Below are 55,753 nucleotides of genomic sequence, written 5' to 3'. Positions count from 1 at the left end.
TCGGGCTCTGCGGTCGTCGGTGAGCCCGTTCCGCGTCCCTTCGACACCAGCGACGTCGTCCACTGGACGTTCGACGGGGCAGGAGCTGCCGCCCGAGCCCGAGGAGCGTCCAGTCGCTGAAGGCGTCCCTCCCTCGGGCCGAGCACCTGAATCCGGCGCGCGATTCGGCACCTTCTGCGGTTCTGCGCCTGCGGGAGCAGCAGAAAGTGTCGAACCGGGACGACCGGCGCCCGCGATCCGGCGCGAGCGGTCGTGCGCCGGCGCGGAGGATGACCGTTCGTGACGGATGGGTGCGGCGGGCGGCGGGTCAGTGCTGCGGGTCGCCGCCGAGCTGGCCGATGGGGGGCAGGGGGCCGCCGTCGTCGGCGCCGGTGCGGCGCCAGCGGGCGACGGCGTTGCCGAGGTGGTAGATGACGAGGGCCGCGGCCGCGCCGAGGACGATGCCACCGAGCTCGAAGCCGCCGGAGCTGAAGGAGAAGCCGGCGATCGCGATGACGAGGGAGACGGCGGCCGTGTACTGGTTCACCGGGCGGGAGAAGTCGACGCGGTTGTCGATCCAGATCTTGATGCCGATCACGCCGATGAGGCCGTAGAGCGCGGTGGTCGCACCGCCCAGGACGCCGGCGGGGATCGAGTTGAAGACCGCGCCGACCTTGGGCGAGAGGCTCAGCAGCACGGCGGTGACGCCGGCCACCCAGTAGGCGGCGGTCGAGTAGACGCGGGTCGCGGCCATCACGCCGATGTTCTCGCCGTAGGTGGTGGTGCCCGAGCCGCCGAACGCGCCGGAGACGGTGGTCGCGATGCCGTCCGCGATCAGGGCGCGGCCGGTGTGCTGGTTGACCGAGGAGTCGGTCATCGTCGCGACGCCGCGGACGTGGCCGACGTTCTCGGCGATGAGCACGAGGACGACGGGCAGGAACATCGCGATGCCCGACCACGTGGATCCGGACGCGAAGTCGGGGAAGCTGAACGGCGGCAGGCCGACCCAGGCGGCGTCGGCGACGGCGGAGTAGTCGATCTCGTTGCGGATCAGGGCGACGACATAGCCGATCACGACGCCGACGAAGATCGAGACGCGGCCGAGGAAGCCGCGGAAGAAGACGCTGCCGAGGATGATCGCGGCGAGCGTGACCGTCGCGGTGACCGGCGCCTGCTGGAAGCTCGACCAGGCGGTCGGGGCGAGGTTGAAGCCGATCAGCGCCACGATCGCGCCGGAGACGACCGGGGGCATCAGGCGGTCGATCCAGCCGAGTCCGGCGAACTGCACGACGAAGCCGACGAGCGCGAGCAGCACGCCGACGGCGACGACTCCGGCGAGCGCCGATCCCGTCCCGCCGACCGCCGTCGCCGCGGTGACCGGGGCGATGAAGGCGAAGCTCGAGCCGAGGTAGCTGGGCAGCTTGTTGCGGGTGATCAGGAGGAACAGCAGCGTGCCGACGCCCGAGAACAGCAGGGTCGTCGCGACGGGGAAGCCGGTGAGCACGGGCACGAGGAAGGTCGCGCCGAACATCGCGACGACGTGCTGGATGCCGATCGCGACGGTCGCGGGCCAGTTGAGCCGCTCGGCGGGGCCGACGACGGCTCCGGGCGCGACGGTGCGGCCGTCGCCGTGCAGGGACCAGATGGGCATGGGGCTCCTCGGCGGAAGGGGGGATGGGGGCGCTTCAGAGTAGCGAGGCGGCGGGCGGGCGGGGGCGGCGGCCTGGCGGACCTCCGGCACGCGGAATCGGCTCCGGCACGCGGGAACCCCGCAGAACCACGAGCCCGAACCGGAATCGCGAGCCGGAGGTGGGCGGCGCGAGCGGCGGCGCACCTCCGGCACGCGGGAACGGCTCCGGCACGCGGGAATCCAGCAGAACCACGTGCCGGAGCCTGAACCGCGAGCCGAAGATGCTCGGCGCGAGCGGCGGCGCACCTCCGGCACGCGGAAACCACTCCGGCACGCGGGAATCCAGCAGAACCACGAGCCGAAGCCGGAATCGCGAGCCGAAGATGCTCGGCGCGAGCGGCGGCGCACCTCCGGCACGCGGAAACTGCTCCGGCACGCCAGGATCCGGCTGAACCACGTGCCGGAGCCGGAACCGCGAGCCGGAGGTGCTCCGAGCGGGCGGCGCCGCCCTCGCCGTGACGCAGCCGGGAGCCGGGTCGGCGCGCCGGTGAAAGAACGGCGGGCGTGCCGGACAGGAGGGAGCATGAGGCACATGCCAGCTCCCCTCGCGGGTCCCGACCGCTTCGCCGCGCTCGCCGGCGTGGTCGCCGACCCCGTCCGCCGCTACCTCTGGCGCCGCACCGACGAGGCCACGGCCGACGACGTGCTCGCCGCCACCCTCGCCGTGCTCTGGCGCCGCGTCGCCGACGTGCCGGAGGACGACCCGATCGCCTGGTCGATCGGCGTCGCCCGGCTGCAGCTGCAGAACGCTCGCCGGATGCAGCGGCGCCAGGTCCTGCTCACCCACCGGATCGCCGTGGTCGACCCGCCGCAGGAGGTGCGCGACCCGGACGGGCCGTCCGCCACCGACGACGCCGTGCGCTTCGTGCTCTCGCGGCTGCGCGAGTCCGACGCCGAGCTGCTGCGGCTGTGGTCGTGGGAGGAGCTCGACGCCCGCGGGATCGGCGAGGTCCTCGGGATCACGCCGAACGCCGCGTCGATCCGGCTGCACCGCGCCCGCCAGCGCTTCGCGGAGCTCTACGAGAGCCGCGCCGCCCAGGACCCGACGACCTCAGAAGGAGGAGCACGATGACCGCGATCGAGGACTCGGAGCTGCGCCGGCTGGTGCGCTCGACCGACCCGGCGGAGGGGCTCGCCCCGCTCACCCGCGCGCAGCTCGCCGAGCACCGGGAGCGGGCGATGGGCGGGCAGGCGCTGAGCGGGCAGGCGACGGGCGGGCCGGGCACCGAGCCCGACCCCCACGACTCCGACCCCGCCGCCGTCCGCCGCCGCCGCTCCCCCTGGCTGATCGTCGGGGTCGGCGCGCTCGCGGTGGGCGCCGCCGCGTCGCTCCTGCTCCCCTTCGCCCTCGGCGTCACCACCGGCGGGTCCGCCTCCGCGCTGCGCCTGCCCGCGACCGGCGGGCCGATGGACATGTGCGCCCCCGTCACCGCCGAGGCGCTCGCGCCGTCGCAGCTCGCCTTCCGAGCCGAGGTCGCCTCGATCGACGACGGCACCGTCACCCTGCGCGTGATCGACCGGTTCGCCGGCGACGTCGGCGACGCGGTGACGGTGACCCAGGCGGCGGAGTCGGCCGTCGACGGCGCCCCGATCGTCTTCGAGCGTGGCATCGACTACCTGATCGCCGCCGACGGCGACACGATCCTCACCTGCGGGCTGAGCGCGGCCGACTCCCCCGAGCTGACGAGTCTGTACCGGGAGGCGTTCGCGCAGCGGTAGTCGCGGACCTCAGGCGAAGAGCCCGAGCACCCACCCGAGCACCAGCGGGCCGAAGGCCACGGCGAGCACCCCGAGCCCCAGCACCAAGCCGACGAGGCCGACTCGTGCGCCGCGGAGCGTCTCGTCCGCGCGCAGCCGGTCGCGCGCACCGAGCGCGAGCACGATCGCGACGACGGCGAGCGCCGACGCGAGCAGCGGGACGCCGACCAGCAGCGCGCCGAGCACCGCGGCGCCCGCGCTCGCGAGCGCGCGGGAGTCGACCGGTCGCGGAGTCGTGCGGGTCTGCTCGGTCATCTCTCGAGCCTGACACGGAGCGGCGGACCGGGGCGAGCCCCCGCCCGGTCGCACGCGCACCCCCTCGGTGGCAAGGGGCTCTGCAAACGCCCGGAACGCGGCGGAGGGTGGGAGCACCGACGATCCTTCTGGAGGCAATGGTGTACTTCCACGTCCAGCGACTCATCACCGACATCGAGCAGGACGAGCCGGATCCGGCGGCCGCGAACGCGCTGCAGGAGGGCCTCGGGGGGCAGTTCGGCGAGATGCGCACGATGATGCAGTACCTCTTCCAGGCGATGGACTTCCGCACCGACCTCTCGGCGAACGAGCAGGCCCCCGAGGGCGTGCCGTCGACGATCGCGCCGGAGCGCTTCGAGGAGTTCTCGCCCGGGCTGGACCCCGAGCTGCTGAAGCTCATCCAGACCACCGCCGAGATGGAGCTGGACGAGATCACCTCGTTCTACCGCCCGACCGCGAAGTAGCACGACCCCTCCGGTCCCGCGCGGTCGCTTCCGCGCGGCACCGGTCCACTCCCAGGAGACAGGCCCATGCCGACCTTCCGGTTCCTCGAACCCCAGCGCGTCGCGGGCGTCCCGCTGCGCGAGCTCGGCGACGGACTCGCGCTGATCGGCGACGGCGACGTCCTGATCCGCAGCGTGACCCTCGCGCACCGCGAGATCTCCCCCGGCGCGCTCTTCGCCGCGCTGCCCGGCCGGCGCCGCCACGGGGCGGACTTCGCCGACGAGGCCGCCGCGGCCGGAGCGGTCGCCGTGCTCACCGACGAGGCCGGACTCGCGACCGCACGGGCGAGCGGCCTGCCGGTGCTGGTGTCCGCGGATCCCCGGGCCGACCTCGGCGCGATCGCCGCACGCGTCTACGCCACCGACCGCGACCGGCCGCAGCTGCTCGGCGTCACCGGCACCAACGGCAAGACCAGCACCGTGCACCTGCTCGACGCGGTGCTGCGCCGGCTCGGCGTGCCCTCCGGCCTCAGCTCGACCGCCGATCGCCGCAGCCGCGACACCGTCGTCGCCAGCCGGCTGACCTCGCCCGAAGCGCCCGAGCTGCATGCGCTCCTCGCCCGGATGCGCGAGGACGGCGTCGAGTCCGCCGCGATCGAGGTCAGCGCGCAGGCCCTCATCCGCTCGCGGGTCGACGGCCTCGTCTTCGACGTCGCGGGCTTCACCAACCTCAGCCACGACCACCTGGACGACTTCGGCGACCTCGGCAGCTACCTCCGGGCCAAGCAGCGGCTCTTCCGCCCCGACCGCAGCCGGCGCGGCGTCGTCGTGGTCGACACTCCGGAGGGACGGACGGTCGCCGCGGAGGCGGAGGTCCCGGTCGTCACCGTCGGCTCCACCGCCGAGGCGGACTGGCACGTGGACGTCCTCGCGCTGAGCGCCGCGGCGACCCGCTTCCGACTGACCGCGCCCGACGGCTGGACCCTCACCACCTCCGTCCCGCTGATCGGCCGGCACATGGCCTCGAACGCGGCGCTGGCGCTGGTGATGCTCGTGACGGCCGGGCACGACCGCGACGCGCTCGCCCGGGCTGTCGCCGACGGCATCGACGTCGCCGTTCCCGGCCGCACCCTGCTCGTCTCCGGCGAGGCCGGGCCGCGCCTCTACGTCGACTTCTCGCACACCCCCGACTCCGTCGCCCGCACGGTCGATGCCCTCCGCGAGGTCACGCCGGGCCGGGTGCTGGTGATCCTCGGCGCGGACGGCGACCGCGACCCGAGCAAGCGCGCGCCGATGGGCCGCGCCGCCGCCGAGCGCGCGGACCTGCTGATCGTCACCGACCACCACCCGCGCTTCGAGGATCCGGCGCGGATCCGCCGGGCGCTGCTCGACGGCGCCCGCGATGGTCGCTGCGAGGTGCAGGAGATCGCCGAGCCCGCGCAGGCCGTGCGCGCGGCCGTCGGCCGGGCGGGGGCGGACGACTCGATCCTCTGGGTCGGCCCCGGCGACACCGACTACCGCGTGGTGCTGGATCAGGACCTGCCGTACTCGCCGCGCGCGGATGCGGCGCTCGCCCTGGCGGAGGCGGGCTGGGCGGTCTGAGCCGCCGCCTCCCGCGGCCCCGTGCTTGACTGGCCGGGTCGTCGCGACCGGAGGGGGTGCAGGTGTTCTCCTCCCTCCCCGTGCGCCGGGTGCAGAAGCACCCGTCCGCGCTCGAGTCCGTCGTCTGGCCCGCGACCCTGCCGCCGGTGCGCCAGGTGCTCGACGAGGGCTGGGACCTCGGTCCCGTCTCGGTGATCACCGGTGAGAACGGCTCCGGCAAGTCGACGCTGCTCGAGGCGATCGCGCTCGCCTACGGGCTGAACGCCGAGGGCGGCTCGACCGGCGCGATGCACTCGACCCGGGTCTCGGAGTCGGACCTCTCGCAGCAGCTGCAGCTCGTGCGCGGGGCGGGCGCCTCCAAGCGCGGCTTCTTCCTCCGCGCGGAGACGATGCACGGCTTCTTCACCTACCTCGAGGACGTGCGGATCGACAGCGGATACCACGAGCGGTCCCACGGGGAGTCGTTCCTCGACATCGTGGTGAACCGCTCCCGGATCCGCGGGCTGTGGCTGCTGGACGAGCCGGAGTCGGCGCTGTCGGTCTCGGGCTGCCTCGCGCTGATCGGCCAGCTGCGGTCCCTGGTCGCGGGCGGCTCGCAGGTGATCCTCTCGACGCACTCGCCGGTGCTGGCGGCGCTGCCGGGCGCGGACCTCTACGAGCTCGGCGAGTGGGGCCTCCGCCGCGCGGAGTACGACGATCTGGACCTCGTGCGGACCTGGCGCGGCTTCCTCGGCGACCCGCAGCGGTACCTCCGGCACCTGGACTGACCGCGGCCGCTGCACAACATCAGCTGAGAAGGGTGGGCCTCCTCTGTGGGGGGAGGGACCCCCGTCTCAGCTGATGTTGTGCGGGGCTCACCGGCAGTCCGGCGCCGTCAGGCCGTTGAAGGCGAAGCTCTCGCCGGGATGGGCGGGGCGGATCGACGTGCGCAGGTGCTCGAACGCGGCACGCGTCGTCGCGCCCGCTCCGGGCGTCGCCGCGCACTGCAGCGACGACGAGGCGAAGGAGTCGACGACCGGGCCGGAGCCGTCGGCCGCCTCCGCCGCGATCTCGGCGCCGATCGCATAGCCGCTCCCCCGGTCGGTCAGCGCCGTCATCGTGCCGAGCACCCGCGGCCAGACGACGGAGTCGCGGAGCGAGCGCGGAGCGGCTGTTCCGGGTGCGCCGGTCAACGCGACGTTCAGCACCGCGCCGTTCAGGTGGACCGTCGAGTCCCGCACCCCCGAGAAGGAGCCGTCGATCTCGCGGGCGAGGCGGAGGATCTCGTCGGCCGGGCGCCCCTCCTGCACGCGGATCACGGCGCCGCCGCGCGAGTCGGTCGCCGGCTGCTCGATCGTCCAGTCGAGGTCTCCCCCGGTGATCGTGGAGCGCTGCTCGAGGAGCAGATCGACGGTGTCGAGAGCGGTCGCCGCGCTGGTCGGGGCGAGGACGATCGCGAGGACGGGGTAGCTCTCGACCGTCCGCACCGAGAGGCTCCCGTCGATGCCGCGGCGCAGGGCGTCCCAGGCCTCGACGGGTGCGGTCCGGTCCCGCAGATCCGCGATCGCCAGGGAGTCGTCGCCGGCCCGCAGCACCAGCTCGCTCGAGCGCCGCCCCGCCGGGGCCGTGCCGAGCGCCGCGTCGATCGCCTCGGACGCCGTGGCCGCGACGGCGACGAGGCGCTCCGCCGGGCAGTCCTCCCGGGCGGTGACCTCGACGTCGAAGACCGCCTGCTCACCGCGCACGAGGAGCGGCGCCGGCCGCCAGTCCGCCCTCGCGCTCTCGACGCAGTCGTCCGCCGACAGCGCCCGCTCGAGCCCCTCCGCCGGACCTGTGCCGGTCGCGACGACCGCGATCGTCAGCAGTACCGCCGCGCCCGTGAGCGCTCGTCCGCGTCGTCCCACGCCGTTCCCCCTGTCTCCGCTTGCTGCCGTGCGTTCGAGGTGACAGTATCGACTTTCGATACGAAACGCACGACTTTCGATACGTCCGGCCGCGCTGCCGCCCGACCTCACGACCCAGGAGCTCCGCATGCCCCGACCCGTCCTCCTCGCGCTCCGCACCCTCCTGCTGGTGCTGCTGCTCGGCTGCCTGCTCGTGCAGCTCGCTGTCGGCCCGGTCGCCCGCGAGGCGCTCGACGGCGGGCCGGTCGACGCGGTGCTCGTCGCGGTCGTGGTCGCCGGGCTGCTCTGCGTCGAGGCCGTGCTGATCGCGGTCTGGCGGCTGCTCAGCCTGGTCCGCGACGACACGCTCTTCGCCGGCGACCACCGCTCCGACCTCTGGGTCGACCTCGCGATCGGCGCCTTCATCGCCGGCGCGGTCCTCGCCGTCGTCGGCGCCGTCGCCTCGCTCGCCGCGGTGCCCGCGCCCGTCACCGCCCTCGCGTTCGGCCTCGTCGCCGTGGCGAGCGCCACCACCGCGCTGATCGTCGTCGTGATGCGGCGCCTCCTGCACCTCGCGGTGGCGCAGCGCAGCGAGCTCGCCGAGGTCGTCTGATGGCGATCGTCCTGCACCTCGACGTCGAGCTCGCCAAGCGCAAGATGTCGGTGACCGACCTGGCCGCCGCGGTCGGCATCACCACCGCGAACATCTCGATCCTCAAGAACGGCCGCGCCAAGGCCGTCCGCTTCTCCACCCTCGACGCGATCTGCGCGGTCCTCGACTGCCAGCCCGGCGACATCCTGAGCCGGGTGCCGGATGAGGAGGGGAGCGATGCCGAACTCGTCGGAAGCGGTGCCGACGGCTGATCGAAGACTCCCCGCGGGCGAGCGGGTCGTGGCGGCGGGAGTCGTGCAGCTGGTGGTCGTCGTCGCCCTCGGCGTCCTCGGGCCGATCGCGCCGACCTACGGGCTGCTCGGCGCCGACCGGGGGGAGGCGCTGTGGTGGGGCACGATCGTCCTCGGCGACGTCGTGCCGACGGTCCTCGGGATCGAGCTGGTCCTGCTCGCGAGCGGCTGCCTCACCGTTCTCGTCGGCGTCTGCCTGCCGTGGACGCAGCGGACTCCATCGACGACCGGGAGCGTCGTCTCGGGCGTGGCCGGTCTGGCCCTGGCGATCTGCGTCGTGTGCTCCGTCTTCTTCTCGCTCGTCTTCGCTTTCAGCGCCTACCAGGTGCTCCCCGGCGCGAGCGACTCGGGCTGCCGCCTCGTCGTGCGGGAGTCCGCGTTCCTCCTCCTGGGCGACGGCGCGATCGGCGTGCTCCGTCCGGGGTCGGCGGTCGTCGAGTGGCAGGAGGACTACTCCGCGGACGACGGCCACACGCCGTTCAGCGCGGACGACTACGAGCTGCGCTGGAGCGGGGACGTGACGCAGCTGCGGCTCGGGATGAAGCGGATCCAGCCCGTGCGGCTCGAGGGCGACGCCCTGCTCGACTGCTCCCGCTGAGAGCGCTCCCTCCGCACCCCTCGAAGGGGGACATCGGGCGCGCTCGATCGTCTCCGCACCGAAACAGTCGCGCAACATCCGGCTCCGAGACTGGGGAGGCTCCAAGCCCCCTCCCACTCGATCCGAAGGTTGTCGCTTGTCCACCACCCCCTCGTTCCGGAGGGTCGTCCGACTCTCCGCCGCCACCGCCCTGTGCACCGGTCTCGCACTCGGCACCGCCCTCGCCGCCCCCGCGGCGCTCGGCGCGACCACTCCCCCCGTCGACGCGGCCGCCCCCGCGGTCGTCGACCTGAGCATCACCGACGCCCTGGCGCTCCTGCAGTCCGGCGCGACGACGTCCGTCGCCCTGACCCAGCGCTACCTCGACCGCATCGCCGCCTACGACGACCCCTACGGCGACCAGCCCGGACTCGCCGCGGTCATCCTGGCCAACCCGGACGCGCTCGCCACCGCGGCCGAGCTCGACGCCGAGCGCGCGGCCGGCACGATCCGCGGCCCGCTGCACGGCATCCCGATCCTGGTGAAGGACAACTACGCCACGTTCGACATGCCCACCACCGCGGGCAGCGCCTCCCTGCACACGTACCAGACGAAGCTCGACTCGACGGCCGTGCAGCGCCTGCGCGACGCCGGCGCGATCATCCTCGCGAAGACCAACATGGCGGAGTTCGCCTGGCACGGCACCTACACGCTCAGCTCCGAGCGCGGCCGCACCAACAACCCCTACAACCAGGCCAACAGCGCCAGCGGCTCGAGCGGAGGCACCGGCGCGGCCGTCGCCGCCGGCTACGCGCCCGCAGGCCTCGGCACCGACACCTGCGGCTCGATCGTCGGACCGAGCGCGCACCAGAGCCTCGTCGGCTACCGGCCGACCATGGGCCTGACCAGCGTCACGGGCATCGTCCCGCTGTCGCCGCGCCAGGACGTCTCGGGCCCGATGACGACGACCGTCACCGACGCGGCCCTGCTGATGGAGGTGCTGGCGGGCTACGACCCGACCGATCCGCTGACCGCCATCGCGGACCAGCAGGACAGCTCGACCTACGTCGAGGGACTCAGCGACACCGCGCTCGAGGGCAAGCGCATCGGCTACGTGCGCTGGGACTACGAGGAGGACCCCGCCCGCCCGGGCCTCGCCGAGACCACCGGGCTCGTCGACCAGGCGGTCCGCGACCTGGCCGCCCAGGGCGCCGAGATCGTGCCGGTGCCGACCTTCACCCGCGAGTTCGTGTCGGAGACGCTCGTGAGCGGCGGCTACCTCGACATGCGCCCGAGCATCGATGAGTTCTTCGCGGACACCGACGCGACCTGGCCCGAGGGCCTCGCCGGGCTGACGGAGCCGGCCGACGCGCTGACCTTCTCGGACGTGATGGCGGACGGGAAGACCTCGCTGCTGCCCGACGACGTCGCGTTCTTCAACAGCAACGCGGACATCCCGAACCCCGCGTACGACGCGGCGATCGCGGCGCAGGACGCGGGCAAGCTGGCGATGGACCAGTTCTTCATCGACAACGACCTCGACGCCCTGGCCATGCCGACCAGCGCGACGGCGGCGACCCCCGACTGGGCGGGCACGACGTTCTGCGACGTCGGCGCGAACACCGGCGTCCCGACGGTCTCGCTGCCGGCCGGCTTCACCTCGACCGGGACCGCCGCCGGCCTCGAGCTGGCCGCCCCGCGCAGCCAGGACGCCGCACTGCTCGCCATGTCTTACGACTACGAGCAGGCGACGCTGAACCGCGTCGCCCCGGCGTCGACCCCGGAGCTGGCCGCCGCGCCGACCCCGGAACCGACCGCCTCGCCCACCGCGCCGCCGGTCGAGCCGACCGCCGAGCCGACCGTGGCGCCGACGACGGAGCCGACCGTGGCGCCCACCGTCGCGCCGACCGCGACGGCCGGTCCCGTCGCTCCGGCGCCGACCGCGACGCCGAAGCCCACGGCGAAGCCCGGTGCGTCGCTCGCACACACCGGCGCCGAGGGCACGACCGGGCTGGCCGCGCTGGCCTTCGCCCTGATCGCCGGCGGCGCAGGCGCACTCGCGCTGACCGCGACGCGCAGGCGCACCGCCCAGAAGTAACCACCGCACGGCAGGCGGGGTCGGCGGGTTCCGCCGGCCCCGCTTCCGCGTGCCCGGCCGCACAACATCAGCTGGGAGCACGTCTCATCGCCGATGAGCGATGAGGCCCACTCTCAGCTGATGTTGCGCCGAACTTCTGCGGCTCAGCGGCTCGGGCGCCCGCCCCATGCTGATCGAGTAGCCCGCGCAGCGGGCGTATCGAGCGGAGGGGGCGCCTCCGGCGCCATCGCAGGGCGGGGAAGAGGCCGAGGTCCTCGGGGTGCGCGGGTCTCCATACGCCCCTGCGGGGCTACTCGACCAGCATGTCTGCGGGCGTCTCTTCCAAGTAGATCCACCCTCGCCGAAAGTCGAGTCAGCAGACCCCGCACCCTCAGGCCGCCACCGCGACCGGCTGGATCCGCGCCCGCGGTGCCCAGCCGACGGCGATCGCCGCGACCGCGAACGAGAGCTGCCCCACCCATGGCAGCACCGCGGACACGATCGACGCGTCGCCCCCGCTGGTCGCGAAGGAGTCGGCGATCGACATCCCGATGCCGAAGCCGGTGAAGAAGCGGAAGAAGATCGCCGCGCCGACCAGCGACAGCATCACGATCACGAGCCGTCGCGGCGTGAGGGCGTCGCCCGCGCGGTGCACGGCGAGCGCCGCCACGAACAGCGCGGGCACCGTCCAGAAGGCCGCCCAGATCGCGGTCGCGACGAGCGTGCCCGTGATCGAGAACCCGTCGCGCTCGGCCAGCAGCCGGTAGATCGTGGCGAGGTCGGTGCCCGGCACCTTGGTGAGCGGATTCCAGACCAGCAGGTCGACCCCGCCGACCACGACCACGGCGACGACGAGCGCCGCCCCGCCCAGCGCGACCGGCACCCGCCGCGCCCGCGACGCGGTCCGGTGCTCCCACGCGATCGGCCGCGTCCCGCCGATCACCGCGACACCGGTCGCCAGCCCCGCGCTCGACACCAGGAAGCCCAGGAGCGGCAGCCACCACGGCGCCCCCGGCACCAGCACGCCGGCCGCCACCATCGCCGGCCCCGCGATCGCCGCGAGCAGCGACACCCGCGCCGTCCGGGTCTCGGCGGCGCGCGCGGCCCCCGCCATGTGCGCGGCGCCGACCAGCCCGACGACGAGCGCCAGCCCGATCAGGACCCGCCCGGTCGCCTGCATCACCGTGAGCACCCCCGCGGAGACCCCCTCCGGCACGACCCCGCCACCTGTCAGGTACCCGCCGATCAGGATCACCGCGGCCGCCGTCAGCAGGCCGAGCCCGCGCCGCGCCAGCCGTCGCGGCCGGAGGAACCGCGGCTCCCCCGAGTGCACCGGCAGCCCGCGGTCGAGGGTCGCACTGAGCACGAGCGCGCCGAGCACGACGTCGCGGCGCCGCAGCCCCGCCTCGTCCGCGCCCGCGACGTCGGCCCGCCACTCCTCGAGGTAGCGCTGACGGGCGAGCGGCGGGAGCAGAAGGGCCAGGAGTCGCAGCAGCAGGTCGATCACGCGCGGGCCTCCGCCCCGGAGAGCCGCACCGGCCGTGCCGCGGCGGCCTCGAACCGCGCGACGGCGGTCGCCGCCGCCTGCGCCCCCTCGCTCGTCAGCTCGTACAGCCGGCGCCGCGGACCGCTGCGCTCCGTGTCCGCCTCCCACGCCGACGACACCCAGCCCGCGCCCTCGAGCCGCTCCAGGATCGGGTACACACTGCCCGCCGGACGCCCCGTGCCCTTGATGACGAGCATCCCCCAGGTCGGCCCGGAGGCGTCGAGGAGCGCGCGGAGCACGTCCGCGGTCGCGGCGGTCATGCGGCTGAGCGGAATCATGCGCCGAGGCTACCTATGTAGAGATAGGACCGTCAATCGCGCGCCTGCCGCCTGCCCAGAAGTCGAACCGTGTCGAGAACCCCTTGTCGCTTTCTCAGGTGCTTGCCAGGTTCTGTCATACTCCGCAGATGACACAGCAGAATCCCGCCGCTTTCGGCGCGCCCGTTTCCGGGCCCGCCTCCCCCAAGACCGGCAACGGTCTCGGCCTCGCCTCTCTCATCATCGGAATCCTCGCCCTCGTCGGCGCCGTGATCCCCTTCGTCAACTACGTCTCCGGCTTCCTCGCCTTCGTGGGCCTGGTCCTCGGCGTCATTGCGCTCTTCCTCAAGGGGCGCAAGCGCGGAACGGCCATCGCCGGAACCGTCCTGAACGTGATCGCCCTGATCCTCTCGATCATCCTGGCGATCGTGTACACCGCCGGCTTCGCGACCGGCGTCTCGAACGCGATCGAGACCGCCCAGGCCGAGAGCTCGGCCGAGGCAGCGGTGGAGCGCACCCTCGTCTACGAGGTGTCCGGCGCCTCGACCGACGCGTCCGTCGTCTACTCGACCTTCGACGGCAGCACCGCCGGCACCGAGCAGGCGACCGGCCAGGCGCTCCCCTTCACCAAGGAGCTGACGGTCCAGACCGGCGGCGACTTCACCTTCCAGAGCTTCACTCTCACGGGGACGAACGGCGCGGACGACGCCGGTGACATCACCTGCAGGATCACGCTCGACGGCGAGGTCCTCGCCGAGCAGACCAGCACCGGCGCCTTCGCGTCGGCGCTCTGCACCGCCACTCCGTAACGACGAGCGGAAGGAGGGCGGGGATGCTTCGGCGTCCTCGCCCTCTTCGCGTCTCCTCCACGATCCGCGTCCAACTCGAGGAAATCATGAAGAAGTCGATCACCTGGCTCACCGCTCTCAGCGGCGTAGCCCTCCTCCTCGCCGGTTGTACTCCTGAAGTCTCGGTGACTACCTCTTCTTCCGAGCCGAGCGCCCCCGCGGCCTCAGCGACCGCCAGTCCTTCTCCAGCTGTCGTGCAACTCGACGACGTGACAGCCGCCGACCGTTATCTCGATCTCGTCTGCCCGAACAACATCGCCATCCGCGAGCTGGCGGACGCATTCGCCGCAGGCGAAGACGAGATGCTGAATGGTGGCGATCCTGATGCGACCGCTGTGCGAGCCGTGGCGGCACGGCGGCTCGAACTCAACCGCCAGACACTCACTCTTCTCGACGATCCGAGCGTCTTCTGGCCCGATGCCGTAGGTGATCAGCTAGAACATGTCCGCAGCAGCTACCTCTCTGAACTTCCGACGCTCGACGCGATGGCGAATGCGGCGACCTTCCGCGATGCCTTCTACACGACTTTCTCAGAGGCCTCGCCCGAGCAGAAAGCGGCCGGACAGCAGATCCGGTACACCCTGGGGATCGACCCGGACACGGTCGCCAGTTGCGTCGGCCATGAGACGGGGATCGAACGACTGGCGGCGGAATACGCCGACCGCAAAGCCGTACTCGGCTGAAGTCACGACGTTCTCCAGGTCCCGCTGGACGAGGCGGGGTAGGCATTATGCGCTCAGTCGTGCGTGAACGGGTCGACTCCACAAAGAAGAAGTTCTAGCCGCGACGGCGCAACGGCACGATGACTGAGAGCAGAAGTGCTCTCTCGCAGCCAGGACGCGCGGCGCTGTCTGCCAGCATGAAGACCTGCACTCGACGAGGGGGACATCTGTGGGGATCGTGAAGTGGCTTCTGAGTCTGCTGGAGACAGGGCAGACGCCCGAGAAGCCGGTGGGAACGAGCGGCGCAGGGGTTCCCGCCTTCGCCGTCATCGACGTCGAGACGACGGGCCTGTCCCCACGACAGGACCGCATCCTCGAATTGGCGATCGTCCGCACCGATGCGGCGGGAGTCGTGGTCGACGAGTGGGTCTCCCGCTTCGATCCTGAAGGACCGGTCGGCGCCACCCACATCCACGGCATCCGGGCGTCGGACGTCGCCGGCGCACCGCTTTTCCGCGACCTCGCCCCGACCATCGCCGCCGCACTCGGCGGAGTCACGATCGTCGCTCACAATGCGAAGTTCGACACGGCTTTCCTCCACGAGGAGTTCCAGGCGGCGGGATGGGTGGTCCCCAGGCTGTCGACCTTCTGCACCATGGACGGAAGTCACCACTACCTCCCGGACCTTCAGCGCCGACGTCTCGCCGACTGCTGCTGGGGTGCCGGCGTCGAGCTGGTCGACGCCCACTCCGCACTCGGTGACGCACGCGCCACGGCAGCACTGCTCCGCAGCTACCTCACCGCCGATCGTCGACGCCCGCATCCGACTCTGGCCGCATTTCCGCGCACACCGCTCTGGCCGAGCGCGCCCTCTCGAGCCGCCGTCTCGCGGCGCCGCGACGCCGGAGCACGGCGGAGCGCTCCCGTCCGCATCACGCCGAAGCGCCCTGAGCAGCAGCCCCTCGTGCAGCAGCTGACGAACGTCGGCCTTCTCGAGCTCATCGACGAGGGCGCGCCGGTCGGGACGATCGCCTACCTCGAGTTGCTGCTCGACTGCCTCACCGACGGCGACCTCTCGGTGTCGGAGGCGTCCGCCCTCGATGAGCTGACCCGGACGTTCGGCCTCTCCGCGGCGGACGTCGCATCCGCCCACACGGCGTTCCTGCAGGCGCTCGCGCACCGGGCCCTCGACGACGGCCGGGTGTCGCAGTCGGAACGTCAGCAGCTCCTGGCCCTCGCTGAACTGCTCTCCGTCCCCGCGAACTCGGTCAAGACCCTCATCGAGCGCGCGGACACCGCGCGGATCACCCGGCTGAGTGCCGGGCTCGGGCCGCTCCCCCGGATCTGGGCGCACGGAGCTCCCCTCCATGTCGGCGACCGCGTCGCCTTCACCGGTTGCGACGAGCGTCAGCGCGAGAAGCTGGAACGACGCGCCGAGCAGCTCGGGGTCCGGGTGCTGGGCAACGTCTCCCGCCTGACGGCAGTCCTCGTGGCGGACGGATCCTTCTCGGGCGGCAAGCACGAGCGCGCCCTCGAGCACGGAACCCGAATCGTCCATCCGGACACCTTCGAGATCCTCCTCAAGCACCTCCAGCCGGCACGCTCGTCCGCCGAGCCGGAGACGCGGGCAACGCCTGCCGCGCCGCGCTCCCGGCCTTCCGACGTGATCGTCGCCGTGCCGTCCCCGGCGCGATCGACGGCGTCCCCCTCCGAGATCCGCAGCTGGGCGCTGGCGAACGGTCACGAGGTCGGCGTGCGCGGGCGGCTCCCGAAAGACGTGGTCGCGGCGTTCGAGGCAGCGCGCCCGAGGGCATAGGCGCGATCCGATTCCCCATCGACGCGACGGCGGGATTCGAACCCGCGTCAGCGGTGTTGCAGACCGCTCCCTGGCCTCTCGGGCACGCCGCGATGGCGGCGGGAGCCGGTGTTCACGCACCGGATCCCGCGTGCATCCAGGGTGCTGCCCGGACGCTCGCGAGCGAAGCCCACTACCCCCGATGACGGGGTGTTTCGCCGTGTGACCCGGTGAGCTGGACGCTCGCACGTGGACGAGGGCCTAGCCTCCGAACGTGAGCGAACGGGCCGAAGCGGCGACCAGGACCGGGACATCGAGACACCCCCGGCGCCGCGCCCTCGTGATCTGCGGCGTGGTCGCCGTGCTGATCGCGATTCCCGCCGGGCTCGTGGCGCTCGCGCTCAGCGACTGGGGCGACCCGACGGCGGGCACGGTGCCTCCGGAGGGCGACGGCCGGGTGCTGGTCGCCCGGCTGCTGCCCGTGCTCGACGACGACGCGGCGATCGCCGAGCTCGTTCCGGCCGACACGGCGGAGCAGCGGGCGACGATCACGCGGTACTGCTCCGAGCTGGTCGGGACGGATCCGGACGTGACGATCTACGACGCGATCGTGCGGACGCCCTTCAGCGTCTCCCTGCACACGGTGCCGCAGCCGGGAGTCGTCCCGCACCAGTGCGCGCTCGGGTTCAGCTGGGTGAAGGACGAGGGCTGGCACGTCGGCGCAGAGGCCAGCCGCCTGGACTGACCCCGCGCCGACGCGGACGGCTACTTGCGGAACATCCGGGCGGTCGTCTCGAAGAGGCCCTTCACCGGGCGCTGCTGCTCGCCCTGCTGGGCGCCGAGGATGATGATGACGGCGGTCAGCACGGGGATCGCCCACTGGGTGACCTTCTGGACGCGGAGCGCGGTGGTCAGCTCGTCGGAGTTGCTCGCCGACGCCTCGGTGACGCCCTTCGCGCCCTCGTCGGCGTGCTTGGCCTGGGTCGCGCCGGCGATCGCGGCGGTGACGGAGGCGGCGCCCGCGAGACCGGTGACGATCGTCTTCACGACCGTGTTGGTGCGGCTCTCCTGCTGGTTCGCCAGGCGGGTCTTGTTGGCGAGGATCAGGCCGATGCCGCCGACGCCGTGGGCCGCGATCGCGGCGAGCTGCACGGGGGTCCAGCGGGCCCAGCCGTTCGCGGCGAGGCGCAGGCGCTCGGACGGGTCGGAGGAGGTGGACGCGGCGCCGTTCAGGCCGACGGCGCCCATCAGGGACCCGCCGAACCAGGCGGCGGCGCCGAGGTCGTGGAGGCTGCGGACGAGCGTGTTGTGTGAGGGCATGGAGGCCTCTTCCTGTGCGTGGGTGATCTCGGACGGCTGACTCCCGACGCTACGCGCGTGCCCGCGGATGGCACGGGGCTTGACCTCTCGCCCGCGGGGCGCTCGAGTGGAGCGGTACCGACCCGAGGAGCGAGCACGATGAGCGACGACACCACCGACGACGAGAAGCGCGGGATCCGCGACGACTTCCACGACGCCGTGAACATGACGGCCAAGGAGATCGAGTCCTGGCTCGAGAAGGACGAGTCGAAGGAGGTCGGCCAGAAGCCGGCCAGCGGCGGCGAGTCCGTCGGCCACCACAGCGGGCGCCGGATCATCGACATCCTCGGCACCAAGCAGGCCGACCTCAGCGAGGACGACTACGCGCACATGAAGAAGGTCACCGGCTACGTCGCCCGGCACTCGAAGCAGCGCCCCTCCGGCGACGTCACGGAGACGAAGTGGCGCTACTCGCTGATGAACTGGGGCAACGACCCGCTGAAGGGGTGACCGGGCGGGGCCCTCGCTGCCGAGGCGTCCCTGAACCGTCGAGACGTCCCTGTACAGCGGGACGCTTCGACGGGTGCTGGACGCCTCGGCGGCCGACGCGCCTGCGGTGGGGGGATCTCGATACGCGCGCTTCGCGCGCTACTCGATCAGCATGAACGGGCGGCAGCCGGGGAACGCGCGGCCCTCTGCATGCTGGTCGAGTAGCCGGCACAGCCGGCGTATCGAGACCCGCCCCGTCAGCACCGCCGCCACTGGCGCCCGCCGACCATGCTGGTCGAGTAGGCGCGGAACGCGGCGTATCGAGACCCGCCCCGTCAGCACCGCCGGCCGCAGGCGTCCGACCCGCAGCCCGCCGTCAGTCGACCGCGCAGCTCGCGTCGATCGGGCCGATCACGCCGTCGGTCACCGGGACGATGCCGCAGTTCGGGAAGCCCGCGCGCGGCCGGTGCGCGGGGTCGATGGCGCGCAGGAGGCTGCCGAGCACCGTCCCGTGGGTGACGACCAGCACGTCTCCGTGCTCGGCCGCCGGCAGGATCAGCGCGAGCGCCGCCTCCACCCGCTCCCGCACCGAGGCGGCCGTGTCCGCGCGCCCGGACGGGTCGTGCCGGTGGATCGCGTCGATGACGCTGTCCAGGCCCGCGTCGGTCATCCGCGGCCAGTCCGCCGAGGCCGGCACGTACGAGTAGCCGTGGTCCGCGAAGACCGGCTCCCAGAGCGACGCGTTCGGCTGCCCCTCGAAGCCGCCGAAGTGCCACTCCCGCAGCGTCGTCGTCGGCACCGGCTCGATCGACGGATGCCTCACGAGCGCCGCCGCGGCCGTGGTCCGCGTGCGCGTCAGGTCGCTCAGGAACGCCGCGACCAGCGGCACCCCGCGCATCCGCTCGCCGAGCGCCGCGATCTGCCGCTCGCCCCGCGCGGTCAGCGGCGAGTCGCACCAGCCCTGCAGCTGGCCGTTGACGTTGAACAGCGTCTGGGCGTGCCGGACGAAGTGGACGGTGCCGCGGGTCATGGTGCTCTCTCCGTAGTGACTGACAGGACTGTCGGGACCGACAGGACGGGAACGCGCCCTACTCCGGCGCCGCCCGCGCGATGTGCAGCGCCAGGAACGCCACCTCCTCGTTCGGCAGCTCCGCACCGTACTCCGCCCGCACGAACGCGCGCACCCGCTCCGCCGACGCGACGGCCCGCGGATACCGCGTGCTGAGGCTGGTGAAGAGGAAGTCGTCGGAGCTGACCAGCAGCCCGCCCGAGAAGAACCGCTCGGCGAAGTACTGCAGGTGCGCCACGAAGCGGGCCGAGCGCAGGTCCTCGCGGTCCAGCGCCGCCCCGCTGGTGTGCTGGATGATCGCGGTCACCGAGCGGATCAGCTGCACGATCCGCAGCGAGTCGATGCCGACCTTGCCCAGCTCCGCGTTGGCGAGGTGGAAGGCCACGTTCGCCGCCTCGTCGTCCGGCACGTCCACTCCGAGCCGCGCGCGCATCGCCGCGACCGCCCGCTCCCCCACCGCGTACTGCACGGGGTAGACCGAGCGCATCTCCCAGGCCAGCCGGTTCGCGACCGCGAGGCCGCGCCGCTGCCGCTCCACCGCGAAGTGCAGGTGGTCGGTCAGCGCGAGGTACACGTGCGGGTCGAGCTTCAGCCCCTGCTCCTCCGCATCGGCGACGACGGCCCGGGTCAGCTCGACGAACTCCGGCGGGATCTGCGCGAGCAGCTCGACGAGGTTCCGCTGGTCGGCGTCGTCGAGCGCGACGAACACCTGGTCCACCGCGGACGCCTCGATCACCTCGCCCGCCTTCGCGCCGAAGCCGATCCCCTTGCCGAGCAGCACCCGCTCGGCGCCGCGCTCGTCGACGACGAGCACGACGCTCGAATTGAGCACCTTCTTGATGGTCTGCATGCGTGTCTCCGTCGACGGCGTCTGCGCGGCCCGGCAACCGGGTGGAGCGAGGAGGGTCATCCCAGGTCGGCGCCGTTGGACGCGATGACCCGCTGGTACCAGAAGAAGGAGTCCTTCCGGTACCGGTTCGTGCTGCCGTGGCCGAGGTCGTCCATGTCGACGTAGACGAACCCGTAGCGCTTCGAGATCTGCGAGCTGGAGGCGCTGATCAGGTCGATCGGCGCCCAGCTCACGTAGCCGAGGAGCTCCACACCCTCGTCCACCGCCTGGATCATCTGCTCGAAGTGCGCACGGAAGTAGTCGATCCGGTAGGGGTCGTGGATGCGGGGATCCTCCCCCTCATTGTCCGCCGGGACGAGCTCGTCCCGCATCCCGAGCCCGTTCTCCACGATGAACAGCGGCTTGCCGTAGCGGTCGTAGAGGTCGATCAGCGAGATGCGCAGGCCGACCGGGTCGATCTGCCAGCCCCACTCGCTCGACTCCAGGAACGGGTTCTTCACGCCGAGCACCGTGTTGCCGGGGGTGCGCTCGGCATCCGGGCGCACCGACTCCGTCATCGACATGTAGTAGCTGAACGAGATGAAGTCGACGGGGTGCTCGCGCAGCAGCTCCGCGTCCCCCTCCGCGAACGGGATCTCGACGCCGCGCGCCGCGAGGGCGCGCAGGGCGAGGCGCGGGTAGGCGCCGCCGGCCTGGACGTCGGTGCAGAGGTAGAGCATCCGCTCCTTGGCCTGGGTGGCCGCGACGTCGTCGGGGTGGCAGGTGTTCGGGTAGGTCGTCAGCATCGTGAGCATGCAGCCCATCCGCGCCTCGGGCCAGAGCTCGTGCAGGATCCGGGTGACCGACGCCGACGCGACGAACTGGTGGTGCAGCGCCGTGTAGCAGGCCTGCTCGACGCTCCCCTCGACGGTCTCCTCGATGATGCCGCCCGAGGTGAACGGGTGGCGGATGATCCCGTCGATCTCGTTGAACGACAGCCACATGTCGACCAGGTGGCCGAAGCGCTCGAAGCAGGTGCGGGCGAAGCGCTCGAACAGCTCGATGGTGCGGCGCTCGACCCAGGCGTTGTGCTTGAGCGCCAGGGCGAGCGGCGGGTCGTAGTGCGAGAGGGTGACGAGCGGCTCGATGCCCAGGCGGCGCATCTCGGTGAAGAGCGCGAGGTAGTAGGCGACGCCCTCCTCGAGCGGCTCCGCCTCCTCCCCCGTCGGGTAGAGCCGGGTCCAGGCGATCGAGACGCGGAGGGTGGTGAAGCCCATCTCCGCGAAGAGCGCCAGGTCGCCCGGGTAGCGGTGGTAGAAGTCGATCCCGCGGCGCTTGGGGTAGTACTCGGTGTCGTCGTCCGCCATCGCCGCGGTGATGCTCGCCACCGTGTTCTGATGGTGGATCGCGTACTCCTTGGGGTCGGCCTTGGGCTTGTAGGAGGCGACGTCACTGACGGCCGGCCCGCGCCCGCCCTCGCGCCACGCGCCCTCGACCTGGTTGGCGGCGAGTGCGCCGCCCCAACGGAATCCCTCAGGCAGCGCCATCGGCGAGCTCCTTCTCTTTCTGGGTGACGGTGATGATCGCATCGCCCGCCGACACGCGGTCGGCGGCCTCGATGAGCACGGTGTACTCGGCCGAGTTGGTGATCAGCACCGGGGTGGTGGTGTCGTAGCCGGCGGCGGTGATGGCCGCGAGGTCGGCGGTGAGCAGCAGCTGCCCGGCCTCGACGCGCTCGTCGACGGCGACGTGCACGTCGAAGGGCACGCCGTCGAGCTGGACGGTGTCGAGGCCGACGTGGATGAGGGCCTCGACCCCGTCGTCGCGGCGCAGGCCGATGGCGTGCTTGGAGCTGAGGACGGCGATGACCGTGCCGGCGAACGGCGAGCGGACGACGCCGTCGGTGGGGCGGATGGCGATGCCCTCGCCGAGGACGCCGGCGGAGAAGACGGGGTCGTTCACCTCGCTGAGCGGGATGACGTCGCCGCTGAGCGGGGCGGTCAGGGCGGTCGCGTCGGCGGCGTCCTTCGCGACCACGTCGCCGAGCGCCTGGACGCTGGCGGAGGCGTCGTCGCGCCAGATGATGAAGGAGACGACGAACGAGACGGCGACCGAGATCAGCAGGCCGATGACCGCGTTGAGCAGGTTCCAGGGGTTCAGCCCGTCGATGAACATCGAGATGCTCGCGACACCCGGGCTGACCAGCGCGAACGCGGCGACCTGGGTGGCGCCGATGTAGGCGCCGCCGACGACGCTGCCCGAGATGACCGAGATCAGCGCGCGCTTGTTCTGCAGGGTGACGCCGTAGAGGGCGGGCTCGGTGATGCCGAAGAGGGCCGAGAGTCCGCCGGAGAAGGCGGTCGCGCGCAGCGCCGCGCTCTTGGTGCGCAGGGCGATCGCGAGGCTGGAGCCGGCTTCCGCGGCGTTGTGCGCGAGGGAGGAGGCGAGGTAGAAGGTGTCCTTGCCCGCGCTGGCCATCGTCGCGATGGTCGGCGGGATGAAGGCCTTGTGCATGCCGACCGAGATGATCAGCGGCAGGACGCCGGCGAGGAGGGCGACGGCCACCCAGCCGAGCGCGCCGTAGAGGCCGATCAGGGCGCCGGTGAGCATCGAGCCGAGCCAGTAGCCGAGCGGGCCGAGCAGGAAGATCGTGGCCGGCGCGACGATGACGAGGCACATCAGCGGCACGTAGAAGGTGCGGATCGGTCCCCAGGAGTGCTTCGTGAAGAAGCGCTCGACGACGGAGAGCAGGAGGACCGCGAGGATCGCCGGGAACACCTGCGCGTTGTAGGCGATCACCGGGACCGGGATGCCGAAGAGGGCGACGCCGCCCTCCTGGTTGAGCAGCGCGGTGAAGGCCGGGAAGACCAGGACTCCGACGAGTCCGAGGGCCAGCGGCCGGTTCACGTCGAGCTTCTTGGCGCTCGTGTAGGCGACGAGGAGCGGCAGGAAGCCGAACACCGCGTCCGGGATCGCGGACAGCAGCTTGAAGTTGTCGGACGCCGGATCGAGCCAGCCCACCGCGGAGGCGAGGACGAGGAACGACTTGAAGATGCCGGCGCCGGCGATGGCCGGGATGATCGGCGTGAAGACGCTGACGACGAAGTCCATGATCGTCGCGCCCAGCCGCTTGAGCGACCGGGGCTGCTTGGTCTTCGGGGTGGTCGCCTCGGTGCCGCCGCGCAGCTTCTCGACCGCCGCGTACATCTCGGCGACGCCGTTGCCGACGATGACCTGCGTCTGCGGCCCCATGACGACGCCGATCACGCCGGGCACCGCCTTGAGGGCGTCGACATCGGCCTTCTGGTCGTCCGCGAGCGCGAAGCGCAGGCGGGTCGAGCAGTGCTGCAGCTTCGAGACGTTGCCGGCGCCGCCGACGTGCTCGAGGATCGCCTTCGCGCTGTCCTGGGTACTCATCGGTACTCCTTCGGGTGTGTGGGGGACGCGCGCTTCCCTGCGCTGTGCTGCGTGCTGCTCTTGCTTCCCGTCGCTGTCCCCGCGCCGTCATCGGCGCGTCAGGAGGCGTCCGGGCACAAAAAAAGGACCCGACGACGCTTCGTACGCGTTTCGTCGGATCCTGCCTGCACGACCAGTCACATGTCCGAGAGCGAACGTAACACGGGGGTGGCGGGGGCGTCAAAGCGCGAGCGGAGGCGCTGCATGCCGGGCGGCTTGGCCTCGAAACGAAGGCTGAGCGCTCGGAAGGCAGCCCAAGTGGGCGGATAGCGCCCTTCAACCTTCGTTGTGAGGGTGCCCCATGATGGAGTCGTGGAAGTCCTCGAGGTTGTTGCCGCTGTCATCGAGAGCGACGGCCGCATCCTGGCCTGCCGCCGCCGGCCCGAGAAGGACGCCGGCGGCAAGTGGGAGTTTCCAGGCGGCAAGGTCGAGGCCGGCGAAACGCACGAGCAGGCGCTCGCTCGAGAAATTCGCGAAGAGCTCGGCGTCGAGATCGAGGTGGGCGAGCTTCTGACCGTCGATGAGACCGCGGGTTCAACCCGCACGATCCGGCTGTCGTGCTTCTGGGCAACGCTCTCCTCGGAACGTCCCACGTCCAGCACCGACCATGACTCCATGCTGTGGGCTACTCGCTCTGACCTCACTCCGCTGGAATGGGCACCCGCCGATCTGCCCGCCGTCGCCCTCCTGACGGCTTAGGGATCGACGAGGTCGAAACCGTCGTCCGTGCGGATCGCGGTGATGATCCCGAGCCGTCCGATCAGTTCGAGGAGATCTGACTCGGGGCGACCCGGCAGCAGGATGACGGGCACCGCCGCCCAGCCGAGGCCATTGGCGACGTGGGCGTAATCGAGAACCTGGCCGATAGCAGTGCGCACATAGGCGCGAGCAGTCGACTTCTTGGCCTCGACGATCCAGCCGCTGGACTTCACGTACAGATCAGGCTCAATCCGGGTGGAGCCGACGGGAAGGGTGAGCCGACTCGGCGGCGTCCCGTTTTCCGCCAGCCACTCGCCGAAGGCCGCCTGCAGCTCGAATTCCACGCGGGAAACCACCCGCTCCTCGATCGGGCTGAGGTCCGCACCCGCGATGACGACATCAGACGATTCCGGAGCCGACCACTCGGAGAGCTCCACTGACGCCACCGGGCGTCCGCCGTACGCGGGAAGTGACGAGACGTCGGCGCTGATCGGCACGAGGGTGAAGATGATGCCCTGTCGCAGCGTTCCCTCGGTGTCGGGGATGGTCTCGAAACGATAGGTCGGAGTTCCCGTGGTGAACGCTCCAATGTAGGTCACGCTCGTCCCCTGCACCGTGAAGAGCCGGATGATGCGGTTCTGAACGGCAGCATCACGAAGAGCCAGATTGCCGCGGACAAAGGTCTGATTGCCGATCTGACCCTCGCCGGTGTAGGAGTAGGAGCCGTCCTCGCGCAGGCCCTCGAAACGGTCGTACCCGTAGCGAGCCCCCTTCGCCGGATCAGTGAAGATGAAGATTTCGCCGAGAGACTTCGGAGTCGCAATTCCGCCCTGCTGCTGGCCGCCGTACGCTCCGTGGACGGCCCGCCTCAGGACTTGGTCACCCTCAACGAGAGTGAAGCGCGTGCCATTCGCCCCGCGACGTGCGATGCGCGTGCGAACGAAATTGGCCTGCTCCTCGCTCAAGCTCCAGCGCGTCGTCGACGGGTCGAGCGTTCCGAATTGTTCGCGCAGGACGGAGCGAATTCGCTTCTGCGAGACTCCCAACTCGAGGGAAAGGGTTGCGGGAGTGAGATCGGGCATGGCCCGAGAGTAGGAATATCAAAGCTCTTTATTGGCGAGGTACGCTCGTGTCTCTTTAGTGAAGAGTTGTCGCCATTCTGACTTGACCTGAATCACGGTGCGGCAGTGCGTAGCAAGGAGGAAGGCGGCGGTTCGAGGTCACTGAAGACGAGGCTCTTGACCAGCTCGACCGTTCAGTGCACCGCGACGAAGACCAGGCCCGACGCGAGCAGGAACGCGAGGACGGCGGCCACTGTGCCGATCGCGGGGATCCACCAGATCCGACGCGACGTGTTCGGTCGGACGAGTGCGACGACCGTCACGAGGAAGGTCAGGGCGACGACTCCGGGGACGAGCACGGTCGTCGTGCTCAGGAGCTCGTAGTCGCATTCGCCCGGGGCTCCGCCGCAGCGGTCCATCGCCAGCTGCTCGACCAAGACGAAGAAGGACAGGACACCGCCGAGGATCAGGAGGAGGACGAGCAGCAGGATCGCGGTGACGCGGTCCTCGCCGGCCGAGAGGCGGCGCTTGGGGCGCCGGCGCGGAGGCCGGTCGAACGGGTCCGGGTCGTCCCAGTCCGCGTTCGAGTCGAAGGCCATAGTGCCGCTCAGGCTAGCCGGGCAGGGATCGCAGGCACCGCGGGTGGCGCAGCCCCGACCCGGGTCAGCACCCAGCCAGCACCGCCTCCGCCGCCTCCCGGTCCTCCGCCCCGATCGCCAGCCCGTACTCCCCCAGCACCCCCACGAACTGCTCCACGTACCCGCAGCGCAGCTCCGCGGCCGGCGGCAGCCACTCCCCCGGGCCGACGTCGCTCTTGGACTGGTTCGTGTCGTCCGAGGCTGCGACGAGGTTCGCCGGGTCGTTCGCGAACAGCAGGCGCTGCTCGTCCGTCCACGCCCACGCGCCGTGGTGCCAGGCCCAGCCGAGGGCGACGACGTGGTCGATCTGCACGAGGCGGGACGTGTCGCTCCCGGAGACGAAGGACACCGCGGTGCCGTCGTACGGGTCGACCAGGGTGCCGGAGAGGACCTTGCAGTCGCGGGTGCCGGGCTTGAAGACCGGGTCGAGCAGGTCCCTGCCCAGGACGTCGTTGCGGGTGTCGCAGCCGTTGCGGTCGACGTCCTTCCAGGACTCGCCGAACAGGTCGCGGTCGTAGGGGACGTCGGCGCGGCCGTCGTCCACGGGCAGCGCGGCAAGGGTCGCCAGCGCGAGTGCGGCGGGGTCGGCGGAGTCCGCCGGCGGTGACGAGGGCACGGACGCGGACGCGGTCGGCGCAGCTGTCGCGGTAGCGGCGGACGGAGTGACCGTCGCGGAAGGGGTCGAAGCAGGAGCGATCGAGGCAGGTCCAGCAGGGACGCCGGACGCAGACCCCTCACCGGGAGTCCCGACCGTCTCCCCCGCTCCCACCACCGCGAACGCGACCGCAGCCACACCGACGGCCGCGACGATCCACGCCCACCACGGCGCCCGCCGCACCCGCCGGTACCGAGCCGGAGCCCCCGGCCGCCCAGCACCCCGCGAGAGCCCCGGAGCCCCCACCCGCCGCACCCCACCGGGTCGCGGCGGCGGCGGCCTGCCGACCACCGACTACACCCCCGAGTCGCCGTCGGCCGGGACGACGGGCGCCGAGGCCCGCACCGCCCCGTCCCACAGCCGGATCGCCGCGCGCGGCACCGGCCCGACGACGTCCACCCGCCACACCAGATCCACCGGCGACCCGGTCGACGCCTCGAACGGCACCACGTGGATCGGCGCCGACGGATCGAACCGCAGCCGCTCCTGCAGCCGCGACGGCGCGACGAGGAAGCTCGTCACGCGCTCGTGGTAGCGCTCGCCCACCTGCAGCTCGGTCAGCACCGTGGCGCTCACCGGGGTCATCGGGTCGGCGCGGGTCAGCGAGTCGAGCAGGAAGTCGTCCCACGGGACGTCGAGCTCGACGCCCTCGAAGTCCTCGGGGCGGCGCAGCGCGTTCAGCGGGTTCGTGCCCATCGGGCGGACCCGCGGGCGGGCGATCGCCTCCTCGTCGCGCTGCACGGAGGCGACGATGTCGGCCAGGCGCGGGGCGGCGATCCGGGTGAGCAGCGACTCGTCGTCGAGGGCGCGCAGCAGCATCCGCCGGGTGTGGTTCGACGAGTGCGGGAGGTCCTCGTCCAGCGCCGACAGGCCGAAGCCCTGGCCGGCTCCGTAGTCCGCGGCCATCTCCTGCACGAGCGCCTCGAAGGCCTCGTGCCGCCAGCCGCGACGGACGAGCTTGGACGTCATCGCGGCGCGCATCCGGGCGACGGCCGCCGTCTCCTCGCCGCTGACGGTCGCGAGGCGCACGGCGAACGGCATGGCGCCGCGCTCCACGTCGAAGGTCTCGTGCTGCAGCCACACGGGCGGCACGTGCCACGGACGATGCACGGCCTTGGACAGCAGCACCAGCCACTCGACGGCCTGGCGGTGCACCGAGCGCAGGCGCGCGGCCTCCTCGCGGGCGCGGCGGGCACTGCGGCCGTAGTGCGCGAGGCGGGTGCGCTCGAGCTGGATACGCCGCTCGAAGCGCGACCAGCCGGCGTGGTACCGGACGAGCGAGATCAGCGTGATCAGCACTCCGGCACCGGCCAGGCCGACGAGCACCCAGAGCAGGATCGAGGTGATCAGCCCGGGATCGAAGGTGCCCGCGGGCTGCCGCGAGGCGTAGTCGTTGACGAACCAGATGCCGACGCCGACCACGATCGCGAGCGACAGCACGGTGACCCAGCCGACGAGCAGCGTTCGGTGGAACTCGCGGCGCAGGCCCAGCAGCTCGCCGGGGCGCTGCGGGCGGATCGCGTCGATCTCGCCCTTGAGGTACGCGACCTCGTCCTCGGCGCGGCGGCGCTCGGCGCCGATCCGGTCGAGGAAGCGCCAGACGAACGAGGAGCTCTGCCGGCCGGCCCACAGGTCGTACTCGCCGAGCGCCTGCAGGCGTCCGGAGCGGCGCGCCTCGGCGTCGTAGGCGGACACGGGCGGCTCGACGGGCTCGGGAGCCTCCTCCGCGGGGACCTCGATCTGCACGACGGTCCGCGGCTCGGCGGCCTCGCCCTCGACGAGCGTCTCCTGCGCGGGCGGCGCGAACGCGGCGGAGTCGGAGGGCCCGGCCTCGGACTCCTGCGCGACCGACGCCTCAGCAGCCTCGGGAGCAGCACCGGCCTCGACCGGCACCTGCGCGGCAGCCGCGGCAGCCGCCGCCTCCGACGCCGACACCCAGTTCTGCAGCCTCTCCCGCGGATCCGCGAGCGCCAGCGCGTACCAGTCCACCCGCTCCGGGAACCCCGGCGGCACGTCGTAGCCCGACGCCACCCACGGGTCGTCCGGCAGCGCGAGCACGTCGCCCACCCGCCCGAAGACGGGCACGGCCCCCTCGACGGGCGCGAAGCCCGCGTCGCGGAGGTCGGCGCTGCCGTCGAGCGCGCCGAAGACCAGCTCGCGCAGGCCCGCCCAGAGCTGCGGCGTCGTGCGGACGTGCGCCATCGCGGCGGGCGCGTCGGCCTCGGCACGGGCGCGGCCCTCGTCCTCGCGGAGGTGCTCGAGGTCGGCGACCAGGAGCCGGTCGCGGACGTCCAGCACCTCGTCGTAGTCGGCCCCGACCACGGCCGAGCCCTGCGAGGTGTGCAGGGCGCGGGTCACCGAGCGGTTCGCGCTCGAGGTGATCCAGAGCACGGCCCAGCGCGGGATCTGCACGAGCTTGCCGGCCGAGAAGGCGAAGAAGCGGCCGATCTGCGCCCAGAAGCCGATCCGCTCGGGCTCCGGCACGTCGAGCGAGCCGGCGGAGTCATAGGTGAGCGCCCCGCCGTCCAGGCGCAGCGCTCCGGCGACCATGCTCTCGACGTAGCCCGCGATCTGGCCGTCGTCGATGTAGGCGGTGCCGGGCGGCGGCGGGCTGACGCTGGGGTCGATCAGCAGCGAGTCCGGGCGGGCGGCGTTCTCGAGCACGCCCGCGGCGACGCGGCGGCCGAGCGACTCGGTCAGCACTGCGTTGAGGAACACGCGCGAGATCCAGACGGAGTCGCCGCCGTCGGACTCGCGGCTCATCAGCTCGACGCTGCCGTCGGTGACGCCGTTCCACAGCCCGGCGACGCTCGCCAGGTGGGTGAGCGTGAAGCCGGTGAAGCGCTCGTCGTCGCGGACGAACGCGTCGCCGGACCACGGGCTCGAGCGGTCCTCGGGCGAGGCGATGACGACGAAGCCGTGCTCGTGCGCCTCCACCCGCTCGCGCAGCTGGAACGCGGTCGGCGCGCAGATCAGCGTGACCCGGCGCAGCTCCGTGGTCTGGTCGGCGAGGGTCGCCGACGGGTTCGGCAGCGGCATCGAGGTGCGCACCCAGCGGCTGACGAGGTCGGCGACCGCGTCCTGCGCCTCGTCGGTCTCGCGCTCGGGCAGGGCCGAGCGGAGGGTGACCAGGCGGACGAGGGCGAGCGGCTCCTCCGCGAGCGCCTCGAACAGGTCGACCGCGATCGCGACGGACTCGAGGTCGGCGCCCACGCCGAGCACCACGGCCTCGATCTGCGGCGGCGCGTAGGGCGAGGTCTTGACGTGCTCGGGCAGCACCCAGAGGGCCTGGCCGAGCAGGCCGGTCTTCGTCCACTGCGCCGCCAGCTCGAGCAGGGTCTCGCCCTGTGCGCCGCTGGGCAGCAGGACGATCGCCGCCTTGCCGTCGGGCCAGAAGCCGGCGGGCCCGTAGCCGTCCGGTCGGATCTCCGGGGGCACGCTCAGACTCCGGAGTCGCGCGGACCGGTCGAGACGACCGACGACACCAGCCCGAGCAGCGCCTCGCGGAACTGCTCGCGCATCTCCCAGGTGACCGGGTAGTCGTAGACCGAGACCATGTCGTCCTGCTGCACGATGTCGCTGTCGAAGCGGGCGAGCTCGGCGGTCAGGTAGGCCTGCACGGCGGAGCGGCGCGACGCGAGGTCGCCGTCCGCACTGCCGGCGCGGGACGACTCCGGCACCGGGGCGCCGGTCGGCAGCGCGCCGGTCTGCAGCCACTCGGCCAGCTCGGTCTCCTCGCCGCGGCTGCCACCGAGCGAGATCAGCACGCGGTAGGCAGCGAGCGGCGCGAGCGTGCCGTCGACGTTGCAGAGCGCCATCGCGATGGCGAGCGACTGCAGCACGACACCGGGGAAGTCGGCGGGGCGGGCGTTGCGCTCGCTCAGCAGCGGGTGCGGGAAGTCGGCCAGCGCGCGGGTCGCCGGGTCCCAGACCGAGAGCTTGGGGCCCTTCTCGCCCTGCGAGGCGTCGACGGCGAGACGGCCGAGGGCCTTGGCGACGTACCAGCCGCGGATCATCGACTCGATCGCGCGCGGGTCCGCCGGGATGCTCTCGCCGAGCAGGCGGGCGCGCTTGAACTTCCAGAACGCCTCGCGGCTGTCCTGGGTGTTCGACTGCGCGAGCCAGCCGCGGGCGATCGGCTCCATCACGGAGTCCATCACGATGGGCTCGTAGGGGAAGCCGGACATCGCGAAGACCTCGATGCCGTCGACCTTCTGGTCCTGGAACCACGACTCGCTGGTCGCGTCGTCCCAGACGCCCATCTGGCCGAGCACGCCCTTGGTCACCTCGTACATCTCGGTGCCGGCGCGGAACGGGATCGAGCTGAAGACCAGCGAGGTGTCCTCGTTGATCGCCTTGCCGTGCACGGCGCGCAGCAGCGCCGGGTTGAGCTTCACCAGCGGCTCGCTCGCGCCGAGGGCGGCCTGGAGCTGCTCGCGGTAGCGGTCGCGGCGCGCAGCGAAGACGTCGGGCGGCAGCACCTCGGAGTCGAAGAAGCCGAGCAGGTCCTCGCCGATGTAGGCGGCGAACGGGGTGCCGTCGCGCTTCATCCACGCGCGGGCGCGGCCGACGTAGACCTCCGGGTCGGTCGCGAGCTCGAAGGAGGCGCGCTGGGCCGGGTTGGCGACGGCCGGGTCCGCGGTGACGGTCGGCTTCCAGGTGCGCGGGTTGCCGACGAGCGACCAGGCGCCCGCGTCCGACTCGCTGTCCGGGCTGACGCCGACGAGCTGGTCGGCGAGCACGCGCAGGACGGCGTCCTGGTACTTGGCGTCGCCGTCGACGGAGGCGCGCACCAGCTTCTGGAACTCGGCCGGGTACTTCTCCGGCTCGACGAGCATCCGCTCGTTGGGCGCGGGCGAGTACTTGCGCGGGACGGTCTCGTCGACGCGGCGGGGCCAGAACTCGTAGGCGTTCTCGCGGTCGTCGCTGGTCTTCCGCGAGTGCACGCGCTGCAGCAGCGCGGTGCGGGAGCCGTCGAGGTAGTCGGCGAGCGGGCCGAGGAAGGTCTCGCGCAGCTCGGCGAGCAGCGCCCAGGCGGAGTCGCGGAGGGCCGCCTCGGAGGACCACTCGAGCGCCTGGCCGAGGCGCTGGATGGCGAACTGCACCGCCTCCTGGTCCGGGCGGATCGACTGCTGGTTGGCCGAGGTGCGCAGCTCGTCCGAGACGAGCGAGCTGAGGGTGCCCACCCACTCCTCGTGCTGGCGGGCCTCGACGCGCAGCGCGTCGACGGTGCCCTTGAGGCCGCGCTCGAGGCGGCGGAGCATCGCGGTGACGACGGGCAGGCCGTCCTGCGCGACGTAGCGCGAGACCGTCTCGAGGATGTGGCCGGGCATCGTGCGCGTCCACTCGTCGAGGCGGCGCTGGCGGGCCTCGCGGTCGCGCTGGAGCAGGCGCGGGCTGTGCCGGGTGAACTCGTTGACGAGCCGGTCGGTCCAGGTGGTGATGTCGGTGCCGCCCTGGCGGTCGAGCGACTCGGGGCGGGCCAGCTCGTCGTCGGCGCCGCGCTGCAGCTCGGCCTTGATCAGGTCGAGGGTGCTCTGATCGCGCAGCGCGTCGGTGACGTCGTTGTGCTCGGCGGTCTCCTCGTTCAGGCGCAGCTCGCGGAGGAAGCGCTGGTACTCGCTGTCGGCCGACTTCTCGATGTACTCGCGCTCGGTCATCCGCTCGAACTGCGGGTCCTCCTCGGCGTGCGCGAAGAGCATCCGGTCGATCGCGGAGCGGGCGAAGCGCTCGGCGGAGTACTCCAGGAAGCGCTCGCGGCCCAGGGTGACCCGGCCGAAGCCGATCGAGGAGAACGGCGGCGAGTGGTGCGCGGGGCTCATCAGCCCGGAGTTGTCGGGCAGCACGTTGGCGGCCGAGCGGGCCTGCCAGTTGCCGGACGAGTAGGCGATCATGTCGTCCTGCACGCGCTCGTCGATCATCCACGCGGTGAGGCTGGTGGCGACGGCGTCGTAGACGGCGTTCTGGTCCTCGAAGGTGACCTTGCTGTTGCTGCGGCCGACGATGAACGGGTACGCGGCGCCGACGCGGTCCATCGCGGCGCCGTAGGAGGGCGCGACGCCCTTGGTGCGCAGCAGCTCGAGGGTCGCGGCGGAGGGCGTGTCGGTCCAGAAGCCGTTCATCGTCTCGGAGATCGCGGCGAGCGCGTTGCCGGGCATGCCGGCGGTGACCGAGAGCTGATCGAAGACGTCGGGCGCGTAGAGCATGCTGAAGAACTGGTTCGACCACGGGTACTGCTTCGCGGTCGACTTGATGATCTCGATGATGTCGAGGAACTGGCCGGCTCCCGAGCCGCCGGCGACCGACGAGATCACGATGACGATCGGGCTGCCGTCTCCGCCGTCGTCGCGGGCGCGCAGGCGCTGGCCGAGGGTCTGCAGCTCGGCGAGCGACTCGGCGTCGTTCATCTTCCCGATCGCGAGGCGCGCGGCCTGGGCGATCTCCTTGGTGGCGGCGAGCGCGACGGCGCGGCCGACGGCGCGGTACTGGCCGGCGCCCTTGGTCACGTCGACCTTGACCAGGCGCGGGTCAGGCAGCTGGCGCTCGATGTCGTGGCGCATCGCATTGTTGGTCGCGTGGGCGCTCGTGATCGAGCCGTGCACGATGTCGAAGGTCGCGGCGGTGCTGACCAGGCCGCGGTAGTCCTGCCGGGGCAGGAACGGCGCCTGGTACTCCATGCCGTCCTGGACGGTGGGGGTGTCGAAGTGCAGGAAGCGCCAGGCGGCGGGGATGCCGCCCTCCCAGCCGAGCTGCTGGAGCTTGAGCTCGAGCTGGTACTTGATGCCGCGGAGGGTCTTGCCGCCGGAGCCGCCGACTCCGATCAGGAGGAAGGGTCTGAGCATGAGGTCCTGCTTTCGTCTGGTCGCGCGGTGTTCCTGCGGTAGCGCGGTGTGTCGTGTGTCGTCGTGCGGGCGGTGCCGGGAGGCGGAGCGCCGTCAGCGACTGCGGGGCGGAGGGGTGCGGGGGCCGGCCCGGCCGGGCGGCGGCGGGGGCGGGGTGGAGCCGCCGGGCCGCGGGGGCGGCGGTCCGCCGGGGCGGCCGGGCGCTCCCTGCGTCCGGGGCGGCGGGCCGCCGGGGCGCGGGGGCGAGGAGGGGCGGGGCGGAGTCGCGGTGGGCGTTCCGCTCTGGGCGCTCCGCGGCGGGACGGAGGAGCGGGCCTCGGCGGCCGCTGGCGGGGCGGCGGGCACGGGCTGCTGCGGCTCCCGGCGCTCGGGGCGCTTCGCCGCCCGCTCGCGGCGGAGCACGTCGACCGTCTTCCAGGCGGGCTCGCCGGAGTCGCGCAGCAGGTCCTCGAGGCGTCGCTCGTACTGGCCCTCGTCGTCGCGGTCGACGCGGTGGTAGAGCACGGCCGTGGCGCGGACGGGCTCGTCGCCGCGGGGGCGCTCGAGCTCCTGCTCCGAGACGACGATCGCCCAGAAGACGTCGAGCGGGAGCGCAGAGAACTCGACGCCGCCGTTGCCGAGCGGCCGCCCGGCGGAGGTGCCGCGGGTGCCGGTGCGGGAGGCGACGATCTCGCCGCCGGCGGGCGGCCCGACGCGGTAGCTCGGCGCCTTCAGCGGCCACCACGGCACGTGCGCGCGGAGCCGGCCGAGCTCGGGGTCGGGCAGCTCGCGGACGCCGGTCTCGCTGCGGAGGTAGCGGAAGCGCTCGTCGAGGCGGCCGTGCGTCAGCGCGGAGCGGACGCCCTCCGGCGTGATCTCGACGGGGATCGTGCCGCGCTGGAACGAGCCGTTCATCGCGATCTTCGCCTTCGCCCGGTTGAAGAGGTAGAGGCCGAGCAGCGGGAGGAGCACGCCGAGCAGCAGGAGGACGAGCGCGACCAGTCCGATCGCCGCGGCGTTCACCGGGAAGGTCGACGGGAAGGACAGCGCGACGGTCTGCGGGGCGCTGCTGCCGCCCGCGGTGCGGAGGTCGAGCGGGAGGGTCGCGGCGACCGAGGAGTCGGCGGCGACCGGGTTCTCGGCGGAGACGGTCACGGTGCGCGAGGCGCCCTGCGCGACGTCGAGGCAGGCGCCCGGCGCGAGGGCGGTGCCCGACTCGTCGGTGAAGCTCCACTGCCAGGCGTCCGCGCGGTCGGCGTTGTCGCTGGTGACGGTCGGCGCGGCGGAGAGGCAGACCTGGCCGTCGCCGCCCGCGGTCGGCCCCTGGATCGCGAGAGTGCCCTCCGCGCGGCCGTCGGCGCCGGTCAGCTCGCTGAGCACGAGCGGCGAGGCGACGCTCGGGAAGGCGGCGGGCAGCACGGTCCTGATCCGCTGCTGCGTGGTGACCGGGGCGAGCTCGATCGCGTGCTCGGCGGTGGTCAGCGGGTCGAGCGAGGCGGTGACGAGCAGCTCGGAGGCGGTGACGTCGGAGGGCAGCGGGATCGTGATGACGCCGGAGGCCGCGTCGATCGCGGCGTCGGTCAATGGAGTGATCGCCCCGTCCGCGGTGCTGGTCGCGATGAAGTCCTTCTGCCCGAAGACGGAGAGGTCGACCGGCCGGCCGTCCGGGTCCTGGACGCGGGCGGTGAGGGTCGCGGAGAGCGTGCCGTCCTCGCCGCGCTGCACCTGGTTGGCGTCGTCGAAGACGATCCGCAGGTCGCTGAAGGCGAAGACCTCGGTCGTGCCGGGCGAGGTCAGCGTCCACTGCCCCTGCAGCTCGGGCCGGTCGACGGCGATCTCGAGCCGCGAGACGCCGGAGGACTGCGTGACCGTCACCTCGGGCGCGGTGGCGGAGGCGGAGAGGGTGCCGAGGCCGGAGGAGGCGGGCGCCTGCAGCGTCCAGCCGTCCTTCACCACGGCCTGGATCCGCGCGACGCCCGGGTCGATCCAGAAGGAGCCGTTCGCGTCGAGCGCCTGGGACGCGCCGCCGGCGATGCGCGCGCCGAGCTGGAGGAAGACGGAGGCGAGCGCGTCGGGGTCGGAGGCGTCCACCACGGCGCCGCGGACGGAGCCCTCGGGCGCGACGGCCGGTCCGCAGGTCGCGGTGCCGCCGCCGTAGGCGCCGCTGCCCTCGACGAGCGGCCACATCACGCGGGCCTCCTCGCGCTGCTCCCCGTCGGCCAGGAGCGTGCCGAGGACGACGACGCCGGCCTGGCGGAGCGCCGCGAGCAGGCCGTTGCCCTCGGGCTCGTCGCCGTCGGGGTCGATCCGGACACCGCAGAGCGCATTGGTCGCGTCGGCGGTGGCCTGCGCGGAGCCGAGATCGATCTCGCCGTCGGTCAGCCAGATGACCAGCTGGCAGGCGGAGCCGGCGCTCGGCTGGCTCTGCAGCGCGGTCTGCACGCCCTGCAGTCCGGCGAGCCAGTTGGTGCCGCCGCCGGGGTTCTTGTCGCGGATGACGCCGGCGAGCGCCTCCGGACTCTCCTGCGACCACGGACGCCAGTCGACCGCCGGCTCGAAGGCGCGGCTGAAGAAGGCGGCGCCCCAGTTGACGGTGAGCGAGTCGCGGAGGCCGCCGAGCTCCTGCAGGCTGCCCGCGAGGATGCCGGCCCGCGCGACGTCGGGGTCGGAGCCGCGGCCGTCGTCGCCGCCGGTGTTCAGCGAGCCGGAGCTGTCGACGAGGTAGTAGACGTTGAGGACGTCGGAGGAGGAGAGGCAGGTGCGCAGGTCCTCGATCGCGCCACGGCCGATGTCGGTGAGCGAGGCGGTGCTGGCGGCGGTGCCCGTGGTCGCCGCGCTCGCCGGCTGCGCCGCCGCCCCGAGTCCGAGGACGAGCAGGAGCGCGGTGACCGCGATCGCGAGGGCGCGGCGGATCACGTGCCCAGCCACTCGGAGATCGGGACGCTGATGTTGAGGACGTGCCAGGCGCCGAGCACGAGCGCCGCGGCCGAGAGCCAGTAGAGGGCGCGGGTGAAGCGCGCGTCGGGCACGAAGCGGCGGGCGTCGCGGAGGGAGTGCGCGCGCTGGGAGGAGAGGTCCCAGCCGGTCGCGAGGAAGACGAGCAGCGGCGTCAGCACGTAGCCCGCGACGCTCAGCCAGACCGCGCTGCCGCGCACCAGCGGGAGCGGCACCCCGAGCACGCGCACGGGCGCTGAGGCGACGGAGGCGGCCACGACGGCCAGCACCAGGCTCACCACGAGCCCCGCGGCACCCACTGCAAGAGGCAGGATGCTGGCGGTTCGTCGGGCCGCGGGGGCCCGGTCACGCACGGTCGACACCGCTCCACCCTCCGCTGTCGCAGCTGAACGCTCCCTGTTGGGGGCGGTCCTCCAGTATGCGGACCCCGCCACGAGCCGCCAAACCCCGCAACGGGGCGCCCGGGTGCCGAGCATGCTGATCGAGTAGCGCGCGGAGCGCGCGTATCGAGATCCACCACCCCCTGCACGCCGGGTCTCGATACGCCGCTCCGCGGCCACTCGACCACCATGGCTTGGCCGCTCATCGAGCATCGCGCGAAGCGCTCCTCCCTGCTGATCGAGTAGCGCGCGAAGCGCGCGTATCGAGATCCACCCCGCCCGCACCCCCGGCCGCCCGCCGCCGCCCGCCGCCGCCCGGATGGTTGACTGGCCCCATGGAGATCGTTCTCGGAGTCGTCGGCCTGCTCGGCGGTCTCATCGTCGCGGCCGCCGCCGTGGTCGCCGTCGTCATCGGCCGGCGCCGCGCGAAGCCGGCCTCGCTGGTCGACATCGACGTGCGCCTGTCGCACGCGGGCGACGACTGGTGGCGGGTCACCGCGACGGTCCGCAACCTCGGCCGCACCGACCTCCCCCCGACGACCTTCGTCGCCGACCGCCCGATCTCCTTCACCCTCGCCGGCTCCTCCTCCGCCGAGTGGTACGGCGCCCCGCCCCAGACCCCGGAGTGGTCGATCGACCCGTCCGGCTCCCTTCTGCTCGCGCCCGTCCTCCTCCTCCGCGGCGTCCCCGTGAGCGCGACGGCCGTCGTCCGCGGTCGGCCGGAGGTCCGCATCGACGCGCCGCTGCGCTACATCCCGGTCCGCGAGAACGTGGTCGAGACGACGGGAGCGGCACCCGCGTGGGGCGAGCCCGCGGCCGCCTCCACCAATCCCGCTCACCCCTCCTCCGCCCCGCCCGCTCCGCAGCGCCTCGTCGACGCTCCCCTCGAGCCGCGCCCCGAGCGCGAGAGCGTGCTCCGCGGCGGCTTCGGCATGTGGTCGGCGATCGCGGCAGGAGGGCTCGGCGCCGTCTTCATCGGCGTCGGGATCGCTCTGTCGCTGGCCGGCCTGAACTCGACGCCCCTCGGCTCCTCCGGCGTCGTGCTGATCGGCGCCGGCCTGACCGGCCTCGTCGGCACCCTCGTCGTCCGTCTGCTCCGCCGCTGGCTCGAGCCGCCGGCCCTCTGGCGCACCCCGCGGCAGCGCCTGCGCCGCCCCGGCACGATCGTCGTGCTCGTCCTCGCCTACGCCGGCCTCGCACTCTTCTGCCTCGAGTTCCTGGTCGAGGACGTCAGCGGTGACACCACCTGGGTCGCGGGAGTCGCCGTGCTGCTGCTCCTCGCCGCGCTGCTGGGCACGGGCCTGGTCGGCTTCCTCCGCCTGGTCGTGCTGCTCGGCGTGCGACGCGCCTCGCGGGGCGCGACGGCCTGACCGCCGCCCGCGCCGAGCAGGGGTCTAGCCCCGCGGCGGGGCCGTCGACTCGCGGACGATAAGGCTGGTGGCCAGCTCGATGCGGTGCGAGAGGGGCGGGATGCCGTCGTGCATCCGGACCAAGGTCTCCAGGCCGAGACGGCCGAGGTCGTGCATGGGCGTGTGCACGGTCGAGAGGAGCACGGCGGTCGGCAGCGCGGCGAAGGTGTCGTCGTAGCCCATCACGCTCAGGTCCTCCGGGACGCGCAGGCCGGCCGCGATCGCGGCGCGGATCGTCTGCAGGCCGTCGATGTCGTTGGTCGCGACGACGGCGGTCGGCGGATCGTCCAGTGCCAGGAGTCCCGGAACCAGGTGCTCGGCCGACCCCATCCCCTGCTCGGAGACGAGCGCCGGGTCCTCCGGCAGGCCCGCCGCGGCGAGCGCCTCGCGGTAGCCGCCGTAGCGGGCGCGCAGCCCGGGGTTACGGGCGTCGCCGCCGACGAAGGCGATCCTCCGGTGGCCGAGCGAGACGAGGTGCTCGGTGGACTGCTGCCCGCCCACCCAGTGGTTCGAGCCGACGCTGACCACGGACGGGTCGAGCGGGTTCGGCGCATCGACCGCGACGAGCGGCAGCGCGGCCTCGGCGGCGGCGGCCACGATCTCCGCGTCGATCGCGGTGGTCACGGCGAGGATCCCGAGATGCCCTTTCGCCGCGACGGAGCGGACGAACGCGGCGTCGAAGCGGAGCGACTCGTCGGCGGAGCCGCTCGGCGCGAGGACGCCGGTCGTCACATCGACGCGCTCGCTCTGCGCGCCTCCGACGACGCCCTCGAGCACGCGCAAGGAGTAGACGCTGAGCAGGGTGTCGAAGACGACGGTGACGCCGCCGCCGACCCGGGGCGCCCGGGTGCTCGGGCTGTAGCCGAGCTCGCGGAGGGACTGCTCGACCCGCGCGCGCGTCGCGGCGGACGCGCCGGGCCGGCCGTTGAGGACCTTCGACGCGGTCGCCTTCGAGACGCCGGCGTGCGCCGCGACGACGTCCAGCGTGACGCGCGTGTCCGGCGTGCGGGCCACAGGCCCTCCTCTCAACGGTGCCCCGACCCTACCGAAACCGTTTCCTCCCCGCCCCCTGACCTGGTGCGCGTCCGTCGCGCGCCGCGAGATGCCACTTGCGTACGCGACACGCCGTAAGAAGCGTGCACAAGTGGCATCTCGCGGAGGGGAGGGAGGACTCGGGGCGTCATATCGATTCGACCGGCAGGAGCGCCGCTGGTTGGATACCGAGTATGAGTAGGCATGTCGTCGTCGTCGGGGCCGGGCTCTTCGGGGCCGCCACCGCGCTGCACCTCGCGCGCGGGGGCGCCCGGGTCACGCTGGTCGAGTCGGGGGACGCGGCGCGCGGCACCACGGCGGCCGGCGCCGGCTTCGTCGGCCTGTGGGCCGCGGGCTACGCCTGGTACTGGAACGAGTCCGAGCGCGACCTCGAGCAGTACGGCCTCGACTTCTACCGCGCCCTCGCCGTCGATCCCGACCGCGGCGGCGTCGACATCCTCCTCCGCGAGACCGGCAGCGCCTGGCTCGCCGTCACCGAGGAGGGCGTCCGCGACCACCTCGGCCCGCTCGCCGAGCACCCGCTGCGTCCGGAGGGCTCCCGCGAGCTCTCGCCGCAAGAGGCCGCCGAGCTCGTCCCCGGCCTCGACGCAAGAGCGGTCACCGGCGGCTTCCTCCAGCCCGACGGCATCCAGATCAGCGCCCCCGACGCCGCGCTCGCCCTGGTCGCCGCGGCCCGCGCGGCCGGAGTCGAGATCGTCGAGCACGCGCCCGTCACCGAGGTCCTCGCGACCGACGGCCGCGCGAGCGGCGTCCGCACCGCCGACGGCCGCATCTTTTCCGGCGACAGCGTCGTGCTGGCGGCGGGGTCCTGGACGAACGAGCTGCTCGCCCCGCTCGGCCGCCGCCTCCCGCTGGCCCGCGTCGTCGCGAGCCGCCTCACCACCGCGCCCTTCGGCCTCCCGCACCTGCCGACGCTGATGCTGCCCGAGCTCGGCGGCCTCTGGGTCCGCGAGCACCTCGGCGGCCTCACCTACGGCAACGGCGTCGGCTACGAGCCGCTCGGCGAGTCCGCCGCCGACCGCCGCCCGCACCGCACCGACCTCGTCGAGGCGATGGACGCGCACCTCGCCCCGCTGATCGCCCGCCTGATCCCCGCCTCCGCCGACGCGCTGCACGAGACCGAGTGGACGCAGGGCGTCGTCTCCTACACCGCCGACCGCCGCTTCCTGGCCGGCCCCGTCCCCGAGCTGCCCGGGCTGTTCGTCGCCGCAGGCGACAACGAGTCCGGGGTGACGCACGGGCCCGGTCTCGGCCGTCTCGTCGCCGAGCTGGTCCTCCACGGCACCACGACCCTCGGTGACGCCGAGCTCTACGCTCCGGCCCGCTTCGCCGCTCAGCAGTTCCCCGACGAGGCCGCCGTGCGCGCGGCGATGCCGGCCCGGCGCCTGGTCGACGCGGTGGGCGGCCGATGACCGGCCGCGACGTCGTGGTCGTCGGCGCGGGCCTCGTCGGCGCCGCCGCCGCGCGCTCCCTCGCCGAGCGCGGCGATCGGGTGCTGCTGTTCGAGCGCTTCGAGCGCGGGCACGACCGCGGCTCCTCGCACGGCGAGACCCGCATCTTCCGCCGCGGCTACGCGGAGGACGACTACCGAGCGCTGACCGGACGGGCGGCCGCCGAGTGGGCGCGGCTCGAGCGGGAGTCGGGCCGGAGCCTCTTCACCGCGACCGGCGCGATCGACCACGGCGACGCCTCCGCCCTGCTCGCGATCGAGGAGGCCTTCGCCCGCGACGGCATCCCCTGCGAGCGCCTCGACGCGGAGGAGGCCGCCGCACGCTGGCCCGGCCTGCGCTTCGAGACCGACGTGCTGCTGCACCCGGAGGGCGGCCGGCTCGATGCCGCCGCCGCGATCGACGCGCTGCTCGACTCCGCGGAGTCGCACGGGGCCGTCGTCCGGGCGAGCACCGGCGTCCGGGCGATCGAGGAGCGCGACGGCGGCGTTCGCGTCGTCACCGACGAGGGTCCGCTGCTCGCCGACGCGGTCGTCGTCGCGGGCGGCTCCTGGACGCCGGGACTCGTGGAGGGGCTGGTCGCCGCGGCCGGCCGCTCCCTCCCGCCGCTGCGGATCACGCAGGAGCAGCCCGCGCACTTCACGACGGACCTGCCGCTCGACGCCTGGCCGAGCTTCGTGCACCACCGCGGCGACGAGCCGACGATCTACGGCCTGGCGACCCCGGGCGTCGGCGTGAAGGTCGGCGAGCACGGCACCGGCCGCGTCGTCGATCCGGACCACCGCGACTTCCGCGCCGAGCCCGAGCGGCTCGCCCGGCTCGTCGAGTACGTCGCCGACTGGCTGCCGGGCGTCGACGCGGCGAGCGCCGACCCGATCTCCTGCCTCTACGACAGCACGCCGACGGAGGACTTCGTGCTCGACCGCGTCGGCCGCGTCACCCTCGCGACCGGCTTCTCCGGCCACGGCTTCAAGTTCGGGCCCGTGCTCGGCGAGCTGCTGGCCGATCTGGTCGACGGCGCCGATGCGCTCGACCGCTTCCGGCTCGCGACCCTCTAGATCTCCACCACTCCCCCGCACCACGGACGAAAGCAGCAGCATGCAGACACTCCGCGCCCTCGGCGCCCTCGCCGCCCTCGGCACCGCCGTCGCCCTCGCCGGCTGCACGGCCCCCGGCAGCTCGAGCGACTCCGCCTCGGGCGAGCGCCTCGTCATCGGGACGACCGACTCGATCGTCTCGCTCGACCCGGCCGGCGCCTGGGACCGCGGCAGCTTCACGCCGCAGAACCAGATCTACCAGCACCTCCTGAGCTACGCGGACGGCTCCACCACGCCGGTCCCCGAGGCCGCCGAGGAGTGCGGCTTCGACGACGCGACGACCTACCGCTGCTCGATCGCGCCCGGCCTGACCTTCTCGAACGGCGACGAGCTGACCGCGTCGGACGTCGTCTTCTCCTTCCAGCGCGTCGTCGACATCGCCTCGGACAACGGCCCGTCGCCGCTGCTCGCGAACATGGAGTCGGTCGCGCAGGACGGCGACGATGTCGTCTTCACCCTCGCGGTGCCGAACGACCAGACCTGGCCGTACGTGCTCTCGAGCATGGCCGGACCGATCGTGGACGAGGAGGTCTTCCCCGCCGACGCGCTGCTCGACGACGCCGACGTGATCGGCTCCGGGCCCTACTCCGTGCAGAACTACGAGGCCGGCGGACTGCTGCAGCTCGCCGCGAACGAGTCGACCTCGAGCCCGGCGCCGAAGACCGCCGACGTCGTGCTGCGGCCGTACACCTCGTCGACCAACCTGCGGCTCGACGTGGAGAACGGCGCCGTGGACGTGGCCTACCGCTCGCTCACCGCGACCGACGTCGAGGACCTGCGCGGCAACGCGGACCTCCAGGTCGTCGACGGCCCCGGTGGCTCGGTGCGCTTCCTCACCTTCAACGTGAACACCCAGCCCGGCGGCACGCCCGAGCAGAAGCTCGCGATCCGCCAGGCCGTCGCCTCGCTGGTCGACCGCGACGAGCTGTCGGAGCAGGTCTACCGCGGCACCTACACGCCCGCCTACTCCGTCGTGCTCGACGGGCAGACCGGCGCGACGCAGGCCTTCGCCGACGCGTACGGCACGACCCCCGACGCGGACGCCGCCGCCGCGATCCTCAGCGCCGCCGGCGTCTCGACCCCGGTGACCCTGCCGCTGCAGTACACCTCCGACCACTACGGCCCCGACTCCGACCAGGAGTACGCGCTGATCAAGTCGCAGCTGGAGTCGTCGGGCCTGTTCACGGTCGACCTGCAGTCGACCGAGTGGACCAGCTACGTGAAGCAGCTCTCGCCGGACGCCGGCTACCCGGCCTACCAGCTCGGCTTCTTCCCGGACTACCCGGACCCGGACAACTTCCTCCGCTCGGCCTACTCGACCACCGGCGCCTCGGTCGCGAACGGCTACTCGAACCCGGCCGTCGACGCGCTGATCGACACGGAGGCGACCGCCACCGACCCCGCCGCTCGCGCCACCGCGATCGAGCAGATCCAGGCGCAGACCGCAGCGGACGCCCCGATCATCCCGCTGCTCCAGGGCCGCGAGACCGTCGTCGCCGCCTCGGGCGTCACCGGCATCGAGGACACCCTCGACGCGACGTACCTCTTCCGCTTCGGAGCCCTCGCGAAGTAGCAGGGAACGGCCCGTGAGGAGCCGCGAGCGGCGCTGCTCGCTGCGAGATGAGCCGCGCCTTCATGTTGGTCGAGTAGCCGCGCAGCGGCGTATCGAGACCGACCCGCTCAGCGCTCGACGAGCTCGCCCTCGACCCAGGCGTCGGGGGCGTCCTCGCTGTCCGCGGCCGCGGGCCGCATCCGGCGGTGCTGCGCCGCCGCGACCGCGAGCACCACCAGCAGCCCGAGCGCCGCGGTCGCCAGGGGGCCCGCCGCCTGTGCCAGCGCCGACCGCCAGACGATCTCGATCGGGGCGGTCAGCGAGTCGCCCTGCCACTGGTTCGGCAGCACGAGGATGATCGCCGGGATCGCCAGCAGAGCTGCCCACAGGACGAGATCGAGGAGGACGGCGCCCATCCACCAGACACGAGCACCGCTCACGCGCGGGACCGCCGCACGGCCTGCAGCACGACCGCTGCGGCGAGCGCGAGGAGGCCGACGGTGAGAGCGGGCGACGCCACGAATCCGAGCAGCATCCGCAGGTACTGCTCGGGTTCCAGCCGCTCGTAGACGACGTTGTTCGTGTACGACGCGAGCGTCGACCACCACAGGGCTGCGAGGCCGAGCGGGATCAGCACGAGACCCGCGACGGCGAGCGTCAGCGGCACCCGGCGCCCGAGCGGCCGGACGACCGCCGGCGTCGCGGCCGGTCGCTCCTCCGCGACGGACCGGTCCTCGGCGGCCTCGACATCGGCGGGATCCGGCACGAAGGAGAGCCCGGCGAGCGGCGACTCCGGCTCGGCCGACTCCACCCGCGGGCTCGGATCCGCTCGCTGCACTCGCCCGCTCGCCCGCCGCGGGCGCCGGTAGGCCTCCTCCTCACGGCGGCGCACCTCCGGCGCCGGCCCCTGGTAACCGCGCTGGTAGGCGGCGTGGAACCGCGGATCCGTTCTGCTGCTGTCGGCCATGACCGCCCCCGCCTCGTGCACTCGGAGTCTCATCCTGTCGCACGGCCCGCGGCGGAGCGAGGCGCGGCGTCAGGAGCGGCGCCCGGCGCCTCCCGCGGGCAGCGACTCGACGAGGACGCCCTCGCCGAGCTCGAGGTCCTCGTCCTCCGGTCCCTCGTCCTCCGCGGCGGGCCTGCCCCGGCCGGCGCGCACGAGTCCGAGCGCCAGAGTCGCCGCGGTCATCGCGAAGGTCGCGGTGCCGAGTGCCGTCGCGACCGGCCACAGCAGACTCGCGACGATCGCGGCCAGCGGAACCTCGTCACCGTCGGTGTAGCTCCAGTTGTCCGGTTGCACCGCCGAGACCCAGCAGGCCCCCAGCGCCAGCGCCCAGAGCAGGGCGGTGTAGCCCAGCAGCAGGCCCCACCAGCCCCCTCGCCCGGTCATGAGCGCGCCGCCCGGACGGCGATCGCCGCGCCGATCGAGAGCAGGCCGATCGTGACGGCCGGGCCGGCCAGATAGTTGGTGACCGCGCTGACGAACCGGTCGAGTTCGCTCGGCTGAGCGCCGTAGCCCCCGTACATCGCCGAGGTGGCGGACCAGAGCAGTCCCACCCCGCACACCAGGAACAGCACGCCCAGCACGGCGAGCGCGAGCGGGACGCGTCGATCGAGCGCGGACGGCCGGAGCGCCGCAGCCGCCCCTGTCTCCGTGTCGACCGCGGCCCCCGGAGTCTGCGCGCCGTCCGTCTCGACGGCGGCGGCGCTCGGCAGCGCCGCAGCGGCCGGCATCGGCGACGGTTCGGGCGCCGGCGCGGGCCTCGGGTGTCGCGGACGGATCGGCCCGGCCTCCTCCGACCTCGTCGAGCGGCGCCGCTCGGCCGCCTCCGCTCCCCGCGGACGGCGGAACCGCTCCTCCGCGGGCGTCGCGGAGGTGCTCGGCGCCCCCTGCCCCCGGTACCCCCGCTGGTAAGCGGGATGGAACCGCGGATCCGTCCGGGTGCTGTCGGTCATGAAGTCCCCCACTCCGTGCGCGAGCCCCCATCCTGTCGCAGAAGCGCGCCGACCGGCCAGGCCGTCAGCGCACGGAGGCGACGCTCGCGCGGCTCGGCAGGCTCACGCAGCCGGCTCCCGGCACGAGAAGCATGCGGTAGCCGGACGACGGCGTCGATCTTCGCAAAATTCCTGGAACCGACGCTCCAAGAATTCCTGTAAACTCGGTTCCAAGAAAAACACAACATCTGAGCAGAGAGACAGCATGAAGGGAAACGAGCTCGTATGGCGCGCCCTTGCCGACGCTGCCCTTCGAGGCGAACGGCGCTGGCAGAACGCCGGGGACCTTGCGCACGCTGCCGGTGTCCCCTCGAGCAGCGCCTACTTCGCCCTGACGAGACTGGAGGAGATCGGCGCGATCGCTCGATACCCCCGCGGGGGATTCTCCGTCGTGAGCATCGAGAAAGTGGTCACCGTTCTCTGCGCCTGGCGCAATCTGAACCGCGACACCCTTGCAATGACAACGATCGAAGCAATCTCATCCCTACTGGACACGTCACGGGGCCCGTACGCGCTAGGCGGACCCGATGCGGCCAATTCACTTCTCGGGGGTGTTCATGTCGCCGACTTCCACGAGCACCTCGTCTATCTGTCCCCGAAAGCAGATTTAAACGATCTCCCTGACGGAGATGAAGTGCGCGTGCTCGCGATGGACAAGAGAGCCATCAGGGAATGGGCCGGTTACAGCTCGCTAGCGCAGACCTACGCCGACCTCTTCGCCACAGCGGGGTGGGCGGCATCGGAATACAGGTACGCACTGCGCGACCGCTACATGAAAGATCGTGAATGGGACCAGGAGAGCATCGATGACTGAACCTACTGCTGAGAACCTCGACCGACTCCGAGCACTCGTGGACTCTCTCGGTTACGACCTCGACCCCTCGATCCTTATCGGCGGATGGGCGACGCATCTCCGAGTCGGAGGAGACATCAGCCAGGACATCGATTTGATCATCATGAGTCCCGCGCTGCGCGCGACACTGAAGGAACGCCTCGATGATTACAGCGAGAACAGTCGGCTCAGTGGCGGCGGAACGAAAGCTCGTGGATCCGTCGACGGGGTCCACATCGACGCGTACTTCCCCCACGAATCAAAGTTGGGGAACCGTCTTCTCATCGACGTCGCGAAGCTGTCCGCCTACACCGAGGAGGTCCGCAATCGGCAATGGCTCATGCTCACGCTCGAAGCCCACATCGCAACAAAGCTTGCCGCTCTTCTGGATCGGCCCGATTCCGAGAAGGGGGAGAAGGACGCACGCGAGATCGTCCGCTTGATCGACAGCGGCGCCGACGGCTCGGAGGTCGTCAGGATTCTTCTCGATACAACTACCGGGGATCGCGATCTCATTCCCGACCACGTCAGGACCGCATTCCAATTGCTGCCCGATCGCGCACGCCTGAACAAGAAGGCTAGGCGCCACTACAAGAATCTCGAGCGCGAGTGGGTGGACGAAGCGACGATCCAGCTCCGAGAGCTGTCGGCTCCGCTGCGTCCTCGGTTCCCGCCTCAATGAGAGAGAAGGCACGCGCTCAGCGCACGGAGACGACGCTCGCGCGGCTCGGCAGGCTCACGCAGCCGGCGCCGACGAGCAGCAGGGCGATCATCACCGCGGTCAGCGCGCCCCAGCCGCCCGCCTCGACGACGAAGCCGAGCAGCCAGCCGCCGACGCCCGAGCCCACGTAGAAGGCGATCGTGTAGACGGCGCCGGCGTGGCCGCGGAGGGCGGGGGCCGCTCGCGCGCCGGTCCAGGCCGCGCCGGTGGCGTGCACGGCGAAGAAGCCGGCCGAGAAGAGGACGAGCCCGATGACGACGACCACGATCAGCTCCGAGAGCATCACGAGCAGGCCGACGATCATCGCGGCGACGCCGATCCGCATCACGACCCGCGGGCCCAGGCGCGGCGCCCAGACACCGGCGAGCCGGGAGGTCGCGGTGCCGGCGAGATAGGTGAGGAACAGCAGCGAGACGAGCGCCGGCGGCAGCGCGAACGGCGCGGCCTCGAGCCGGAAGGCCAGGTAGTTGTACACCGCGACGAACACGCCGACGACGAAGAACGTCTGCGCGGCGACCGCGAGCAGGACCGGGTCGCGGAGCACCTGCGCGATCTTCCCGCGCCAGCCGCCCTCGCCCCGCGGCGCCCGCGCGACGCCGCCCCGGGGAGCGAGCAGGACGAACGCGACCGCCGCGAGCGCGCAGACGATCGTGACGGCGAGCAGCGCGCCCCGCCAGCCGACCACGGCGGCGAGAGGACCGGCGAGCAGCCGTCCGGCGGCTCCGCCCAGCGTCGTTCCGGAGACGTAGGCCGCGGCGGCGGCGGTCGCGCCCGCCCCGCCGACCCGGTCGTGGATCGCCGCCACGGCGAGCGCCGGCACCGCGCCGAGCGCCGCTCCGCTGAGGAAGCGCAGCACGAGCAGCACCTCGAAGGACGGTGCGACGCAGGCGAGCAGGGCGAGCACGACGGAGGAGAGGACCGCGATCCGCATCGACTCCAGCCGTCCGATCCGCTCGGCGATCGACGCCCAGGGCAGCACCATCAGCGCGAGCCCGACGGTCGCCGCCGAGACGGTCAGCGCGGCGTCCGAGGCGGAGATCCCCCACTCGCGGGAGAACTGCGGGAGCACGCCCTGCACGGCGTAGAGCTCGGCGAAGGTCGCGAGCCCGGCGGCGAGGAGGGCGATCGTCAGCCGGCGCTGGGAGACGGGAGGAGCGTCGACGGCGGGGCGGACGCTGGTGCTCATCCTCCGAGGCTAGAACCGCACTGCGAGCATGACTAATGCCGGATAGCGGCCCACCTATACGCTGAAAGTATGAACGAGCCCGCGATCCTCCGGCTGCTGCCGACGCTCGTCGCCGTCGCGCAGACCGGGAGCGTCACCGCCGCGGCCGCCGAGCTCGGCGTGCCGCAGCCCACCGCGAGCCGCTCGCTCGCGCGCCTGTCGGAGCTGGTCGGCGCCCCGCTGATCCGCCGTGAGGGCCGCGGTGTCGTGCTGACCGAGGCCGGGCGAAGGCTCGCGGACGTCGCGCAGGACGGCCTCGCGCTGATCCGCGCGGGCCTGACCGAGGTGCAGCAGGCCCGCGACCTCGAGGACGGCCGCATCGCGATCGCCTTCCAGACCCTGCTCGGCGAGACGTTCGTGCCCGACGTGATCCGGCGCTTCCGCCGCCGCTGGCCGCGCGTCGGCTTCGGCCTCCGCCACGGCTCGCGCGCGCTGTGCCTCCGGGCGGTCGCCGACGGCGAGTCGGAGCTGGCGATCGTCGCGGACCCGCCGGAGCTGCCGGGCACCACCACGACCACCCTCTACACGGAGCCGCTGCTCGCCGTCGTCGACGACCGGCACCCGCTCGCCTCCCGCCGCTCCGTGACGGTGGCGGAGCTGCGCGGCCTCGACCTGATCATGCTCTCGCCCGGCTACGGCCTGCACGAGTCGGCCCGGCGACTGCTGTCCTTCGAGGGGCGCGATCCCGAGCCGGCCTTCGAGGTCGGCGACTACCGGGCGGCGCGCGGACTGGCCGCGGCGGGCCTCGGCCTGACGATCCTGCCGCCGAGCCCGTCCTCGATCGAGGACGGCGTGCGCGAGATCCCGATCGACGATCCGCGGGCCGTCCGCGAGATCGGCGTGCTCGTCCGCGACACCGGGAATCCGGTGGTGCCGGAGTTCGTCGAGGCCCTGTGCGCGGCGGCCGGAGCGCGCGCCCGGGTGCGCTGACGCGCGAGGACTCTTCTGTCAAGCACAGGCACACGGGGCTCCTGTGCAGGATGCTCGGAGAGGATCCACTTCCCCCCTCACCGCGCACCACCAGCAGCCACGACGGTCTCGGTCATGATCCTTCTCCGCACCCACTCCAACCGCTGGATCGCCCGCGCCCGCCGCACCGGCGTCGTCCACGGCCTGATCACCTTCGCCGACGACCTGCCGCAGCCCGTCTTCCGCACGCTGCGCCTGGACGCCGCGACCGGCGAGCGCGTCCTGCTGCGCGACACCGACACCCTCGAGGTCGCCTTCGCCGTGCTGATCGCGGCGGTCGAGCGGGTGCGCCTGGCGGAGGTCGCGGCACCGGCGGAGGACGACGCAGACCCCGCGGTGCACGCGCCTCTCGCGCCGGTCGTGGTCCTCGCCGAGCCGGACTCCTTCGAGCCGGACGAGCCCACCGACCCGCTGGAGGACGCCGTCGCGGCGTGACCCGCGCGACGAACCGCGCCGGTTCTCTAGAACCTTCCGAACGATTTCGTTCGCATGGTTTTGGACTGAGGACATGAACCGCGACGACCACTCCGCACGTCTGAGTGAGCTGCTGCTCGACGCCGGGCTCAGCATGCGCATCACCGGCTTCCGCGAGCTGCGGATCACCACGCCGTCCGGCGCGGACCTGCACGTGCGCCTCATCATCACCCCTCGGCCGCCCACCGCCTCGGAGATGCGCGAACAGGCGAAGCGGTCGACCGATGGTGCCGTGACCGGATTCGTCGTGCCGCGAGCGAATGCGATCGCGCGGCGACTCGCTCTCGACGACCCGCGGCTCGCGCTGTTCGGCACGGACGACGGCACGGTGATCCCGGACAGGCAGGACCTGTCGTTCGCGACGGACGATCGACCCGCCGTCCCCCGGCGTGTGCCGTACGCGCGCTTCGCCCTCCTGCGCGCGCTGATCAGGACTCGCGAGCCCCGCTCGCAGACGGAGCTCGCGGCGGAGTGCGGCGTCTCGCAGATGTCGATCTCGAAGCTGCTCCGCGCCGACCCGCTCCTCGCCGAGCGGACCGAGCACGGCTGGACCGCCCGCGACCCGCAGGCACTCGTCCGGCACTTCCTCGCGGAGTACCCGGGCCCGGGCGGGCTCGCTCAGTACTGGTACTCCCTTCGGCCCGTGATCGCGCAGGGGGAGCGAGCCCTGACGACGGGAGTTCCAGCGCTGCTGTCCGGCGACTCCGCCGCCGATCGTCTCCAGCCGTGGAGAGTCCCGCGTCTGGCCGTCGTCTACGCCGACCGCGGACTCCCACTCGAACCCGCTGACTTCACGGAGTCGGATTCGCGAGAGGGCACTCTCCTGGTCACCGTTCCGAGGGACCGGACGATCCGGCCGACGGCGACCGCGTGGTACCCGGACGGCCGCACCGTCGACCCGCTCATCGCCGCCTGGGATCTCCGCCGGAGCGGAGGTCCCGACGCCGACGAGGCCGCGGATCACCTGCTGATGCGCGAGACACTCCGCTCACCTTCCGCACCCGAGTCCCGGGAGTCGAACGCGCCTTGATCGTGAAAGCCCTGTCCTACGAATCCCGCAGAAGCACGAACGACATGATCGACCTCTTCGACCTCCTGCAGATCAGGCATTCGAACGAACCCGCCGAAATCGGAGGCTGGCGGATCGGAGACCGCGCAGACGCCGGAGCGCGACGGGACGCGGCGACCGCGCTGAACCGACTCGCCGGCGCGCCGGGTCTCCGCCGGAGTCTCAGAGGGTCCGACGTCCCGCCTTCGGAGTTCAGCGCACTGCTCCGCAGATACATCACCGCTGTCTGAGATCTCACCGGCGGTCCCGCAAGGGGGCCGACCCTCCACAGGTCGGCCCCCTCCGCGCTCAGAGCGTCAGCGTGTGCGCGCCCGAGGCGAGCTCGCGGTCCTCGGCGCCGGCCGTGCGGACGACGGCGGTCGCGCCCTCCGGGACGGTGACGGCCAGCTCGATCGCGTCGCCGCGGCGGTCCCAGCGGACCGAGGCGAGGCCGTGCGGGGTCTCGAGCGTGGACTCGGCCCAGTCGAGGTCGGTGCCGGGCTGCGGGGCGATCAGGAGGCGGGAGTAGCCGGGCTCCATCGGTGCGAGGCCGCCGACGACGCGGTGCAGCCAGTCGGCGACCGCTCCGAGCGCGTAGTGGTTGAAGCTCGTCATCTCGCCCGGGTTGATGGTGCCGTCGGGCAGCATCGAGTCCCAGCGCTCCCAGACCGTGGTCGCGCCCATCGTCACCGGGTACAGCCACGACGGGCACTCGCGCTGCAGCAGCAGGCGGTACGCGGCGTCGATGTGCCCGGTCGAGGAGAGCGCGTCGGTGATGAACGGCGTGCCCGCGAAGCCGGTGGAGATCGTGTAGCCGCTCTCGGCGACCAGCTCGGCGAGGCGGTCGCCGGCCCAGCCGAGCTCGTCGTCGTCGAGAAGGCCGAAGACGATCGCGAGGGAGTAGACGGTGGTGCAGTCGCTGAAGACGCGCTGATCGGCGACGTACTTCGCGCGGAAGGCCGCACGCAGCTCGGCGGCCATCTCGGTGAACTCCCGCTCGTCCTCGGTGCGGCCGAGCACGGCGGCGCTCTCGGCGACGATGCGGGCCGTGCGGTAGGCACAGGCCGTCGCGACGACGCCGGTGTCGGCCTTCGCGTCGGCCGGCTTGTCGGGCGCCGCGTCGGGGTCGAGCCAGTCGCCGAACTGGAAGCCGGTGTCCCAGACCCCCGAGTCGGAGAGCTTCGAGCGCACCCGGCGGGCGTGCGAGGCCATCGACGCGAACGACTCCTCGAGCACGACCGGGTCGCCGTAGGCCTCCCAGACCGCCCACGGCACCCAGGCCGCGGCGTCGCTCCACAGCGCGGTGGAGTCCATGGGAGGGAAGCTGGTCTCGGCCGCGCGGCGCTTCAGCACGTCCGGCACGACGAACGGGACGGCGCCGTCGTGGTGCGCCTGCTCGAGGGCGAGGTCGCGGAGCCAGTCGCGGAGGAAGTCCTCGGCGTCGGCGAGGTAGACGGCGGTCGAGGCGAAGGCGGCGATGTCGCCGGTCCAGCCCAGGCGCTCGTCGCGCTGCGGGCAGTCGGTCGGCACGTCGAGGAAGTTGCCGACCATGCCGCGGTAGACGTTGTCGTGCAGCTGGTTGACGAGGTCGTCGGAGCTGCGGAAGGTGCCGATCCGGCGCAGGTCGCTGGAGACGACGACCGCGGTGAGCGCGCCGTCGGCGATGTCCCCGGGCCAGCCCTCGACCTCGGCGTAGCGGAAGCCGTGGAAGGTGAGGGTCGGCTCGAAGACGTCCGCGCCGCCCGAGAGGGTGAAGCGGTCGGTGGCCTTCGCCTCGCGCAGCGGGCGGACGCCCAGCTCGTCGTCCTCGAGGACCTCGGCGTGGCGCAGCGTGACGACGCTCCCCTCCGGGCCGGTGACCTCGACGCGCAGCCAGCCGACGAGGTTCTCGCCGAAGTCGACGAGGGTGCGGCCGGACGGGCTCGTCCAGATCTTCTGCGGCGCGACCTCGCGCAGGCGGCGCACCGGCGGCGCGATGTAGGGCTCGAGCTTCGAGAGGTCGACGTCGACCTCCCGGGTCGCGGTCCAGGCGGAGTCGTCGAAGCCGGCGCTCCTCCAGCCCTGCGGCTCGAGGCGGGCGTCGATGTCCTGGCCGTCGTAGATGCTGTCGGCGGTCGTCGATCCGGTCGCGGCGCGCCAGGAGTCGTCGGTCGCGACGATCTGCTCGGCGCCGTCCGCGAAGGTGATCCGCAGCTCGGCGAAGCCGGCGATCTCGGTGCCGTAGGGCTCGGCGCCCTCGCCCCAGGTCAGGCGGCCGCGGTACCAGCCGTCGCCGAGCGCGAGAGCGAGGACGACGCTGTCGCCGGAGATCAGGCTCGTGACGTCGTGCTCGGAGTAGCGCAGGCGCCACTCGTAGCTGGTCCAGCCGGGGGTGAAGAGCTCGTCCGAGACGGGCTCGCCGTCGATCCAGGCCTCGACGATGCCCAGCGCCGAGAGGCGGAGGGTCGCGGAGACGACGTCGCCGTGCCCGGTCTCGAGGGCGGTCTCGCGGCGGAGCAGTGGCGCGGCGTCCAGGGCGGCGGCGGGCGCCGTGAAGCGGGCGGTCCAGTCGGTCATCATCGTCCTTCTGTCAGGAGTGGTCGGGGTGGTCGGAGTGTCAGGGGTGGTCGTGGGCGGTCGGCCGGTGGCGCGGGGCGCCCGGCGCGGAGGAGGAGCGGACGCGCAGCACAGGGGTGAGCTGGAAGTGCACCGGCTCGGTCCGGCCCTCGAGGCGCTCGAGCAGGAGGCGCACGGCGCGGTCGCCGAGCTCCTCGCCCGACTGGTCGACGGTCGTCAGCGAGATCCCGGGGTGCCCGGCGACCTCGATGTCGTCGTAGCCGACGATCGCGACGTCGGCCGCGGTTAGCCCGAGCTCGTCGCGCGCCCAGAGCGCGTCGAGGGCGAGCGCGTCGTTGCCGGCGAAGACGGCGGTCGGCCGGTCGGGCGAGCGGAGGAGCTCGAGCGAGCGCTCGTAGGCGTCGAGGCGCTCCGTGCCGAGGTGGACGACCTGCAGCTCGTCCGCGAGACCCGCCGACACCATCCGCTCGCGGTACCGGACGAGGCGCACCGAGTGCGGCGCCGCGGCCACCCGGCTGGTGATGTCGTCGCTGATGGTGAGGTGCGCGATGCGGCGGTGCCCGAGCTCCAGCAGGTGATCGAGGACGAGGTCGGTCCCCGCGACGTCGTCGTTGGTGACGGTGTCGTAGCCGGTGGAGTCGTCGTGCCGGCCGAGCATCACGATCGGCGTGCGGGCGGCCAGCCGCTCGAGCCAGGCGGGCTCGACCATCGGCGAGACGGCGATCATCCCGTCGACCTGGCGGTCGAAGAGCGCCTCGATCGCGCGGAAGCCCTCGCCGGAGTCGCTCTGCGCGGGAGCGACGATCAGCTGGTAGCGGCTGCCCTCGAGCGCGGCGGAGGCGCCGGTGACGATGCGGTTGAAGAAGGAGTTGCCGAGCGAGGGCACCTCGACGCCGATGGTGAAACTGGCCCCGCGCATGGCCCGGGCCGCGACGCTGGGCCGGTAGTCGAGCTCCTCGATCGCGGCGGTGACCCGCTCCCGCATCGAGGCGCTGACACCGTAGGCGTTGCGGATGACCTTGGAGACCGCTGCCCGCGAGACGCCGGCGTGCAGCGCGACGTCCTGGATGGTCGCGGGGCCGGTGTGGCCGGTCTCGATCGAGCTCATCATCGCCTCCTCGCGCTGTCGCTGCTGCCGTGCTGCCGTGATCCGTTGCTGCCGTGCTCTGACGGCGCCCCGATCGGGGCCTCCGCGAACGCCACTGTAACGGTTCATTCTCGATCGTGTAGATCGATCCACGAATTTGCCCGATTTCGTTGACACGTTTCACGACACGGACGTAGGTTCTCCCTGCGTCGCCCCGCGGCCCGGCCTTCCGAACGGTCCGGCGAGCAGGACGACAGCCCCCGGGCACCCCCGCAACGAAGAAGTTGTCCCTACATGGAGGTAGTGATGTCGACCCGACAGAACCGGCGAGCAGTGCTCGCCCTCGGCGCAGGAGGAGCGGCTCTCGCTCTCGCGCTCACCGGCTGCAGCACCGGAGGAGGCGGCGGCGATTCCGCCGACGGCTCCACGCTGAGCGTGCTCATCGACAACCAGACGGCGACCGTCGAGCTCTGGGACGCGCTGAAGACGAAGTTCGAGGAGGAGAACGACGGCATCACCCTCGACATCGAGACCCGGCCGCAGGGCAGCGAGGGCGACAACCTCGTCAAGACGCGCCTCGCCACCGGCGAGATGAACGACGTCTTCGCCTACAACTCGGGCTCGCTCTTCCAGGCGCTGAACCCCGACCAGAACCTCGCGCCGCTCTCGGACGAGCCCTGGGTCGACTCGCTCGACGAGGGCTTCCGCACCGTGGTCTCGACCGACTCGGACCTCTACGGCATCCCGCTCGGCCAGGCGATGGGCGGCGCGGTCCTCTACAACAAGGACGTCTACAGCAGCCTCGGCCTGACCGTGCCGAAGACCTGGGACGAGTTCATCGCGAACAGCGAGAAGATCAAGGCCGCCGGCGACGTCGCGCCGATCATCCAGACCTACGGCGACACCTGGACCTCGCAGCTCTTCGTGCTCGGCGACTTCGCCAACGTGCTGGAGCAGGACCCGGAGTGGGCGACGCAGTACACGGCCAACGAGGCCAAGTACGTCGACGAGCCGGCGCTGGCCGGCTTCGAGCACCTGCAGCAGGTCGCCGAGTCGGGTCTGGTGAACGAGGACTACGCCTCCGCCACCTACGACGACGGCGTGCGCATGGTCGCGACCGGCGAGGGCGCGCAGTACCCGATGCTGACCTTCGCGGCCGGCCCGCTGATCCAGAACTACCCGGACTCGCTGCAGAAGGTCGGCCTGTTCCCGCTGCCCGGCGAGTCGGCCGACTCCAACCCGCTGACCGTCTGGCAGCCCAACGCGGTCTACGTGCCCAAGTCGACCGAGGGTGCGAAGCTCGAGAGCGCCAAGAAGCTGATGGCCTTCCTGGTCACCCCCGAGAGCTGCGACATCCAGAGCGAGATCGCGGCACCCCAGGGGCCGTTCGTGATCGACGGCTGCACGCTGCCCGACGACGTGCCCGCCCTCGTGTCGGACATGCAGCCCTACTTCGACGCCAACGACACGGGCCTCGCGCTCGAGTTCCTCTCGCCGATCAAGGGCCCGGCGCTCGAGCAGATCACCGTCGCTGTCGGCTCCGGCATCACGCCCGCCGCGGAGGGTGCTCAGCAGTACGACGACGACGTCACGAAGCAGGCCAAGCAGCTCGGCCTCGACGGCTGGTGAGCCTCGGGGGCCGGGAGCGGAGGCAGCCCCTCCGCTCCCGGCCCCTTCCCCCG

At 72.5% G+C, this 55,753-nt stretch carries 50 protein-coding genes, 1 tRNA gene and 1 pseudogene; 26 read left to right on the top strand and 26 right to left on the bottom strand.

Going from position 1 to position 55,753, the window contains the following annotated elements; translation table 11 throughout:
* Positions 1-307 precede the first annotated feature (307 nt).
* Positions 308-1,630 (bottom strand): solute carrier family 23 protein, encoded by a 1,323-nt coding sequence (locus tag EDF35_RS15295; protein ID WP_123736709.1) that lies wholly within the window; start codon positions 1,628-1,630, stop codon positions 308-310.
* A 571-nt stretch (positions 1,631-2,201) separates the two neighbouring features.
* On the opposite strand from EDF35_RS15295, the gene EDF35_RS15290 reads away from it, so the two are divergent.
* Together EDF35_RS15290 and EDF35_RS15285 are read left to right on the top strand one after the other, a co-directional pair.
* A complete protein-coding gene (locus EDF35_RS15290) occupies positions 2,202-2,741 on the top strand; it encodes a sigma-70 family RNA polymerase sigma factor (protein ID WP_123446682.1) in 540 nt (179 codons plus the stop codon).
* Complete coding sequence (locus EDF35_RS15285; protein ID WP_133962953.1) at positions 2,738-3,388, top strand: hypothetical protein; 651 nt, start codon at positions 2,738-2,740, stop codon at positions 3,386-3,388. The genes EDF35_RS15290 and EDF35_RS15285 overlap by 4 nt, the downstream gene beginning before the upstream one ends.
* 9 nt (positions 3,389-3,397) lie before the next feature.
* Here the strand turns inward: EDF35_RS15285 and EDF35_RS15280 are convergent, their stop codons facing one another.
* Positions 3,398-3,682 (bottom strand): hypothetical protein, encoded by a 285-nt coding sequence (locus tag EDF35_RS15280; RefSeq protein ID WP_133962952.1) that lies wholly within the window; start codon positions 3,680-3,682, stop codon positions 3,398-3,400.
* A gap of 140 nt (positions 3,683-3,822) precedes the next feature.
* Here EDF35_RS15280 and EDF35_RS21270 point away from each other — a divergent pair.
* From EDF35_RS21270 to EDF35_RS15265, 3 genes and pseudogenes are all read left to right on the top strand, one after another.
* Positions 3,823-3,972 (top strand): annotated as a pseudogene (locus EDF35_RS21270) (manganese catalase family protein); the annotation flags it as partial.
* Positions 3,973-4,212: 240 nt separating this feature from the next.
* Positions 4,213-5,727, top strand: a complete 1,515-nt coding sequence (locus EDF35_RS15270) for a UDP-N-acetylmuramoyl-L-alanyl-D-glutamate--2,6-diaminopimelate ligase (protein WP_133962951.1) — start codon at positions 4,213-4,215, stop codon at positions 5,725-5,727.
* Positions 5,728-5,783: 56 nt separating this feature from the next.
* Complete coding sequence (locus tag EDF35_RS15265; RefSeq protein WP_133962950.1) at positions 5,784-6,494, top strand: AAA family ATPase; 711 nt, start codon at positions 5,784-5,786, stop codon at positions 6,492-6,494.
* An 87-nt stretch (positions 6,495-6,581) separates the two neighbouring features.
* Here EDF35_RS15265 and EDF35_RS15260 read toward each other — a convergent pair whose 3' ends face one another.
* Positions 6,582-7,610 (bottom strand): hypothetical protein, encoded by a 1,029-nt coding sequence (locus tag EDF35_RS15260; protein WP_133962949.1) that lies wholly within the window; start codon positions 7,608-7,610, stop codon positions 6,582-6,584.
* A gap of 127 nt (positions 7,611-7,737) precedes the next feature.
* On the opposite strand from EDF35_RS15260, the gene EDF35_RS15255 reads away from it, so the two are divergent.
* From EDF35_RS15255 to EDF35_RS15240, 4 genes are all read left to right on the top strand, one after another.
* Positions 7,738-8,202, top strand: coding sequence for a DUF2975 domain-containing protein (locus EDF35_RS15255; RefSeq protein ID WP_133962948.1), 465 nt, complete (start codon positions 7,738-7,740; stop codon positions 8,200-8,202).
* The gene (locus EDF35_RS15250) at positions 8,202-8,453 is read left to right on the top strand and encodes a helix-turn-helix transcriptional regulator (protein ID WP_132437908.1); all 252 of its coding nucleotides are present in this window, start codon (positions 8,202-8,204) and stop codon (positions 8,451-8,453) included. The genes EDF35_RS15255 and EDF35_RS15250 overlap by 1 nt, the downstream gene beginning before the upstream one ends.
* A complete protein-coding gene (locus EDF35_RS15245) occupies positions 8,419-9,090 on the top strand; it encodes a hypothetical protein (protein WP_133962947.1) in 672 nt (223 codons plus the stop codon). The genes EDF35_RS15250 and EDF35_RS15245 overlap by 35 nt, the downstream gene beginning before the upstream one ends.
* A gap of 136 nt (positions 9,091-9,226) precedes the next feature.
* The gene (locus EDF35_RS15240) at positions 9,227-11,167 is read left to right on the top strand and encodes an amidase family protein (protein ID WP_133962946.1); all 1,941 of its coding nucleotides are present in this window, start codon (positions 9,227-9,229) and stop codon (positions 11,165-11,167) included.
* A gap of 370 nt (positions 11,168-11,537) precedes the next feature.
* On the opposite strand, the gene EDF35_RS15235 is transcribed toward EDF35_RS15240, so the two are convergent.
* Both EDF35_RS15235 and EDF35_RS15230 read right to left on the bottom strand, forming a co-directional pair.
* Positions 11,538-12,653 carry a hypothetical protein gene (locus EDF35_RS15235; protein WP_133962945.1) on the bottom strand — a complete coding sequence of 372 codons (1,116 nt, stop codon included), beginning with the start codon at positions 12,651-12,653 and terminating at the stop codon, positions 11,538-11,540.
* Positions 12,650-12,970 (bottom strand): helix-turn-helix transcriptional regulator, encoded by a 321-nt coding sequence (locus tag EDF35_RS15230; protein ID WP_133962944.1) that lies wholly within the window; start codon positions 12,968-12,970, stop codon positions 12,650-12,652. The genes EDF35_RS15235 and EDF35_RS15230 overlap by 4 nt, the downstream gene beginning before the upstream one ends.
* Positions 12,971-13,098: 128 nt before the next feature.
* Between EDF35_RS15230 and EDF35_RS15225 the strand changes: the two genes are divergently transcribed.
* The 3 genes from EDF35_RS15225 (at position 13,099) to EDF35_RS15215 (ending at position 16,275) form a co-directional block, all read left to right on the top strand.
* A complete protein-coding gene (locus EDF35_RS15225) occupies positions 13,099-13,758 on the top strand; it encodes an MmpS family transport accessory protein (RefSeq protein WP_133962943.1) in 660 nt (219 codons plus the stop codon).
* 86 nt (positions 13,759-13,844) lie between these two features.
* Positions 13,845-14,480 carry a hypothetical protein gene (locus tag EDF35_RS15220; protein ID WP_133962942.1) on the top strand — a complete coding sequence of 212 codons (636 nt, stop codon included), beginning with the start codon at positions 13,845-13,847 and terminating at the stop codon, positions 14,478-14,480.
* A 208-nt stretch (positions 14,481-14,688) separates the two neighbouring features.
* Positions 14,689-16,275 carry a histone-like nucleoid-structuring protein Lsr2 gene (locus EDF35_RS15215; protein ID WP_133962941.1) on the top strand — a complete coding sequence of 529 codons (1,587 nt, stop codon included), beginning with the start codon at positions 14,689-14,691 and terminating at the stop codon, positions 16,273-16,275.
* 21 nt (positions 16,276-16,296) lie between these two features.
* On the opposite strand, the gene EDF35_RS15210 is transcribed toward EDF35_RS15215, so the two are convergent.
* Positions 16,297-16,367, bottom strand: a tRNA-Cys gene (locus tag EDF35_RS15210).
* A 161-nt stretch (positions 16,368-16,528) separates the two neighbouring features.
* Between EDF35_RS15210 and EDF35_RS15205 the strand changes: the two genes are divergently transcribed.
* Positions 16,529-16,999 (top strand): hypothetical protein, encoded by a 471-nt coding sequence (locus EDF35_RS15205; RefSeq protein ID WP_133962940.1) that lies wholly within the window; start codon positions 16,529-16,531, stop codon positions 16,997-16,999.
* A 20-nt stretch (positions 17,000-17,019) separates the two neighbouring features.
* On the opposite strand, the gene EDF35_RS15200 is transcribed toward EDF35_RS15205, so the two are convergent.
* Complete coding sequence (locus EDF35_RS15200) at positions 17,020-17,574, bottom strand: hypothetical protein (RefSeq protein ID WP_133962939.1); 555 nt, start codon at positions 17,572-17,574, stop codon at positions 17,020-17,022.
* A gap of 138 nt (positions 17,575-17,712) precedes the next feature.
* Between EDF35_RS15200 and EDF35_RS15195 the strand changes: the two genes are divergently transcribed.
* Positions 17,713-18,063: a DUF3140 domain-containing protein gene (locus EDF35_RS15195; protein WP_123705437.1), complete on the top strand. Its 351-nt coding sequence runs from the start codon at positions 17,713-17,715 to the stop codon at positions 18,061-18,063.
* 355 nt (positions 18,064-18,418) lie between these two features.
* Here the strand turns inward: EDF35_RS15195 and EDF35_RS15190 are convergent, their stop codons facing one another.
* From EDF35_RS15190 to EDF35_RS15175, 4 genes are read right to left on the bottom strand one after another with little or no spacing between them, the layout of a single operon-like run.
* Positions 18,419-19,072 carry a histidine phosphatase family protein gene (locus EDF35_RS15190; RefSeq protein WP_133962938.1) on the bottom strand — a complete coding sequence of 218 codons (654 nt, stop codon included), beginning with the start codon at positions 19,070-19,072 and terminating at the stop codon, positions 18,419-18,421.
* Between the two features lie 58 nt (positions 19,073-19,130).
* Positions 19,131-19,961, bottom strand: coding sequence for a PRD domain-containing protein (locus EDF35_RS15185; protein WP_123705439.1), 831 nt, complete (start codon positions 19,959-19,961; stop codon positions 19,131-19,133).
* A 56-nt stretch (positions 19,962-20,017) separates the two neighbouring features.
* Positions 20,018-21,487 carry a family 1 glycosylhydrolase gene (locus EDF35_RS15180; protein WP_133962937.1) on the bottom strand — a complete coding sequence of 490 codons (1,470 nt, stop codon included), beginning with the start codon at positions 21,485-21,487 and terminating at the stop codon, positions 20,018-20,020.
* A complete protein-coding gene (locus tag EDF35_RS15175; protein WP_133962936.1) occupies positions 21,474-23,357 on the bottom strand; it encodes a beta-glucoside-specific PTS transporter subunit IIABC in 1,884 nt (627 codons plus the stop codon). The genes EDF35_RS15180 and EDF35_RS15175 overlap by 14 nt, the downstream gene beginning before the upstream one ends.
* 351 nt (positions 23,358-23,708) lie before the next feature.
* Between EDF35_RS15175 and EDF35_RS15170 the strand changes: the two genes are divergently transcribed.
* Complete coding sequence (locus EDF35_RS15170; RefSeq protein ID WP_133962935.1) at positions 23,709-24,095, top strand: (deoxy)nucleoside triphosphate pyrophosphohydrolase; 387 nt, start codon at positions 23,709-23,711, stop codon at positions 24,093-24,095.
* Here the strand turns inward: EDF35_RS15170 and EDF35_RS15165 are convergent.
* From EDF35_RS15165 to EDF35_RS15135, 7 genes are all read right to left on the bottom strand, one after another.
* Positions 24,092-25,177 (bottom strand): hypothetical protein, encoded by a 1,086-nt coding sequence (locus EDF35_RS15165; RefSeq protein ID WP_133962934.1) that lies wholly within the window; start codon positions 25,175-25,177, stop codon positions 24,092-24,094. The genes EDF35_RS15170 and EDF35_RS15165 overlap by 4 nt on opposite strands.
* Before the next feature lie 173 nt (positions 25,178-25,350).
* Positions 25,351-25,755 (bottom strand): hypothetical protein, encoded by a 405-nt coding sequence (locus EDF35_RS15160; protein ID WP_133962933.1) that lies wholly within the window; start codon positions 25,753-25,755, stop codon positions 25,351-25,353.
* A gap of 64 nt (positions 25,756-25,819) precedes the next feature.
* Positions 25,820-26,410, bottom strand: a complete 591-nt coding sequence (locus tag EDF35_RS15155) for an HNH endonuclease family protein (RefSeq protein ID WP_133962932.1) — start codon at positions 26,408-26,410, stop codon at positions 25,820-25,822.
* A gap of 333 nt (positions 26,411-26,743) precedes the next feature.
* Positions 26,744-29,887: a hypothetical protein gene (locus EDF35_RS15150; protein ID WP_133962931.1), complete on the bottom strand. Its 3,144-nt coding sequence runs from the start codon at positions 29,885-29,887 to the stop codon at positions 26,744-26,746.
* Between the two features lie 2 nt (positions 29,888-29,889).
* A complete protein-coding gene (locus EDF35_RS15145) occupies positions 29,890-33,291 on the bottom strand; it encodes a tubulin-like doman-containing protein (RefSeq protein ID WP_133962930.1) in 3,402 nt (1,133 codons plus the stop codon).
* A gap of 93 nt (positions 33,292-33,384) precedes the next feature.
* On the bottom strand, positions 33,385-36,186 hold the full coding sequence (locus EDF35_RS15140; RefSeq protein ID WP_166674130.1) for a hypothetical protein: 2,802 nt from the start codon (positions 36,184-36,186) through the stop codon (positions 33,385-33,387).
* Positions 36,183-36,587: a hypothetical protein gene (locus tag EDF35_RS15135; protein WP_133962928.1), complete on the bottom strand. Its 405-nt coding sequence runs from the start codon at positions 36,585-36,587 to the stop codon at positions 36,183-36,185. Before EDF35_RS15135 ends, EDF35_RS15140 begins: the two co-directional genes overlap by 4 nt.
* A gap of 353 nt (positions 36,588-36,940) precedes the next feature.
* Between EDF35_RS15135 and EDF35_RS15130 the strand changes: the two genes are divergently transcribed.
* Positions 36,941-37,975: a hypothetical protein gene (locus EDF35_RS15130; RefSeq protein ID WP_133962927.1), complete on the top strand. Its 1,035-nt coding sequence runs from the start codon at positions 36,941-36,943 to the stop codon at positions 37,973-37,975.
* A gap of 24 nt (positions 37,976-37,999) precedes the next feature.
* On the opposite strand, the gene EDF35_RS15125 is transcribed toward EDF35_RS15130, so the two are convergent.
* Positions 38,000-39,028, bottom strand: coding sequence for a LacI family DNA-binding transcriptional regulator (locus EDF35_RS15125; RefSeq protein WP_133962926.1), 1,029 nt, complete (start codon positions 39,026-39,028; stop codon positions 38,000-38,002).
* Positions 39,029-39,150: 122 nt separating this feature from the next.
* Here EDF35_RS15125 and EDF35_RS15120 point away from each other — a divergent pair, with 122 nt between their 5' ends.
* The 3 genes from EDF35_RS15120 to EDF35_RS15110 are packed head-to-tail and all read left to right on the top strand — an operon-like array spanning position 39,151 to position 43,185.
* Positions 39,151-40,479, top strand: coding sequence for an FAD-binding oxidoreductase (locus EDF35_RS15120; RefSeq protein WP_279587528.1), 1,329 nt, complete (start codon positions 39,151-39,153; stop codon positions 40,477-40,479).
* Positions 40,476-41,573, top strand: coding sequence for an FAD-dependent oxidoreductase (locus tag EDF35_RS15115; protein WP_133962924.1), 1,098 nt, complete (start codon positions 40,476-40,478; stop codon positions 41,571-41,573). Before EDF35_RS15120 ends, EDF35_RS15115 begins: the two co-directional genes overlap by 4 nt.
* A 40-nt stretch (positions 41,574-41,613) precedes the next feature.
* On the top strand, positions 41,614-43,185 hold the full coding sequence (locus EDF35_RS15110) for an ABC transporter substrate-binding protein (RefSeq protein WP_133962923.1): 1,572 nt from the start codon (positions 41,614-41,616) through the stop codon (positions 43,183-43,185).
* A gap of 107 nt (positions 43,186-43,292) precedes the next feature.
* On the opposite strand, the gene EDF35_RS15105 is transcribed toward EDF35_RS15110, so the two are convergent.
* From EDF35_RS15105 to EDF35_RS15090, 4 genes are all read right to left on the bottom strand, one after another.
* Positions 43,293-43,580, bottom strand: a complete 288-nt coding sequence (locus EDF35_RS15105; RefSeq protein ID WP_133962922.1) for a hypothetical protein — start codon at positions 43,578-43,580, stop codon at positions 43,293-43,295.
* A 20-nt stretch (positions 43,581-43,600) separates the two neighbouring features.
* The gene (locus tag EDF35_RS15100) at positions 43,601-44,131 is read right to left on the bottom strand and encodes a hypothetical protein (RefSeq protein ID WP_133962921.1); all 531 of its coding nucleotides are present in this window, start codon (positions 44,129-44,131) and stop codon (positions 43,601-43,603) included.
* Between the two features lie 69 nt (positions 44,132-44,200).
* Positions 44,201-44,554 (bottom strand): hypothetical protein, encoded by a 354-nt coding sequence (locus tag EDF35_RS15095; RefSeq protein WP_133962920.1) that lies wholly within the window; start codon positions 44,552-44,554, stop codon positions 44,201-44,203.
* Complete coding sequence (locus EDF35_RS15090; RefSeq protein WP_133962919.1) at positions 44,551-44,898, bottom strand: hypothetical protein; 348 nt, start codon at positions 44,896-44,898, stop codon at positions 44,551-44,553. The genes EDF35_RS15095 and EDF35_RS15090 overlap by 4 nt, the downstream gene beginning before the upstream one ends.
* A 466-nt stretch (positions 44,899-45,364) precedes the next feature.
* On the opposite strand from EDF35_RS15090, the gene EDF35_RS15085 reads away from it, so the two are divergent.
* Positions 45,365-45,973 carry a hypothetical protein gene (locus EDF35_RS15085; protein WP_133962918.1) on the top strand — a complete coding sequence of 203 codons (609 nt, stop codon included), beginning with the start codon at positions 45,365-45,367 and terminating at the stop codon, positions 45,971-45,973.
* A complete protein-coding gene (locus EDF35_RS15080) occupies positions 45,966-46,673 on the top strand; it encodes a nucleotidyl transferase AbiEii/AbiGii toxin family protein (RefSeq protein ID WP_133962917.1) in 708 nt (235 codons plus the stop codon). The genes EDF35_RS15085 and EDF35_RS15080 overlap by 8 nt, the downstream gene beginning before the upstream one ends.
* A gap of 16 nt (positions 46,674-46,689) precedes the next feature.
* Here the strand turns inward: EDF35_RS15080 and EDF35_RS15075 are convergent, their stop codons facing one another.
* Positions 46,690-47,898 carry an MFS transporter gene (locus EDF35_RS15075; protein ID WP_133962916.1) on the bottom strand — a complete coding sequence of 403 codons (1,209 nt, stop codon included), beginning with the start codon at positions 47,896-47,898 and terminating at the stop codon, positions 46,690-46,692.
* Positions 47,899-47,967: 69 nt separating this feature from the next.
* On the opposite strand from EDF35_RS15075, the gene EDF35_RS15070 reads away from it, so the two are divergent.
* The 4 genes from EDF35_RS15070 to EDF35_RS15055 all read left to right on the top strand — a co-directional run bounded on the left by EDF35_RS15070 (position 47,968) and on the right by EDF35_RS15055 (position 50,679).
* Positions 47,968-48,867 (top strand): LysR family transcriptional regulator, encoded by a 900-nt coding sequence (locus tag EDF35_RS15070; protein ID WP_133962915.1) that lies wholly within the window; start codon positions 47,968-47,970, stop codon positions 48,865-48,867.
* 114 nt (positions 48,868-48,981) lie between these two features.
* Positions 48,982-49,341 (top strand): hypothetical protein, encoded by a 360-nt coding sequence (locus EDF35_RS15065; RefSeq protein ID WP_133962914.1) that lies wholly within the window; start codon positions 48,982-48,984, stop codon positions 49,339-49,341.
* A 73-nt stretch (positions 49,342-49,414) separates the two neighbouring features.
* Positions 49,415-50,410: a hypothetical protein gene (locus tag EDF35_RS15060; RefSeq protein ID WP_133962913.1), complete on the top strand. Its 996-nt coding sequence runs from the start codon at positions 49,415-49,417 to the stop codon at positions 50,408-50,410.
* Between the two features lie 44 nt (positions 50,411-50,454).
* On the top strand, positions 50,455-50,679 hold the full coding sequence (locus EDF35_RS15055; protein WP_133962912.1) for a hypothetical protein: 225 nt from the start codon (positions 50,455-50,457) through the stop codon (positions 50,677-50,679).
* A gap of 58 nt (positions 50,680-50,737) precedes the next feature.
* Here the strand turns inward: EDF35_RS15055 and EDF35_RS15050 are convergent, their stop codons facing one another.
* Both EDF35_RS15050 and EDF35_RS15045 read right to left on the bottom strand, forming a co-directional pair.
* Positions 50,738-52,984, bottom strand: a complete 2,247-nt coding sequence (locus EDF35_RS15050) for an alpha-L-rhamnosidase (RefSeq protein ID WP_208323079.1) — start codon at positions 52,982-52,984, stop codon at positions 50,738-50,740.
* A gap of 40 nt (positions 52,985-53,024) precedes the next feature.
* Positions 53,025-54,092, bottom strand: coding sequence for a LacI family DNA-binding transcriptional regulator (locus tag EDF35_RS15045; RefSeq protein ID WP_133962910.1), 1,068 nt, complete (start codon positions 54,090-54,092; stop codon positions 53,025-53,027).
* A 285-nt stretch (positions 54,093-54,377) separates the two neighbouring features.
* Between EDF35_RS15045 and EDF35_RS15040 the strand changes: the two genes are divergently transcribed.
* Positions 54,378-55,700, top strand: a complete 1,323-nt coding sequence (locus EDF35_RS15040; protein ID WP_243840003.1) for an extracellular solute-binding protein — start codon at positions 54,378-54,380, stop codon at positions 55,698-55,700.
* Positions 55,701-55,753 lie beyond the last annotated feature (53 nt).

Origin of the sequence: Rathayibacter sp. PhB151, assembly GCF_004366415.1 — a bacterium.
GTDB classification, from domain to species: domain Bacteria; phylum Actinomycetota; class Actinomycetes; order Actinomycetales; family Microbacteriaceae; genus Rathayibacter; species Rathayibacter festucae.
The sequence above is the reverse complement of the archived record's forward strand: the minus strand, read 5'-3'. Positions and strand labels throughout refer to the sequence as shown.

Coding starts and splice junctions, on each gene's coding strand:
- EDF35_RS15225 (WP_133962943.1), top strand. CDS start 13,099: ATGACACAGCAGAATCCCGCCGCTTTCGGCGCGCCCGTTTCCGGGCCC.
- EDF35_RS15130 (WP_133962927.1), top strand. CDS start 36,941: ATGGAGATCGTTCTCGGAGTCGTCGGCCTGCTCGGCGGTCTCATCGTC.
- EDF35_RS15185 (WP_123705439.1), bottom strand. CDS start 19,961: ATGCAGACCATCAAGAAGGTGCTCAATTCGAGCGTCGTGCTCGTCGTC.
- EDF35_RS15285 (WP_133962953.1), top strand. CDS start 2,738: ATGACCGCGATCGAGGACTCGGAGCTGCGCCGGCTGGTGCGCTCGACC.
- EDF35_RS15075 (WP_133962916.1), bottom strand. CDS start 47,898: ATGAGCACCAGCGTCCGCCCCGCCGTCGACGCTCCTCCCGTCTCCCAG.
- EDF35_RS15040 (WP_243840003.1), top strand. CDS start 54,378: ATGTCGACCCGACAGAACCGGCGAGCAGTGCTCGCCCTCGGCGCAGGA.
- EDF35_RS15280 (WP_133962952.1), bottom strand. CDS start 3,682: ATGACCGAGCAGACCCGCACGACTCCGCGACCGGTCGACTCCCGCGCG.
- EDF35_RS15180 (WP_133962937.1), bottom strand. CDS start 21,487: ATGGCGCTGCCTGAGGGATTCCGTTGGGGCGGCGCACTCGCCGCCAAC.
- EDF35_RS15085 (WP_133962918.1), top strand. CDS start 45,365: ATGAAGGGAAACGAGCTCGTATGGCGCGCCCTTGCCGACGCTGCCCTT.
- EDF35_RS15250 (WP_132437908.1), top strand. CDS start 8,202: ATGGCGATCGTCCTGCACCTCGACGTCGAGCTCGCCAAGCGCAAGATG.
- EDF35_RS15115 (WP_133962924.1), top strand. CDS start 40,476: ATGACCGGCCGCGACGTCGTGGTCGTCGGCGCGGGCCTCGTCGGCGCC.
- EDF35_RS15050 (WP_208323079.1), bottom strand. CDS start 52,984: ATGACCGACTGGACCGCCCGCTTCACGGCGCCCGCCGCCGCCCTGGAC.
- EDF35_RS15270 (WP_133962951.1), top strand. CDS start 4,213: ATGCCGACCTTCCGGTTCCTCGAACCCCAGCGCGTCGCGGGCGTCCCG.
- EDF35_RS15220 (WP_133962942.1), top strand. CDS start 13,845: ATGAAGAAGTCGATCACCTGGCTCACCGCTCTCAGCGGCGTAGCCCTC.
- EDF35_RS15160 (WP_133962933.1), bottom strand. CDS start 25,755: ATGGCCTTCGACTCGAACGCGGACTGGGACGACCCGGACCCGTTCGAC.
- EDF35_RS15230 (WP_133962944.1), bottom strand. CDS start 12,970: ATGATTCCGCTCAGCCGCATGACCGCCGCGACCGCGGACGTGCTCCGC.
- EDF35_RS15090 (WP_133962919.1), bottom strand. CDS start 44,898: ATGCCGGCCGCTGCGGCGCTGCCGAGCGCCGCCGCCGTCGAGACGGAC.
- EDF35_RS15255 (WP_133962948.1), top strand. CDS start 7,738: ATGCCCCGACCCGTCCTCCTCGCGCTCCGCACCCTCCTGCTGGTGCTG.
- EDF35_RS15065 (WP_133962914.1), top strand. CDS start 48,982: ATGATCCTTCTCCGCACCCACTCCAACCGCTGGATCGCCCGCGCCCGC.
- EDF35_RS15110 (WP_133962923.1), top strand. CDS start 41,614: ATGCAGACACTCCGCGCCCTCGGCGCCCTCGCCGCCCTCGGCACCGCC.
- EDF35_RS15100 (WP_133962921.1), bottom strand. CDS start 44,131: ATGGCCGACAGCAGCAGAACGGATCCGCGGTTCCACGCCGCCTACCAG.
- EDF35_RS15290 (WP_123446682.1), top strand. CDS start 2,202: ATGCCAGCTCCCCTCGCGGGTCCCGACCGCTTCGCCGCGCTCGCCGGC.
- EDF35_RS15145 (WP_133962930.1), bottom strand. CDS start 33,291: ATGCTCAGACCCTTCCTCCTGATCGGAGTCGGCGGCTCCGGCGGCAAG.
- EDF35_RS15055 (WP_133962912.1), top strand. CDS start 50,455: ATGATCGACCTCTTCGACCTCCTGCAGATCAGGCATTCGAACGAACCC.
- EDF35_RS15175 (WP_133962936.1), bottom strand. CDS start 23,357: ATGAGTACCCAGGACAGCGCGAAGGCGATCCTCGAGCACGTCGGCGGC.
- EDF35_RS15105 (WP_133962922.1), bottom strand. CDS start 43,580: ATGGGCGCCGTCCTCCTCGATCTCGTCCTGTGGGCAGCTCTGCTGGCG.
- EDF35_RS15060 (WP_133962913.1), top strand. CDS start 49,415: ATGAACCGCGACGACCACTCCGCACGTCTGAGTGAGCTGCTGCTCGAC.
- EDF35_RS15200 (WP_133962939.1), bottom strand. CDS start 17,574: ATGCCCTCACACAACACGCTCGTCCGCAGCCTCCACGACCTCGGCGCC.
- EDF35_RS15295 (WP_123736709.1), bottom strand. CDS start 1,630: ATGCCCATCTGGTCCCTGCACGGCGACGGCCGCACCGTCGCGCCCGGA.
- EDF35_RS15165 (WP_133962934.1), bottom strand. CDS start 25,177: ATGCCCGATCTCACTCCCGCAACCCTTTCCCTCGAGTTGGGAGTCTCG.
- EDF35_RS15070 (WP_133962915.1), top strand. CDS start 47,968: ATGAACGAGCCCGCGATCCTCCGGCTGCTGCCGACGCTCGTCGCCGTC.
- EDF35_RS15045 (WP_133962910.1), bottom strand. CDS start 54,092: ATGAGCTCGATCGAGACCGGCCACACCGGCCCCGCGACCATCCAGGAC.
- EDF35_RS15245 (WP_133962947.1), top strand. CDS start 8,419: ATGCCGAACTCGTCGGAAGCGGTGCCGACGGCTGATCGAAGACTCCCC.
- EDF35_RS15190 (WP_133962938.1), bottom strand. CDS start 19,072: ATGACCCGCGGCACCGTCCACTTCGTCCGGCACGCCCAGACGCTGTTC.
- EDF35_RS15095 (WP_133962920.1), bottom strand. CDS start 44,554: ATGACCGGGCGAGGGGGCTGGTGGGGCCTGCTGCTGGGCTACACCGCC.
- EDF35_RS15080 (WP_133962917.1), top strand. CDS start 45,966: ATGACTGAACCTACTGCTGAGAACCTCGACCGACTCCGAGCACTCGTG.
- EDF35_RS15195 (WP_123705437.1), top strand. CDS start 17,713: ATGAGCGACGACACCACCGACGACGAGAAGCGCGGGATCCGCGACGAC.